The organism is Anoxybacteroides tepidamans, from assembly GCF_014201465.1.
GTDB lineage: Bacteria > Bacillota > Bacilli > Bacillales > Anoxybacillaceae > Anoxybacteroides > Anoxybacteroides tepidamans.
On record NZ_JACHEP010000015.1, the window covers coordinates 1 to 57,671 of the forward strand.

The following is a 57,671-nucleotide window of genomic DNA, read 5'->3' on the forward strand; positions in this document are numbered from 1 at the left end:
GCGTTCATTGTTCGAGGAGGGCATGCGTACAGCATGCCCAGTCGGCAAACGGTTCGTTTGCCGACAACGGCAGAAAAGCTAGGAATAGAGCGATGACAAATTGTTTTTATTGGTTAATCAACACGCCTAGCTGCAAGTCTTATTGTGTAACGGTAAAACATTGGAACCCATATGGCGGCCGTGGTTCAGTATATACTTTGCCTTGTGAACTAGGGATTTCCTCGACAATTTTATCCCATGTTCTGTAATTTTACATTTATTCTAAAAATAATATTGCTTCGACCAAAAAACGAGGATTCGGGAATGAACTTTATCCCTGTCAATGGCTTTAAATATGTGCGGTAGGCAAATACATCTCCTTTTCCATAATACATGACTCTTTCTTTGCTACTAGTCATAAAAATCATCTCTCTCATTGATTATTTCTTGCAAACGAAACAGCGCAATTTTTTTTATTTCCTCTAATGCTTGTTGGAATTCCGTTTGATAATCGTTTTTTAATCTTTCTTGTATCGATGCATAAATATCATTTTTCGTTTTTCCGCGAACAGCCATGACAAAAGGAAAAGCAAACTTATCGATGTATTGCTGGTTGAGCGACATAAGGTGATGACGTTCTTCCTCTGTGAGTCCGTTTAATCCGGCGTTTTTCTGCTCCTTTTGTGAGAAATCCGTCACTTTAGCGCTAGTGCCTAGATGTGGATGCATTCTAATTAATGTTAATTTTTCGTTTTCTGAAGCGGTTTCGACAATTTCTACCATTTTATCGTATAGAGATTGAAAAGTGGAAAATGGACGATATCGCTCCGCTTGTTCTGCCACCCATGGCGAATGCTCAAACACTCCTTTTAACAGGTTAATGAATTCAGAAGCACTCATTTCGTTTAATTGTTGCAATCTCATTGGTTTCTCCTTCCCTTACGATTTTGTAGCTGCTGTTAAAGTGTTATTGACGGCTCGCTTTTGCTTCGGCAAAAGATTAAGCAACGTCATGAAAGCGGCAGCGATGGTTTCTGATATAATACTTTTTTTGCTTAATGACATCTCCTCCTACATTCTAATTATTACATTACTATGTTATTTTATATAACATAATAAAACAAAGCGTTATAAGTGTCATTAGTTAAATTATATAATTTTTTTTAAGATAATTGACACATTGCATAAAGGTTGTCATAGTATTCAGTGATATAGAAATATGAATGTTATAAAATCTAACAATTTTTATTTTCATTCATGAGTGTTGATTATCCATTATTTTTCTGTGAAAATAACGGGTCCATGAACGGCTATTTTCATGCCTGGGTTACTCATGGATGTTTACTTAAAAAATACAGATCGTATGGCTGAACACAAGCTTTTCTGCCACATCCCTCGAACAAGAACGCCAGCGGGCAAATTTATTTGCCCGCAAAGCGTTCATTGTTCGAGGAGGGCATGCGCATAGCATGCCCAGTCGGCAAGCGATTCGCTTGCCGACTATGGCAGAAAAGCTAGGAATAGAGCCATCTCAATTGGTTTTTATTGGTTAATCAACACGCCTGATTTTCATTATAAATGAAGTAAGTTTTTAATGCGAAACGCTAACCGAAGACGAAAGGTTGTGTCGGGATCTTTTAGACTTTTTCCGATTAGTTCTTCGCATTTTTCTAAACGATAAATGACCGTATTTCGGTGAACATATAGTTTCTTTGCCGTTTCTGAAATTTGGCAATGATTTTCTAGAAATAAAAATAACGTATGCAACAACATTTCGGATTCGTTTTGGTTTATTGATGCATCCGCTAATTTTTGTAACGTTTCATCGTAAAAATCTTTCAAGTCTTGGATTGGAATCATTTGTAATAGCTCGGAAACATTTTTTCTTCGATAAATTTGAATAAACGAACGATTCCCAGAAAGGTAGCCGGTTTCAAGTGCCTCTAACGCTTCTTTGAATCCTTTTTGAACGTCTAAAAATTGTTGACAAAGATTGCTGATTCCGAAAGATACAGTTCGATCATATCTATTTTTTATTTTAAGCTGCAGTTCTTGAAGGAAAGGGAGAATGACGGTGCTAAGATCTGTCCAAGATTCTATTGCTGGAAACAATAAAATACAAATGTTCCCTTTCGTAAAGTGATGGATAGATTTAAAAAAAAGATGACTTTCTTCTTCTATAAACTCAAAAATAGTATCGATTTCTTTATGGGATTGAGTGAAGCTTAACGTTGCTTTATTCTCATCCAGTTTTCCAATGGTACAAATATAAGATTGGTCGTTGATAATCTGAAATTCTTTTGCTTTAATTGCCACTTCTTCTTTAGATTGGAACGATCCTTCTGTAAAATTAATAAAAAATTCGTTACGAACTTTTTTTGTGTATTGTTTTAATGCGTTTTCTTTCATTAATTCAAAGGAAATAACGTTGGCTGCTTGTTCGATTGTTAAAGTAATGGACGGGTTAGAAACAGGGATATTGCCGATTATAGCTAAGCAGCCGCTGTTTTTTTCGTGGGTGTAGATAGGAAATATAGAAATGGTTTCCCGATTAGATAAAAGTGAAAAACAAGAGTAAGAAGTGTTCGGTAAAAAAAAGCGAAACCCATTTGAATGCAATTTCCGAAGCTCGGCAGAAACTTCAGAGAACGGATGAGAAGAAGCGATAATGCGAAAATATTTGTCTAGTAATATAATAGGATATTTAACCATTGAATACAAATTTTGGAGTAAAGATACTAATCCTTTGCCGCTCATAATGTGATGAGTAAACTTTTGATGCGTTTCAAGAGCCAAAAGTAATTCGTTCGTCCGTTTATCGAGAATGTAACTTAATGATTGATTGACGATCTCTCCTAATGAAATGTCTATTGGTAGTTCGATGATAGGGAATCCTATTTTATCAGCATATGCAAGAGCGGTTTGTGGAATTTCTTCTAAAAATCGTTTTGTTTTAATAGCTAATCCTGCACATTGTTGTTCCCCCATATTTTTGATTAACTCAAGCAGATCGTGCGGTTTGTCTTTAAGATGATAGGCTGTAGTAACGAGTAATTCGTTTGGTTTTAAATAATAGATAATATCAGGAGCGTCCATCATGTTAACACTATATACTTCCCTTTCTTTCCCTTCATGTCCCGCGATTAATTTTGCATTACGAAAAGAAGGGATATGTAATAATATTTCTGAAATTTTCATACGCTCACCCCTATGACGTGTTAGTTAAATTGCACAAAAATATATAAAATTTATAACAATTTTACCAATGAATACAGAAAAGAATCAATATAAAATTAACATATCATGTTATATTTTATTACTCATAATGAAAGAAGGGAAGATATGGCGATCCATGTACACTCCTCATCTCAGTTAGGGGAAAAAGTAGAAACAATGATTGAGTGGCTTGCTTCGTTCGGTAAAACGAAAAACGGTGGGGTCACTAGATTGTTATATAGTGAGTCGTGGTTTTTCGCTCAGGAAGCATTAAAAGAGAAAATGAATCAATGTGGGTTAAACGCATATTATGATGACGTTGGCAATTTATTTGGAAGGGCGGAAGGAACGGAAGATTCGTCGTCAGTCATTTTAATCGGCTCACATATTGATACGGTTATAGATGGGGGGAAATATGACGGTTCTTATGGAATTATTTCTGGGTTGCTTGCTGTGGAATATCTTTTAAAACATTGTGGTCCTCCAAAAAAAACGATTGAGGTTGTTTCTTTATGCGAAGAAGAAGGAAGTCGATTTCCGATTACGTATTGGGGATCGGGAACTATTACGGGGAAATATACTTTTGAACAAATTCAAGAACTTACAGATTCACAAGGTATACCTTTTATAAAAGCGATGAAAGACTGTGGCTTTGGAGTAGGGAAGTTTCCATCCCCTCTAAGAAACGATATTCAATGTTTTATTGAAATGCATATTGAGCAGGGGAGAATGTTGGAGCAGAAAGGGAAAGCGCTCGGTATTGTCAGTCATATAGTGGGACAGCGCCGGTACAATATAACGGTTATTGGTGAAAGCAACCATGCTGGTACTACACCGATGACGGACCGAAGAGATGCGATTGTTATTGCCTCACAGCTGATAACATCGATTGCCGATAAAGCCAAAAGTTCTGGTGTAATGGCTACTGTTGGAAAAATGATAGTAAAGCCGAATGTCCCTAACGTGATTGCTGGAGAAGTCATGTTTACATTAGATGTTCGTCATCATAATGAGGATTTATTGCAGCATTTTTGTTTAGAAATTGCACAGGATTTACAACGTGTTTCGGATCAAAATGGGGTAAATATCATCGCGGAAGAGTGGATGAAGGTAAAACCTGTTGCGATGGATTCTTATTTAATAAAAATATCAACAGAAGTGGCTAAACATCAGAATCTGCCTTATGAGTTTTTAGTTAGCGGAGCGGGACATGACTCTCAAGTATTTGGTGCCTATTGTCCGACTGCTCTCTTTTTTGTCCCAAGTTATAAAGGGATTAGCCATTCACCGAAAGAGTTTACGGATAAGCTTGATTTAGAAAGAGGTCTTAAGTTTTTGATTGAATATTTATATCAATTAGCCTACTAACGGATAGAAAGGGTGGGAATCGTTATGTCGTTTTCTCGGTTTGAAATACCGTTGCGAACTATTATGACACCCGGTCCAGTAGAAGTGGATCCGAGAGTTTTGCAAGCGATGAGTAGTCCCATATTAGGTCAATTTGATCCCGCTTTTACAGCGATTATGAATGAAGTAATGGAAATGCTGCGTCAGCTGTTTCGAACATCTAATCGGTGGGCTTACCCTATTGATGGAACGTCCAGAGCGGGGATTGAAGCGTTGTTATGCAGTATTATTGAACAAGGAGATAAAGTCCTTATTCCGATTTATGGCCGCTTTGGTTATTTGTTGGCGGAAATTTGTGAAAGATACGGTGCTCATGTCTATACAATAGAATGTGAGTGGGGGAATGTGTTTGATCCGAAAGAGGTTATTAATGAAATTAAGAAGGTGAGACCGAAGATTGTTGCGATAGTACATGGAGAAACATCGACTGGTTGTATGCAGCCTCTTAAAGAAATTGGCGAGTTTTGTAGAGAAATGGATGTCCTTCTTGTTGTAGATGCGGTAGCTACGATTGGCGGAACAGAAGTGAATGTGGACGAATGGTATCTTGATGGGGTAATTGGCGGGACGCAAAAATGTATATCTGTTCCATCTGGAATGGCTCCGATAACGTATAATGATCGAGTGGAAAAAGTGGTGTTGTCTCGCAAAAAAGTAGAAAGAGGAATCCAAACAGACTTAGATAGGAGTATTCCTTCTACTGGGAAAACAATCATTAGCAATTATTTTGATTTAAGTCAACTTCAGGATTATTGGGGACCGAGAAGACTAAATCATCATACAGAAGCTACTTCGATGCTTTATGCGTTGAGAGAAGGATTACGGATTATTTTAGGGGAAGGATTAACAAAGAGATTTGAACGACACCGCCTTCATGAACGAGCCCTTGTAGCAGGGATTGAAGCGATGGGATTATCTTTATTTGGAGATAAAAAACGGAAACTCCCGACAGTTACGTGTGTGAATATACCGGATGGAGTGGATGGGGAGTCAGTGCGGCGTATGCTTTTACACGAGTTTGGAATTGAAATTGCAAGTTCTTTTGGTCCGTTGCATGGGAAAATATGGCGTATCGGAACGATGGGATATAGCTGTCGGAAAGAAAATATTCTCAGGCTGTTAACAGCTCTTGAAGCTGTTCTTGTATATCACAGCGTTCGTGTTAACAGAGGAGAGGGAGTGCAAGAAGCGTTAAAAGTATATGTTGAACAAAGCAAAGTAATGAACGCGGGGTGGTAAAGGATTTCTTACAAGAAGGTCAAACCGAGGGTACGAATATATCGTGCTTTTGGAGTTGACCTTCTTTTGCTATAAGTAATGAAATTTTTAGTTGATTTAACCAAAAAAATTTCGGAATTTTATATATTGTAACGATAGAATATAAAAATGTTAAGTTTTATAATTAAATAATAACATTAAATGTTATAAAATATAACAATAAAGGGGTGATAATATGACATTGATGGCCGAAGGTGTGAAAAAGTGTTATAATAATCGTCTTGTTTTAAAGGGGATAAACCTTTTGGTTGAACCTCATGAGTTTGTTTGTATATTGGGAAATAGTGGTGGTGGAAAATCTACCTTACTAAATTTACTTGCTGGATTTATTAAGCCGGATGAAGGGGTTATTAAAGTAAATGGAGTAAAGGTAACACAACCATCTAAGGAGAGGGGAGTTGTTTTTCAAGATCATGCATTATTTCCTTGGTATACCGTTATTGAAAACATTGCCTTTGGGCCGATCGTTCAGGGAGTTCCTAAACAAGAAGCGTTAAAAAAAGCTATGAACTATCTGAAATTAATCGGCTTACAAGAATATGCTTACCATTATCCGATGCAACTCTCTGGTGGCATGAAACAAAGGGTTGGCATTGCAAGAGCTTTAGCAGGTGAACCAGAAATATTGTTAATGGATGAACCATTTGGAGCTTTAGATTTGTTTACTCGCGAAAATATGCGTTCAGAACTTATTCGAATTTGGAATGAACTAAAACCTACAATCATTTTTATTACACACGATATAGCAGAGGCTGTTTATTTAGCAGATAGAATTATTGTTATAAGAAATGGAGTAGTTGCTGTGGAAAATAAAATTGATTTACCACGTCCAAGAAACTATCATGATCCTGAGTTTCGAATATTGATAGAGGAAATAGAGAAAAATTTTATGAATTAGGAGGAGTTTATGGAAAATACGATTATCAAACAAGAGAAGTCATATGCTGTTTCTTCGAATACAAAAAAAGAAAAAGGATGGGATCTTCAAAAGCAACTCCAAGCTTTACCGATCATTATGTTTTTTATCATTTGGGAGGGATTTACAAGATTAAATATGCACTTTTCCTTTGTGAATCCGGTGTTTTTTCCACCTCCATCGCTTATTTTAATAAATGGTTGGGAGTTGTATAAATCTGGTATTTTATTTCAGAGTGTTTTGTCTAGTACAATCAGAATTTTCATTGGCTTTGTACTCGGGGCATCGTTTGCTGTAATAATAGCTTTGTTAATGGGAAGGATGAAAAAAATAGAATTTTGGTTCACTCCAATTTTTAATATGATAGGGCCAATCCCTGCTCTTGCGTTATTACCTTTATTCATTATTTGGTTTGGAATTGGAGAAATACCAAAAATAGTTTTAATTGCATGGACGACTTTTTTTCCTGTAATGACTAATACGTTAGATGGCATTAAAAGTGTAAATTCTTCTTTTATTCGTTCTGCACTAAGCCTAGGCGCAAAAGAACATCAAATATATACGAAAATTATTATACCGTCGACGCTCCCGTCTATTATGGCAGGATGTCAAATTAGCTTAGGTTTAGCGTTTTCAGCATTAATAGTATCAGAAATGATGGGAGCTAAAAATGGATTGGGGTACATTATTGTTGATGCCCGAAATTACATGAAAATGCTCAATATGTACGTTGCTATTGTATTAATAGGACTAGAGTATAGCTTTTTTGCATTGGTTTTCAAATTAATAGAGAAAAAACTTCTTAGTTGGAGAATTGGTGGCTTTCATCATGCTGTAGAGAAATAGAAAATAAAATGTAAAAGGAGAATGACGATGAAGAAGATTTTTGCTTTATGTTTGATGATTTTTTTAGTTTTGTCCATGGTTGCGTGTAACTCAAACAAGTCTACAAATGGAGCAAGCGCAGAGAAAAGTAGTCAGAAAGCAAGTGATGAGCCGGAAGTAAAAGAAGTTACGTTAGTGGGTGTTAGAGATGCACAAATTTCATCACAACAAATAATTGCGGAAAAACTTGGTTATTTTAAAGAAGAGGGATTAACTGTTACTAATCAGCTTATCGAAAGTGGTCCGGATATTGGTCCGATGGTTGCTGGAGGAAGTGCGCCCGTTAGCTTTCAAACAAATTTTATGGATATTATTTTAGCTTCGTCAGGAGTAAAGGTGAAAATTGTAGCCCCTCTTGCACAAATAGCAGGAACACAGGCGGTAGTAGCTGGAAAGAATTCAAAAATCAAGTCCCCAAAAGATTTAGAAGGGAAAACGATTGGAATTCCTAGTGGAGCTGATGTAATGATTGCAATTCAAAATATGGCGAAAGATTACAATGTTGATATTAAAAAGATAAAATTTGTTAATTTGGCTCCGAGTGATGCTTTGACTGCTCTTGAAAAAGGAGATATTGATGTAATGGCTGCGTGGGAACCATTCATAACAAAAGCTATAAATAGCGGAGGGAAACTTTTATTCAGTGGTACCAAAGATAATTTCGAAGGCAAAAATAAAGAAGTCGATTGGATGAGTGTTCACACCACTCTGCAAGTCACAGATGATTTCCTAAAGGACAATCCCAATACCGTAAAAGCTATTATTAGAGCCTTAGTGAAGGCCACAAATTACATTAACGAACACAGAGAAGAAGCTATAAAGATATTAGCTCCGGAGTTGCATTTAAAAGAAAGCGAGTTAAAGGAAATTATGAATCGTAATGTATATAGTATGGCTGTTGATAATTCATTTTTAAATAAAAGTAATGGAAAAGAGGTAGGGGAGTATTTATTGAAGGTAGGTAATATCCAAACTATTCCTGATCAAAAAGACTATATCGATTTTTCGTTATTAAAAGAAGTGGAACCTGATCTTGTAAAATAATCATTCCATTTGTTTAATCCTGAACTTGCGCCGTCTTGTCTAATGGGAAAAGATGGAACGTCAACGTGTTGCTCGATCCCGTCTTTTTACCTACAGGGTGAAAAGACGAGGTGATAAAATTTGTTTGCTTTGAAGGAATTTTTAAGAATTAGACAGGTATATACCATGAATTCACGTTAATAAAAATGGAGATGAATTATAGATGGAATACGATGTAATTATAAAAAATGGCAATGCTGTGTTTGATGACGACGTAAAACGGGTTAGTATCGCAATAAAAGATGGAGTTATAATGGAAATTAGCGATCAAATCGATACAGAAGCGAATGTTGTATGGAATGCGGAAGGTCAGTATGTGTTCCCGGGAATGATTGATGTGCACGTTCACTTCAACGAGCCGGGACGGGAAGATTGGGAAGGTTTTACCACTGGATCTTATATGCTTGCAGCAGGAGGATGCACGACCTATTTTGATATGCCTCTTAACGGCATCCCCTCAACCATTGATGTTCCATCGCTTATCGAAAAAGCAAAAATTGGAGAGACGAAGTCTTTCATAGATTTTGGTTTATGGGGAGGTCTTGTTCCGGGAAATGAACAGGATTTAGCACCTCTCGCGGAAAACGGAGTTGTAGGATTTAAAGCGTTTTTATCCCCGAGCGGCAATAAAGAATTTGAAGCAGTGAATGATTACACGTTGCTGCAAGGGATGAAGATTATTGCCGGATTAAAAAAAATATTAGCTCTTCACGCTGAAGATGGTCCAATGGTGCAATTTTTGCAGCGGGAGAAAGAACAATCCGGGCTATATAGCCCAGATGACTATTTACAGTCAAGACCTGTTGCTGCTGAATGGTTGGCGGTGCGAAAGGCGATCGCATACGCTGAAATAACCGGTTGTTCTTTGCATTTTGTTCATATAAGCAGTCAAGAAGCAGTTGAAGAAATACAAGATGCGAAGAAACGAGGATTGGACGTAACGCTTGAAACGTGCCCGCATTATCTGCTTTTTCATCATGAACATGTCCGTGGGATGGGCGCAGTTGCCAAGTGTGCTCCGCCTTTGCGTGAGCCATTTCAGCAAAAGAAGCTTATAGATTTGCTTTTAGCGGATCAGTTTGATTTTGTATCGTCTGACCATTCTCCTTCACCGTTGGAATTGAAAAAAAACTTATCCAATAATTTTTTTCAAGTTTGGGGAGGGATTAGCGGCGGGCAATTCACCTTAATGGCTGTGATTGAACTGGCGTTAAAGTATAATATTCCTTTTCCAAAGATGATAAAATGGACATCGGAAAGACCAGCGAAACGATTTGGGCTTTATCCGAAAAAAGGGAATATTGCAAAAGGAGCCGATGCCGATTTAGTCATTATAAGTCTAAAAGAATCCTATACGGTTAAGGAAGAGAGTTTATATTCGAAGCATAAGCATAGCATTTATTTGAATCATACGTTTCCGTGTAAAATAATGGCCACATTTAATAGAGGGAAACTCATTTATAACGAAGGAAAAAAAATAGCATTATTTCCTGCGGGCCGTTGGGTGACCGGAAGCGTTCCGTCCAAGGTTTGAACATAAGCACGACTTACTAACAATGATGTTAATAGTCTCAGTCACGCAAGTTGATAAGTGATAAAACAGAGGGTGTCCCAAGCGTGGGACATCCTTTTTTGGTACATATACGTATACGCACGCAACAATGGTAAGTATATATTATATTCCGTTGTTTAAGATCAAGCGGTCTTTTGAGTCAGTTTCTTTACTATCGCAGCTGTTTCATTATAGATGGGGGAGGATAAGTCCTCCATAGGCAAAAGAAGCGATAATTAAGAATGCTGGGTGAATATTCCATTTTTCTAAAGCAAGAAACGAAATAAACGCAATAGCAAAGGATTGGACGATACCGATCGAAAAAATAGACTCTTTCATCATTTGCCAAGTTAATATCAACATCATAATAGCGATTACAGGTTGAACGAATAGCGTCATTCCTTTTACAACTAATGATTGTCGATGTCGGCGAACGATTTTCAAAAGAAAAATAAGAGCAAAAGCAGATGGAAATATAGTAGCAAACAAAGCAATAACAAAGCCCCACCACCCATATACATCATACCCTACATATGCAGCAATTTTAGTTGCAATAGGGCCAGGCAGCGCATTTCCTAGTGCGAGCATATTCGAAAATTCTTTGTTCGTAAGCCAACGGTAGTGATTTACAATTTCTTCATACATAAGAGGAATAGAGGATGGTCCTCCGCCATAACCGAGAACATTAGCCCAAAAAAACCCTATGAATAAACTGATCCAAGCCTTCATGACGACATCTCCTTATTTTGAGAATACAATTTGCTTTTTCGCTTAAAATAAATAGCGCCATAAGTTAGAAATAAAACAATAACGATAGCTGGATGAATAGAAATAATCTGTAGCATGAAAAACGAAATAACAAAAAGTAAAGAACCTAGAGATTTTCCCAATCCTTTCACTGTTTTCGAAGCGAATTCATAGGTCATTTGTCCAAGCATAACTGCAATAACAGGCATCACAGCGGAAATCATTCCTTTGATAACCGTGGAATAGCTTAAAACGTTGATCATGGTAAATAGCAACACCATTGCTAAGCAAGTAGGTAAAACATGTGCTATGACACTAATAAAAGCTCCTATAGTCCCTTTTTGTTTGTAACCTAAATAAGCCGCCATTTTTGTAGCGATGGGGCCGGGCAATGTATTAGCAATTGCTAATATTTCGCCAAATTCTTCGTCTTTTAGCCAATGATAGCGGGAAACTGCTTCATAACGGATTAACGGTATGACGGATGGCCCCCCACCAAAGCCAAAAATTCCTGTTCGTAACATGGCGAGTATCAGATCTCTATAGGAAGTTTCCACTCTTTTTCCTCCTCGTTAGGTTGTTTATAATTTCATGCCCATTCGGCTTTTATACCGCTTGATTAAGATTTGACAGTCTACACTTACAACTCCGCGCATCGAATACAACTTTTTTGTCAAGAAATTTTCCATTTCGTGATTGTCTTTGAAAATTCCATGCATATGTAGCTTGCTTGGTCCTGTCATATGATACAAGCTTGTGACACAATGTTCCTTTGCAAGCTGTTCTGCAACTTCTTCTAAATATTGGGGTTCTACTTCCACATTAAAAAAAGCAGATACGTGAATGCCGATTTTGGTTGGATTAATGACGGTGGTGAATTTTTCGATCACACCCTTTTCGATTAAGTTGTTAATGCGAGCTTGAACAGCGACGCGCGATAAACCGATTTCCTTTCCTAAATCTGTGTATGAAATTCGGCTGTTTTCATGCAAACGAGAAAGAATTTTTTTGTCAATTTCATCAATGTCTAAATTAGGAATGTGGTAATCCGGAAACAAGCGTCATACCCCTCTTTCGTTTTGTAATTATAGATCAAAAAAACTTTCTTTTAGTAAATATATTAACATTATAAATTTCTAAATCAATAAAAAAACTAAAATTTAATTTCTAAATGAATAAAAAACATTGTAAAAAAATATTACAAAATTAAACAATTTTTTGAAGGAGGTTTGTATAATGAATTCGTAATTTTTAAAAATATTTAAGAGGTGATAATGATGAAAAAAACACATCCTGCTTTTGTTATTTTTTTATTCTTTTTAGGATGGGTATTTATGTATGCTGATCGAAATATTCTTTCGCCAGTAATGGGAGAAATAGGAGAGCAATGGGGATTAAATAAGGCACAGTTAGGATTAATGTCTACCGTATTTTTTGTAGCGTATGCGATGATGCAAATTCCAACAGGTTTTTTAGCCGATAAATTTGGGCGAGTGAAAGTATTAGTGATAGGATATGTATTATTTGGAATTACAACATTTTTAAGTGGAATGGCTTCTTCGTTTGGTATGTTTTTACTTATGAGAGCATTGACTGGATTAGGAGAAGGTACGTATTATGGGTCGCAATATGGTATTTCTTCTAATATTACACCGAAAAAATACAGAGGAGTTGTATCAGCAGTAATCAATAGTGGAATGGCTTTTGGGATTTCCCTTGGCTTTATAGCAGCTAGCTATTTTACCTACACGTTAAACAAGGGATGGCAATTTTCTTTTTACTTGTTTGCTATACCAACAATTATCATTGCTATACTAATAGGAATGTTTGTGCGTGATCATACGGAACCTAAGAAACAGCAAGAATTTCAAGTTCAAGAAAAACAGGGATTGAAAATGTTATTTACAAAAAATCATATTTTTGTTTATATTCTTATATTCTGTTCATTATATGGTTTTTTTGGGATGCTAACTTGGTTACCGTACTATTTGCAAACAGCGAGGGGGATAGATGGTTCGCAAACAGGAATCATTTCCTCGCTAGTGCCATGGGCTTCAATTCCAGGAGCGATTTTCTTTGGATATATTTCAGACAAAATAAAAAATAAAAAGCCACTTATCATTTTCCTAGCTTTAGCTGGATCTATTTGTCAATTTGTGATTCCTTACACAGAAAACTATTCATTAATGATTGCGGGGTTAGTGTTTTATGGCTTACTAGGAAAACTTGCACTTGATCCAGTATTAATTTCTTATATTGCTGATATGACGCCGTCTTCTATGTATTCAAAAGTATATGGGTTTTTTAATTTTAGTGGTATGCTTTCCTCTATTTTTGCACCTTATATTACGGGTTATTTCGCTGATATAACAGGAAAAATTGAATTTGGTTTTTATTTATCAGGTAGTTTATTAATATTAGGAGCATTTCTATTCATGTTTACAGGAAATTTAAACTCTATATTGAATACAAAGGACAACTATGAATCAAAGGGAGAGAATGCGATATGAGTCAAGCGATTGTTGGAACGAAAACAATGGTTGTAAGTCCTCATTATTTGGCCTCGATAGCTGGAAATAGGATTTTGTGGAAAGGTGGAAATGCCTTTGATGCTGCGGTAGCTGTGAGTGCCTGTTTAGCTGTAGTGTACCCCCATATGACGGGAATTGGGGGAGATTCCTTCTGGCTTTTATACAGTGCAAGTGATAAAAAAGTGCGCGCCTATAATGGAAGCGGCCGTTCGGGTTACAATGTTACACGCGAGAAATACGAAGGTTTAACATCGATTCCTTATCGCGGCATTCAAAGTGTGATCACAGTTCCTGGAATGGTCGATAGTTGGGATGCAATCATAAAAGAATATGGGAGACTCTCGTTGGCAGATGTGCTAGAACCTGCGATTGAATATGCCTCTTCTGGTTTTCCATTTTCAAAAGATCAATATGTAAATACGATGAAAAATGTGAATGTATTACGTGAATATCCAGAAACATCATCCATTTTCTTACCGAATAATCGAGTCCCGAAAATAAATGAAAAATTTATTCAGAAAAATTTAGCTAATACGTTAAAAGAACTGGCGATAAGAGGAAGAGATTATTTCTACAAAGGCGAATTAGCAAAACATATCGTATATAACCTTCAAGAAAAAGGGGGATTATTAACAGAAGAAGATTTTGCTGATCATAAGGGGGATTGGGTGGAACCGTTAACGTCCTCTTATCGCGGTTATACAATGTTTCAAGTACCACCTAATTCACAAGGATTTGTAGGATTAATGGTGTTAAATATTTTAGAAAATTTTGATTTTAAAACTATTCCTCACGGTTCTTTTGAGTACTATCATTTATTAGTGGAATCGTTGAAAAAAAGTTTTCAAGATCGAAATCAAGTATTAACAGATCCTGAATTTTATTCCATTCCTTTGGAAAAGTTATTAAGTAAGACATATGCGAGAGAACTCGCACATTCCATTAGTTTAAAGAAAGCAGATCGAGTAATGACTCGACCGGTTGGAAGCGATACTGCTCATGCAGCGGTAGTAGATGAAGAAGGAAATGCAGTGTCATTCATTCAAAGCTTATATTTCGAATTTGGTTCATGTGTCGTCGCGGGGGATACAGGCATTCTTATGCAAAACCGGGGTTCTTTCTTTTCTCTTAATTCATCGCATGTTAATTGCCTAGAACCGAGAAAGAGAACGTTCCATACTCTTATGCCTGCTATGGCGTTTAAAGATGAAAAACCGTATATTTTATATGGCACTCAAGGAGGAGAAGGGCAGCCACAAACGCAAACTTTGATGATTACGAGAATGATTGATTATGACATGAATCCCCAACACGCAATTAACGAGCCAAGATTCGTGTGGGGAAGAACGTGGGGAGAGGAAACAGAGGAACTAAAAATAGAAAGTCGGGTAAACAAAGAAGTTATCCAAACTATGAGTAAAGTAGGTCATCTCGTTAAAGTGGTTGATAAAGTTGATAAAATCATGGGGCATGCCAATGCTATTTTGATCGATGATCAAGGATTTTTACACGGAGGGGTCGATCCACGAGGGGACGGCGCAGCAATTGGGTGGTAATTATGGTTGCACAGTATATAAATACAACTGGAAGGTTTAACTTATGGTTGACGAAAAGCAGACTCCTTATTTTTTCGATTGACGGAGGCAAGTCACAGACTTGCCTCCGTTACGCCTTCGCGTGACAGAGGAACGAACAACCAACCGCTTCACAGACAAAGGCATTTGTCTGGAAGCGGTGTTGTTCGGTCACCCGACAGTCGAAAAATATCGATTACTTCATAAAAGACGAAATGTTAAAGTTCCAAATTGCATCTATGTATAATAGTAACATGCGGAGAACATCCACATTGTATCGAAATCTTTTTCATTTGTTTTGTAGTTGCTGTGTTCATGATAAACCAAACCGTACATCAAATTTCTGTACAATATTTTACCAAAAAAACATAGAATCATATGGCAGAAAAGCTAGGAATAGAGCGATGTCAACTAGTTTTTAAGGGTTAATCAACACGCCTGTTGGCGGATATACTTTTTATAGAGAGCACTTCTTTCCTAGAATGTTTTTTAGAGCAACCTACAGGAAAGATGCTCTTTTTTTATGTATGCCCAGATTGTAATGAGTAAAAATTATCTTACTGATTGAAAAAAAAGCGAAAGAAGTGTAAACTAAAACACAAGATGAAGGCAAGCGCTTTCTTTATTGGAGCAAAAAATGAACGAAAACAATAGAAATATTTGTATAGGAAAGACTGGTGAGGTATGAAAGTAACAATCTACGATGTCGCTAAAGAGGCCGGTGTATCTATTTCAACTGTATCGAGAGTGATTAATAATACAGGCCGGATTAGTGAAAAAACGAGAAAAAAAGTGTTAAAAGTGATGGAAACATTGCATTATCAACCAAGTATGGTAGCTTCCGCTTTAACCGGAAAGCGAACGCGTACGATCGGACTTATTATTCCTGATGTAGCGAACCCTTTCTTTGCGGAAATCGCCAGAAAAGTGGAAGACCGCGGAAGAGAGTTGGGGTTTAATGTTTTAATGTGCAACACGGATAATAATCCAGAAACGGAAGAAATGTACCTTTCGTTGCTCAAGCAGAAAAGTGTTGATGGGATTATTATCGGGACAACGACGAAAAATTATACGGTGCTGAATGAGTTATTGCACGAGCATTTTCCGATTGCTTTTATTGCGCAAGATATCCCTGAGCTTGCTATTGATGTAGTAAGAGTGGATGATTTTTTAGGTGGGTATCAAGCTGTTTCTCATTTAGTGTCGTTAGGGCATAAAAAAATAGCAATTATGTTAGGGAATTTGAACAGAACGAGTGACAAAGACCGCCTTCAAGCGTATCGGCAAGTGTTACAGGAAAACGGTTTAGAGTATGATGAAAGATTGGTAATTTACACAGATTATTCGATGGAAGCAGGTAAGCGAGCGGCGTTTGAATTGCTTCGGTCACCACAAAAACCGACGGCTATTTTTGCTTGTTTTGATTCGCTTGCGGTGGGGGTATATCAAGCTGCCAAAGAAATGGGGCTCTGTATTCCTGAAGATTTATCAGTTGTCGGTTTTGATAATACGATATTAGCTACCATCGTGGATCCGCCATTGACTACAGTGGCACAGCCGATCGATGAAATGGGGAGGCAAGTGGTTGATCTCATAATACGGGAGATAGAAGGAGAAAAAAATATGAAGCAGCGAGTCATTTTGCCCCCGGAGTTAATTGTTCGTCACTCTACAAAACAACTGTAGATTTGTCAATCAAAGAGAAGAAAGAAGAACCGCTATTTATAGGCTCTCTTTTTTCTCTTTCTTTTTTTGTGTTTAACTAAAAATTTTATAAATTCAGAAAAAATAGTTGCAAAAGAGGATGAAAGGATTTAAAATAAAAAACAAATGAGAAAGCGCTTGCTCAAAAAAAAAAAAAAACTTATTTACGGATGCTACGATTTGTTTTATTAAAAGGATATAAAAAAGCGAATTAATATTTAATGTATTGCTGTTGTAAGAGAAAGCGCTTACTCAAACCAAATGCTTAAATAGTGAAGGGAGAAGAGATGGATGTCGCTAGTGAAAGTGGGGATTTTAGGAGCAGGTGGAATTGCAAAAGTTCATACGTCCATTTTAAAGAGAGATCAACGAGTAGAAATTATTGGTGTTGCAGATATTGTGGAAGACAGAGCAGCTGCCCTAGCAAATGAAGCGGGAAGTGCCAAAGCGGTGCAAACTCTTGAAGACTTATTTGAATTGGGGGTCGATGCCGTATATGTAACAACCCCTAATACGTTGCATGTCGAGCCTGTATTAAAATGCCTTGAAAACAATGTTCATGTATTTTCGGAGAAACCGATGGCTACTTCATTAGAAGGGGCTGGGCGAATCCGAAAAGCGGCTGAAATGTCAAAAGCCGTATACAATTTAGGGATGAACCGCCGCTATGCGTCCGTATACAAAAAAGTCAAAGAACTCATTTCTTCTGGTGAAGTCACCCCATATTTAGCAAATATTAAAATGAACCGCGGCGAGCTGCTGAATCCTGCTTGGACAGCTGATCCAAAGGTGACAGGAGGGTTCCTTTATGAAACCCCTTTCCATCTGATGGATATGTGCCGCTACTTATTTGGAGAAGTGCAGACTGTTTATTGTGAAGGACGACAAAACATTTCTGAAGCGGAAATCGATACATTTGCGATTATGATGACATTTGAATCAGGAACGATCGCAAACTTTGTCACTTATGCGCATGCTGGATGGAGTTTCCCGTTTGAGAGTTTAGAAGTTTACGGAAAATATTGTACCATTGCGACGCAAGAACTGGAAAAAGTGATGTATGCACCGGGATTAAAGCAACCAGCTCAAATTAGCGATTTTTATCAATTATCGATCGAAGAAAAATGGGGATATGTGGAGGAAGATCGTCTATTTATCGATGCCATTATTCATGGAACGAAACCTCCTGTTACAGCAGAAGACGGATATCGATCCATTCAATTATTAGAGGCTATTTATGAAAGCGCTAAAACTGGAAAAATGATAAATTTTCGCCAAACAGCACCATCACAATAAAACAGAGTGGGTGACAATATGAGCAAAAAGCAAGTTCGAATTGGGATGGTTGGATATAAATTTATGGGAAAAGCCCATAGCCATGCATTTCGTGACATTCCATTTTTCTTCGATACGGATGTCGTTCCTGTTTTACAAGCCATCGCTGGACGAGATGAGCAAGGGGTGAAACAAGCCGCTGAAAAAATGGGATGGGCGTCGTACGAAACGGACTGGCGCCGTCTTATTGAGCGTGACGATATTGATGTCATTGATATTGTTACACCGAATAATACGCACGCTGAGATCGCCATTGCCGCAGCGAAAGCAGGAAAACATATTATTTGCGAGAAGCCGCTTGCACTAACATTAGAACAGTCGTTACAAATGCTTGAAGCTGTAAAAGAAGCCGGGGTTGTCCATATGATTTGCCATAATTATCGGTTTGCGCCGGCTGTCCAATTTGCTAAGAAACTAATCGAACAAGGTCGGTTAGGGAAAATTTATCATATTCGCGCAACATTCCTGCAAGATTGGCTGATGGATCCTAATTTTCCGTTAATATGGCGTCTGAAAAAAGAAGTATCCGGATCAGGTACGCATGGCGATCTTGGCGCACACATTATTGATTTAGCACGCTTCTTAGTCGGAGAATTTAGCGAAGTAGTCGGAATGATGGAGACATTCATTAAAGAGCGGCCATTGGGTGATATGGATATCCATTTAAAAGGCCGAATTGAAAGCGGTCAATGGGGAGAAGTCGATGTAGATGATGCTTCAGCATTTTTAGCTCGTTTCGAAAACGGAGCGCTAGGTGTTTTTGAAGTCACCCGTTTCAGCCGGGGAAACCGTGCTGGAAACCGATTTGAAATTAACGGGGAAAAAGGTTCGATTCGTTGGGATATGGAAAATATGAACAACTTGCAAGTGTATTTGGAAGACGACGAACGGGGCCTCCAAGGATTCCGGACGATCAACTGCACGGAAGTGGAGCATCCTTATGCAGCTGCTTATTGGCCAGCAGGGCACATTATTGGCTACGAACATACATTTATCAATTTATTAGTTGAAATGATGAACGGAATTGCAAACGGATACAGTCCAGCGCCGAATTTCGAGGATGGTGTGCGCAATCAGGTGGTTTTAGAAGCGGTCGAGCGTTCTGTGCAAACGGGAACGTGGATAAAAATATCAGAATTATTAAAACAGCCGCAACTGCAAGTATAAAAGAGAGAAAGCTTTATAACTTCCTCTCTTTCTGTAATAAACAAAAGAAAGCGATTACATTTTTGGAAAGGTTGTGTTGTTTTATGATAATTCGTTGTGCGGTGCTCGGTTTAGGTCGTTTAGGTCATCATCACGCTAAAAATTTAGCAACCTACCAAATTGCTGGAGCGCAATTAGTCAGTGTTGTTGATCCACAAGAAGGACGAGCTGAACAATTTGCTAAAGAATTTGGCATTGACCATTGGACAAAAAACCCAGACGAAGTGTTTGAAAATCCTCATATCGACGCAGTTGTCATTGTGACTCCTACAAGCACCCATGCCGATATGATTAAAAGGGCTGCAAAAAATGGGAAAGCCATTTTTGTTGAAAAGCCGTTAACACAGCGTTTAGAAGAAGCAGATGAAATCATTCAAACAATCAAAGAAACGGGCGTTATTTGTCAAGTTGGGTTTATGAGAAGATTTGATCCTGCCTATGCAGAAGCGAAGCGAAGAATCGACGCAGGGGACATTGGCAAGCCGATCTATTTTAAAGGGATTACTCGTGATGCCGGTTCACCGCCCGCCGAGTTTATTAAACATAGCGGTCGCATGTTTTTAGACGTTTCGATTCATGATTATGATATTGCGAGATATTTGATGGGAGCAGAAATTACGTCTGTGGCCGCACATGGAAGAGTATTGCTGCATCCGTTTATGGAAGAGTTTAAAGATGTCGACCAAGCGATTACGTACGTCCATTTTGATTCCGGTGCTGCAGGAGATATTGAGGCAAGCCGCAACTCGCCTTATGGCCATGACATTCGTACGGAAATTATCGGTACGGAAGGATCGATTTTCATCGGAACGTTACGGAACCAAAACGTTACGTTATTGAATGCAAAAGGCAGCACGTATGAGATCATCCCAGATTTCCAAACTCGTTTTAATGACGCTTACCGTTTAGAGCTTGTCCATTTTGTAGAATGTGTTCGTAATAACCAAACGCCAAACGTAACAGAAATCGATGGCAAAGTAAATTTAGAAATAGCTATTGCGGCAACAGAATCGTTTGATACTGGAAAAACGGTACATATAAAGGGGGGATGCTTGGAAAAAAGCTGCTAAATTTTTGCGTGTTTGTTGTGTTTTGTTGGATGGGGGACTTAATGATTTTTCACGATGAAACAAGGGGGTATGAAATTTATGAGATTTTCTAAAAATTTCATCTCAATGGTAATTTTGCTGTTGTTTACGATGTTTGTTGCTGTCGGTTGCAGTGGGAAGCAAGGAGCGTCAGAACCAACGACAAAGCAATCGGGAGGAAGTAAGAAAATTGTCATCGGAGCAGCACTGCCAGATTTTGATGACAAGTGGCTCAGCTATTTGCAAGACGGGATGAAAGAATACGCCAAAACGCAAAAAGATGTCGAAGTGATTTATGTGGATGCAATGAATGACGCTAGCAAGCAGTTATCTCAAGTCGAAAACTTCATTCAACAAAAAGTCGATGCGATTGTGTTAATACCGGTTGATACAGTTTCTGCACCCGAAATGATCGATAAAGCAAATCAAGCAAACATCCCGATAGTGGTAGTGAATAGAATCTTTGATGGCGTAGATAAGGCTACCGCTTACGTTGGTTCAGAATCGATTAAGTCCGGAATTATGCAAATGGAAGAAGTGGCAAAGATTCTCGGTGGAAAAGGTAACATCGCCATTATGAACGGTCAGATGGGGCATGAGGCGCAAATCAAAAGGACGGAAGGAAATAAAGAAGTGATTAAAAAATATCCAAATATGAAAGTTGTGTTAGAAGGAACAGCTGAATGGGATCGGGCGAAAGGAATGTCTTTAATGGAAAACTGGCTCAATTCTGGAAAAAATATTGATGCGGTTGTCGCCAATAACGACGAAATGGCGATTGGAGCGATTATGGCGTTAGAAGATGCAGGAAAATTGGATGACGTCGTTGTTGCGGGAATTGATGCAACACCTGATGCATTGGAGTACGTAAAATCAGGAAAGTTAAAAGTGACTGTTTTCCAAAATGCAAGAGGACAAGGTCAAGGCGGATTAGAAACAGCAATTAAAGCGGCCAAAGGAGAGAAAGTCGAGAAATTCAACTGGATTCCATATGAACTTGTGACGAAAGATAATGTGGAAGAGTACATCAAAAAATGGCAGTAGTATTTTGTGCTCGTTATCATCTATCTAAGGTGAAAGGACGCTACGACGGTTAGTGTCCTTTCATTAAAAATGGTAATCTTAGTGAAAACGAGGGAATGCGTATGAATAAAGATTATGTGTTAGAGATGATCAACATTACGAAGGAATTCCCAGGAGTAAAAGCGCTAGATAACGTGCAGTTGAAAGTAAAAAAAGGAACGGTTCATGCGCTTATGGGAGAGAACGGGGCTGGGAAATCGACGTTAATGAAAATATTAATTGGGATTTACACACCTGATAGCGGCAAAATTATTTTTGATGGCGAGGAGTTGAAAGTTTCCGCGATTAAAAACGCCCTTGATAAAGGGATTTCGATGATTCATCAAGAGCTCAGCCCGATTCCGAATATGACGGTGGCGGAAAACATCTTCTTAGGAAGGGAGCCAAGCTATAAATTTGGCTGGGTGAAAGCGAAAGAACTCGAGGAAAAGACAAGGAAATTATTTGAAAAGCTCGAAATTGACATTGATCCGAAGGCGAAAATGTCTGAACTGAGCATCGCCAACACACAAATGGTTGAAATCGCAAAAGCTATTTCCTATAACTCCAAGCTCATCATTATGGATGAGCCGACATCTGCCATTACAGAGAAGGAAGTACATCACCTATTTAAAATCATTCGTTCATTGAAACAAGAAGGCGTATCTATCATTTATATTACCCACAAAATGGATGAGTTAGCACAAATTACGGATGAGGTCACAGTATTGCGGGATGGAAAATATATCGGAACGAAGTCTAGTGACCAAATTACAAAAGATGAATTGATCGAAATGATGGTCGGAAGGGAATTAAATCAAATTTTTCATAAACAACGAGTTGAAATCAAAGAAGCGGTGCTATCTGTGAAAGATTTATGTAAAAATGGAAAGTTCGAAAATATTAGTTTTGAAGTAAGAAAGGGAGAAATTGTTGGGATTGCTGGACTAATGGGATCAGGACGAACAGAAGTGTTAGAGAGCGTATTTGGAATTAATCCTTCTGATTCTGGGGAGATCTACGTTCATGGTGAAAAAGCAACTATCCGCTCGCCGCGTGATGCCATTCGATATGGCATGGGGCTGTTGACAGAGGATCGAAAGTTAACAGGTTTATTCTTGCCGCTTTCTGTACAAGACAACATCATTACCGTAACGATTGAACAGTATGCAAAAGGTGGATTTTTAAACGAAAAGAAAATTCAAGAAGATTGTCAACGTCTTTCCGAACAATTAGCAATAAAAACACCAAGCCTTCAACAACTGATTAAATATTTAAGTGGAGGAAATCAACAAAAAGCGTTGATTGCGAGATGGCTGCTACAAGACCCAGATATTTTGTTTTTAGACGAACCGACACGAGGAATTGATGTTGGGGCAAAATCTGAAATTTATAATTTAATTTTTGATCTAGCGAAAAAAGGGAAAGCGATTGTTGTTGTATCTTCGGAATTACCAGAAATATTAGGATTAAGCGATCGTATTATCGTCATGCACGACGGAAAGAAAACAGGGGAATTAAGCAGAGAGGAAGCAACGCAAGAACGAATTATGGAATTGGCAACAGGAGAATTAGTTACAAGCGGATCATAACGATTGGAGGGAGTATATATGAATAGCCAAGTGTCTATTGTAAATAAACAAGAAAAGTCGAAGTCAGCCGTTAGTTCTAAAGAAAGAGTTTCTCGTATTTTACACAAATATGGAATGTTAATGATCCTTATCGCATTAATTATCCTTATGTCCTTTCTTTCTCCTACGTTTTTTACAACCGGGAACTTATTGAATATTGTCAGACAAATGTCTGTTGTTGGAATTGTAGCAATTGGGGTTACGATCGTGATTATTACAACAGGAATTGACTTGTCATCGGGTTCGGTCATTGCGCTTGTGTCTGTTGTAGCGGCCAGCTTTGCGCACCCGGATACGTATCCATTCTTTGTGCCAATACTTATTGGACTTGGACTTGGTCTTCTTACCGGTGTCATCAACGGAACGATCATTTCAAAAGCAAAAATCGCTCCTTTTATTGTTACGTTAGGTATGATGACAGCAGCAAGAGGAGCCGCATTGCTTTTTAGTGATGGAAGACCGATTGGGAATTTATCGGATTCATTTAAGTTTATCGGCCAAGGTGCAGTATTCGGCATCCCTGTTCCGATTATCATTTTCGCATTTGTAGGAGTGGTTTCTTACATTCTCTTAAATAAAACGAAATTCGGAAAATATGTGTATGCGATCGGTGGTAATGAACAAGCAGCGATTATTGCCGGTGTCAACGTCGATAAATACAAAATTTTCGTGTATGGATATGCCGGATTATTATCTGGTCTTGCCGGAATTATTTTAACATCCCGTATTTCTTCCGGTCAGCCAACAGCAGGTGTCATGTACGAATTGGATGCGATCGCGGCAGCGGTCATTGGTGGCACAAGTCTTGCGGGGGGAATTGGAACAATCGGTGGTACGATCGTTGGGGCGCTTATTATCGGCGTTATGAATAACGGCCTTGATTTGCTGAACGTTTCGCCGTACTGGCAACAAATCTTAAAAGGGGTCATTATTACAGTTGCCGTGTTTATTGACTCACGCAAAAATCGGAAATCATAAGGTGGGAAATGTTAATGAAAATCGCGTTTAACGAAGCAACGACCTTGAAAAATTCCACATTAAAATTAGACTTAGAGCTTTGTGAAAAACATGGATATGACTTAATCGAAATTCGCCTCGATAAATTAAGAGAATATCTCATTGATCATACGGTAGAGGAGTTAAAGGAGTTTTTGGAAGGGCATCGAATCAAACCGTACGCGTTTAATGCGCTAGAGTTTATTACGTTCCGGGATCAAGAAGGATATGAACAACTAAAAAGTGATCTGCGATTTTTATGCGAGGTTGGCGAAGTGATCGATTGCAAAACGATCATCGCCGTTCCAACGTTTGATATTGGAGATTACACGAAAACGAAAATCAAAGAAGAAACGGTTCGAGTGCTGCACGAGTTGGCACAACTCGCAGAGCCATATGGCGTACGGATTGCTTTAGAATTTTGCGGATATCCGAATTGTTCGGTTAACACCTTTGCCCAGGCATACGACATTGTTCGAGAAGTAAATCGACACAACGTTGGCATTGTGTTAGACTGCTTTCATTTTCATGCCATGAATTCTCACATCGATGATTTACGGGCGGCAGACCCAACGAAAATTTTCGTATTTCATATGGATGATTGCGAAGATTTACCAGCTGGTGCGCTGCGCGACCATCATCGTGTATGGCCTGGGGACGGTGCGATTGATCTAGAGCAAATTTTGCGCACATTAAAAGACATCGGTTATGACGAAATGGTGTCGATTGAGTTGTTTAGACCTGAATACTGGGAATGGGATGCGGAAAAAACGATTCAAGTCGCGAAAGAAAAAACAGAAAAACTAGTAAATCGCTATTTTAAGATCGAGCGAGTTTGACAGGAAGGCGGGGAGCGAAGGATCATGAAAACAATCCGATTAACGACGGCCCAAGCGTTAGTGAAGTTTTTAAACCAACAGTATGTCGAGTTTGATGGAAAAGTGCAAAAGTTTGTGAAAGGGATTTTTACGATTTTTGGACATGGTAATGTGCTTGGCATCGGTCAAGCGCTCGAAGAGGATCCGGGGGATCTAGAAGTGTATCAAGGAAGAAACGAACAAGGAATGGCGCACGCGGCGATCGCTTTCGCCAAACAAAAGCACCGAAAACAAATTATAGCATGCACATCTTCCGTTGGTCCTGGTTCGGCAAATATGGTAACAGCAGCGGCCACTGCTTCGGCCAACAACATTCCTGTTTTATTACTTCCAGGAGATACGTTTGCGACAAGACAACCGGATCCCGTTCTTCAGCAAATCGAACATGTTCACGATTTGACTATTTCGACAAACGATTCTTTTCGTGCCGTCAGTAAATATTGGGATCGTGTCAATCGCCCAGAACAGTTAATGACCGCGATGATTCAGGCGATGCGTGTGTTGACTGACCCTGCGAATACTGGTGCAGTCACGATCGCCCTGCCACAAGATGTGCAAGGGGAAGTATACGACTTTCCAGAATACTTTTTCCAAAAGCGGATCCATCGCATCGAGCGCCGTATCCCGACGGAAGAGGCGATCCGAGATGCTGTAGAGTTAATTAGAAGAAAGAAAAAGCCGATCATCATTTGCGGCGGCGGTGTCCGTTATTCGGAGGCGGCGGAGGCGTTAAAGCGGTTTTCGGAAAAGTTTCATATTCCGTATGGAGAAACGCAAGCAGGTAAAAGTGCCATCGAAAGCACCCATGCTTATAATCTCGGCGGAATTGGCGTAACAGGGAATCTTGCGGCTAACTTAGTGGCGAAAGAAGCGGATCTTGTGATCGGGATTGGTACGCGATATACAGATTTCACAACAAGTTCTAAACAGTTATTTCAATGTCCAGATGTGGAGTTTTTAAACATTAATATTTCTGAATTTCACGCATATAAGATGGATGCAGTGAAAATCGTAGCTGATGCAAAATTGGCGATCCTTGCTCTCGAGCGAGAACTAGAAAAAATCGGTTACCGTTCCGGGTACACAAATGAAATCGAAGCCGCTAAAAAAGCATGGCAGAAAGAATTGAACCGCTTATATCACGTGCGATATCAAGAACCGAACTTTACACCAGAAGTTGCCGGCCATCTTGATGAAGTGCTTCCAGAGTTTGTGGAATCTTTTCAGTCACGTTTAACACAAACAGAAGTGATTGGTGTCATTAATGAATTTATTGATGAAGATGCGATTGTAATTGGTGCGGCAGGCAGCTTACCGGGGGATTTACAGCGGATGTGGGTGTCACGTAAACCGAATACGTATCATATGGAATACGGGTATTCGTGCATGGGGTATGAAATTTCCGGAGCGTTTGGGGTGAAGATGGCTGAACCGGATAAGGAAGTATACGCGATGGTTGGCGATGGCAGCTATCTCATGCTTCATTCTGAGCTTGTGACGAGCATCCAGGAACGGAAGAAAATTAATGTGCTTCTTTTTGATAACGCCGGCTTTGGATGCATTAATAATTTGCAAATGGATAACGGAATGGATAGCTTCGCTACAGAATTCCGTTATCGAAACGAGGAAACAGGGCGCTTAGATGGCAGCCTGATCCGTATTGATTTTGCGCAAAGCGCTGCTGGCTACGGGGTGAAAACATACAAAGTTCATACGCTCGAACAGCTAAAAGAAGCATTGGAAGATGCGAAACAACAAACGGTATCGACATTAATTGACATCAAAGTGCTCCCGAAAACGATGACACACGATTATGAATCGTGGTGGCACGTTGGAGTGGCCGGGGCTTCTTGCAATCCGAACATCATAGAAGCATATAGGAAAAAAGAAGAACGATTGAAAAAGGCTCGCAAATATTGATATAAAAATCGAGGTGGATCATATGACAGTTAGTCAGACCAATCCTTTTCAAATCGGTATTGCGCCGATTAGTTGGGTGAATGATGATATTCCCGGCCTTGGCGACCATTATACACAAGATCAAGTGCTAGCCGAGATGGCTTCGCTCGGCTATATTGCGACGGAAATGGGGCGACTCTTTTCCCAAGATCCGTCGTCTTTAAAAGCAAAGCTGGAGCAATACGGCATCCGGCTTGCCAGCAAATTTGTCAGCGTACTATTTTCGGATGAAAGCCGGCTTGAACAGGAACTTCAATCGTTTGAGCAATGGGTGAAATATTTATATGAAATGGGGTGCGAGTATGTCATCGTCTGCGAAATGGGCGGATCGATGCATTGGGATCCTCGCCGTTCTCCTGATGATAAAACCATTCAAAGATTAACAGAGAAGGAATGGAAGTCACTCGTAAACGGATTGCATCAAGCGGCAAAATTATGCGAACGATACGGCATGAAACTTGTGTACCATTTCCATGCAGGTACAGTAGTGGAAACAGCAGAAGAAATTGATCGTTTAATGGATTTAACAGATCCGAATCTTGTCCATTTATTATATGATACAGGCCATGCATTATATGGGGGATATGATCCGCTAGAACTTTTAATGAAATACGAAAATCGCATTCAATACGTTCATTTAAAAGATGTTCGGCGCGATGTGCTTGAACAAGTACGGAAAGAAAATCTCGATTTTCGTAGTGCAGTGTTGCGAGGAATGTTTACCGTACCGGGAGATGGATGCATTGATTTTGTGCCGATTTTTAAAAAGTTGATCGAAAAGCAGTATGACGGCTGGATGATTGTTGAAGCGGAACAAGATCCAGCGGTTGCTCATCCGTACACGTATGCCAAAATGGCAAAAGAGTATATTGATGCGACCATCCAAGCGGTGATGGCAGCGAAACAACGATAAAGGAGTGGGATTGGTGAGTCGTTTGATCGTTCCAAGTCAACAGCCGGATCATGAAGGGAACGTGCTGCGTGTAACTCCGAAGTCGGCTGGATGGGAGTATGTCGGGTTTGAAGTATATGTCCTCCGTAAAGGACAGATGTTGCGAAAAGAAACCGGAAACGAAGAAGCATGCCTCGTTCTGTTAAGCGGAAAAGCAACCGTTTCTACGAAGCAAGCACGATGGAAACATATTGGTGAACGTATGAATGTATTTGAAAAAACACCGCCATATTCGGTATATGTTCCATCCGATGATTTTTACGAGGTCGCAGCCATAACGGATCTCGAGTTAGCTGTTTGTTTGGCGCCGGGCAAAGGCACGTATCCGGCCCGGTTAATTGCTCCAAAAGATGTTGGGGTAGAAATGAGAGGCGCAGGTAATATCGAACGAAAGATCCATAACATCTTGCCGGAGCAGCAGCCGGCAGATAGTTTGCTAATAGTAGAAGTATTTACACCGGAAGGAAACTGGTCGAGTTATCCTCCGCATAAGCACGATCAAGACAATTTACCTTATGAGTCATATTTGGAAGAAACGTATTACCATAAAATCAACCCTGACTACGGGTTTGCGGTGCAAAGAGTATATACCGATGATCGTTCTTTAGATGAAACAATGATCGTAAAAAATAGCGATGTTGTATTAGTGCCGAAAGGATATCACCCTGTTTCGGCACCGCCCGGATATGAAGTGTATTATTTAAATGTTATGGCGGGGCCGACTCGAACATGGAAATTTCATAATGACCCGGATCATGAATGGGTCATGGAAAGTAAACTAGCAACCAAACAATCATAGAGAGGAGGGGATGTCATGAATCGTTTACGATTTGATGCTCAAAAACCGCTCGACTTTATTGCAATTGGTCGATTATGTATCGATTTAAACGCGAATGAAATCAATCGTCCAATGGAAGAAACCGTGACATTTACGAAATATGTCGGCGGCTCTCCTGCCAATATTACGATTGGGATGTCCCGTTTAGGGATGAAAACAGGGTTTATCGGCCGGGTGGCAGATGACCAAATGGGGCGGTTCATTGTCCAATACTTGGAAAAAAATCATATCGATACGTCGAATGTGATTACCGACAAATCCGGAAGTGTCACGGGGCTTGCATTTACCGAAATCAAAAGTCCAACCGATTGCAGCATTCTCATGTATCGCGACAATGTCGCGGATTTAAAGCTAGAACCGAAAGATGTCAGCGAAGATTATATGAAACAAGCAAAAGTTCTTTTAATTTCAGGAACAGCCTTAGCGAAAAGCCCATCGCGGGAAGCAGTGTTTTTGGCACTGGACTACGCACGAAAACATGATGTCGTCGTTTTCTTTGATCTCGACTACCGCCCTTATACGTGGAATTCGCCAGAAGAAACCGCGATTTATTACAATCTTGCGGCAGAAAAATGCGATGTCATCATCGGAACACGCGAGGAATTCGATATGATGGAACAATTTGAGAGCCATCGAGGCGATGATAAGAAAACGGCGAAAAAATGGTTTGACTATCAGGCAAAAATTGTCGTCATCAAACATGGGAAAGATGGATCGATTGCTTATACAAAAGAAGGGGAAGCATTCAAAGGGCCGATTTTTCCAGCGAACGTCATCAAAACCTTTGGTGCGGGAGACTCGTATGCAGCTGGTTTTATTTACGGACTCATGCAAGGCTGGGATATTCCAAAAGCGATGGAATATGGCGCAGCGGCTGCCTCGATCGTGATTTCTAGCCATAGCTCTTCAGAGGCGATGCCAACACTCGAGCAAATCGAAAGCTATATTCAAAAATGCAAAAACGGTGAAATGATCACAAAATAGGAGGAATGATGAAAAATGACAACAACAGCTGGCGTGCAAACATTAAAAAACTATATTGGAGGGCGATGGGTGGAAGCGACATCTGAAAAAACAGAAATCGTGCCAAACCCGGCGACAGGAGAAATTTTAGCGTACGTTCCGATTTCCAGTCGGGAAGACGTCAATGAAGCGGTGAAAGCGGCGAAAGAAGCATTTAAAACGTGGAGCAAAACACCGGTACCGCGCCGTGCCCGTATTTTGTTTAAATACCAACAATTGCTTGTCGAGCATTGGGAAGAACTGGCCCGCCTTGTAACGCTGGAGAATGGGAAAAGCTACAACGAAGCATACGGGGAGGTTCAGCGCGGGATCGAATGTGTCGAATTTGCCGCTGGGGCGCCAACATTAATGATGGGCAAGCAACTCCCGGATATCGCGACTGGTATTGAATCCGGCATGTATCGTTATCCGATCGGGGTTGTTGGGGGGATCACGCCGTTCAACTTTCCGATGATGGTACCTTGTTGGATGTTCCCGTTAGCGATTGCTTGCGGCAATACGTTTGTTTTAAAACCATCGGAACGTACACCGATGTTAGCCAACCGGTTAGCAGAACTCTTTAAAGAAGCAGGTCTTCCCGACGGTGTATTAAATATCGTACATGGAGCGCACGATGTCGTAAATGGACTATTAGAGCATCCGGATATTAAAGCGATTTCGTTTGTTGGTTCGCAACCGGTTGGTGAGTACGTGTATAAAACAGCAGCTGCTCACGGAAAACGGGTGCAGGCGTTAACAGGGGCGAAAAATCATTCTATTGTGATGCCGGACGCAAATTTAGACCTTGCCGTTCGCGAAATCATCAACGCAGCGTTCGGCTCTGCCGGAGAACGATGCATGGCGACTTCTGTTGTTGTCGCGGTCGGGGATATTGCCGAAACATTGGTGAAAAAGTTAGTAGACGCAGCTAATGACATTAAGATTGGCAACGGCTTAGAGGAAGGGATATTTCTCGGACCAGTCATTCGCGACTCTCATAAAGAGAGAACGGTCAAATACATTGAAATCGGTGAAAAAGAAGGTGCTCTATTAGTACGTGATGGGCGGAAAGATGTTGAGACCATGGAAAACGGCTATTTTGTCGGTCCGACAATTTTTGACGGTGTCAAACCAGATATGACGATTTGGAAAGATGAAATTTTTGCACCGGTATTGTCCATCGTCCGCGTCGATACGTTAGATGAAGCGATTGAAGTAGCGAATCAGTCTCCATTCGCTAACGGTGCTTGCATTTATACGAGAGATGGGGGAAATGTTCGCAAATTCCGTGAAGAAATCGATGCGGGCATGTTAGGTGTGAACTTAGGTGTACCAGCACCGATGGCATTTTTCCCATTTTCAGGTTGGAAAAATTCGTTCTATGGCGATCTTCATGCGAATGGTACGGATGGAGTCGAGTTTTATACACGTAAAAAAATGGTTACTGCTCGTTGGTAAACGTATCGAGTATCAAGCGACGAACGCTTGATACTCTTTCCTTATTATTTTTAAGGGAGGAATGCGCATGTCATTAGTATGTACAACAGATATGCTACAACACGCTTTGAATGAAGGCTATGCAGTCGGTCACTTCAATATTAATAATTTAGAATTTGCACAAGCTATTCTTCAAGCAGCTGAAGAGGAGCAATCTCCTGTCATTCTTGCGGTAAGTCCGGGCTATCTTCCACATTTAGGAGGGTTTCATCTCGCTGCAACGATGGTGAAAGCACTCATCAAAGAATATAGCATTACGGTTCCGGTCGCACTTCATTTGGATCACGGCACATCATATGAACAATGCCTTCAAGCGATGTATGCCGGATTTACGTCAGTGATGATCGATGCCTCCCATTACCCTCTTGATGTAAACATTGCTCAAACGAAGAAGGTGGTTGAAGCAGCCCATGCACTAGGTGTTTCCGTCGAAGCAGAAGTAGGGAGAATCGGTGGACAAGAAGATGATCTGGTCGTTGATGATGCAGAGGCGATGTATGCGATTCCAGAAGAATGTGTGCGCCTTGTCTGCGAAACCGGTGTCGATTTTCTTGCGCCGGCATTAGGATCTGTTCACGGACCGTATAAAGGAGAACCGAAACTAGGATTTTCACAAATGGAACAAATTCAATCATTAACCGGTGTCCCCCTCGTTTTGCATGGCGGCACTGGCATTCCGCTATCCGACATTCGCCGCGCCATTTCTTGTGGTACAGCGAAAATTAACGTCAATACGGAAAATCAACTGGCGTTTACTGAGGTGATTCGCCGTGTGCTAGAAGAAAACACAACATTATATGATCCAAGGAAATATTTGGGAGCAGCACGAGAAGTGGTGAAAGATACAGTAAAACAGAAGATGAGGGAATTTGGTTCATTTGGAAAAGCCCAAAAAGTCCGCGATTACACCCGAATCAAGACAATGGTTTACGAGTAATCGGAAAGTTTAAAGTATAAGCCAAATGAAAGGGCAAGGGGGGATAAATTGCGACCACTTTCTTCTGTTAAAGACCGATATCTTTTTTTAATGACGTCATTTCTGTTTTGGGTTTCGAATTTTATTTACATGCCAATTTTATCTCCGTATATTGAAGCATTAGGAGGAACATACACATTTATTGGTATTGTTTTAAGCAGCTATGGATTGATGCAATTTTTATTTCGGCTTCCGATCGGGATCATGTCTGATTTTATTAAAAAACGAAAACCGTTTATTATACTCGGTATGTTGATGACGATGATAAGCGGTTTAACATTTGCATTAACCGATAGTTTAGGATGGGCGCTCGTTTCGCGCTCGTACGCTGGGATAGCTGCGGCAACATGGGTGGCTTTTACCGTTTTATATTCGAGCTATTTTAGAGATGCAGAAATCCATAAAGCGATGAGCAGTATTTCTTTTATCGTTGTTTTAGCTCAACTCATAGGAATGTCTCTGAGCGGTTACATTGTCGATAAGTGGGGCTGGCATGCTCCGTTTTGGATAGGTGGAGTTTTAGGGGTTATTGGTACAATCTTTTCTTTGTTCATTTACGAACCGAAAACGGTAACTGTACAAACATCGATACAATTAAAGGATCTTTTGTCAGTAGTGCGGGAGCCGCTTCTGTTAAAAGTTTCTTTACTATCAATTTTAGCCCATAGCATCATTTTTACAACGATGTTTGGGTTTATCCCGATGTATGCGTTGCAAATTGGGCTACAAGAACGCGACTTGAGCATCATTGTTTTTTCGTTTATGATTCCTCATGCAGTAGCGACGCTTTTCATGGGAAAAGTGCTTGTTCCATTCGTAGGTAAATGGAGATCTTTAACGATTGCTTTTTTCTTTAGTGCATTCTTTACAATGATCACTCCGTTCATTGATACAAAAGGTTTATTGTGTATTGTTCAAGCGGCTAATGGATTTTCACAAGGATTGTTGTTTCCACTATTATTAGGGATGTCGATTGAATCTATTTCTCACGAAAAGAGAGCAACAGCGATGGGGACGTATCAAGCGTTATATGCGATTGGAATGTTTACAGGGCCGTTTCTTGCTGGGGTGTTGAACTCAGCTATCGGAATTGTGGCAGGGTTTTATTTTTCGGGTATGTTAGGAATAGTGGCGACTGTACTTATTTTGTTTTGGAATTACAAAAGACGATCAGCTACTCGATCGATTAGCTACAAAATAGAAAAAAGCTAAAAAAATGGCTCATTGAGCCGAAAACATGTATGTCGAGTTTTTAAAGCTGTTATGAAGGTCTTGAGATCAAGAACGAACGGCTCTTGTCAAACGATTGACAAGAGCCGTTTTAGCTCCATTCAAATAAAGGTTTTAACGGAATGGTTAAATCTTTAAATTGCGCCGAGTGCAATATGTCTTGTTGTCCGTATGTTGCGATCCGCTGATACGTTCCTTCTTGCAAATGGTACACATGGAGCATTTGATTGGCGACATCAACGATCCAGTACTCGCGAATTCCGTGGCGCTGATAGGCATAAAATTTTTCGTTATAATCTTTTAAGGCAGTGGAGGGGGACAATACTTCGACAACGAGCGCAGGAGCCCCGTAGCACCCTTTTTTGACAATTTGTTTTTTGTCGCAAATGACCGCAATATCGGGCTGGACAATGTCATCAGGAGTTTCGTACGTTTCATTTTTGCTAAGGAATACATCAAACGGCGCCATAAACACCAAACAATGTTTGTTTTGAAAAAAATGACGCAAGGCAAAATATAATTCTCCTACCACAAATTGATGCTCAGAAGACGGAGCGGGGGTCATATCGTATGCTTTTCCATTTATGAGCTCCCAACGTCCTTCCCATGTTTTCCAGTCAGCATAAGAGTAGCTTTTGTCCGGGTCAGGAATATTGGCCATCGTTTCACCTTCTTTTGAAGATATGTTTGCTTATAGCTTAACAAAAGAAGCTTAGAAAGTGTAGGGATGCAAAAAAATAAACAAGGATGAGAAGCCCTCATCCTTGTTTCGCGTATTATGCTTTTTCAACGAAGTCTTCTTCTTTAAATGTGATGCCAAGCCCTTCAGCGACGCGTCGGCCGTAATCCGGATCCGCTTTGTAAAAGTGGCGGATTTGCCGGATTTTAATCTCTTCTTTTGTTACTGGTTTCATCGATTCGACAATATTTTTAACGAGCCGTTCTTTTTCCCCTTCACTCATGAGGCGATAGAGGTCGCCAGCTTGGGTATAATGATCATCCCGGTCATGTGGAACACTTTCTGCAACGCCGGATACCGGAAATGGAGTTATTTTATATTCCGGTGTTTCGGTCGGTCCGCCGAAGCTGTTTGGTTCATAATACACCGAGCGGCCGCCGTTATCATCAAAACGCATAAAACCATCGCGCTGATAATTATTCACTTCTACGCGCGGACGGTTAATCGGCAATAGATGGTGATTGACGCCAACGCGATAACGGTGCGCATCTGAATAAGCAAAAAGACGCGCTTGCAACATTTTATCCGGAGAAGGTTCGATTCCAGGCACTAAGTTTCCTGGAGAAAACGTTGCTTGTTCCACTTCCGCAAAATAGTTTTCAGGATTGCGATTTAATACCATCCGTCCGACTTCGATGAGCGGATAATCTTTATGTGACCATACTTTTGTCACGTCAAACGGATCAAAACGATACGTTTTTGCGTCTTCTAAAGGCATAATTTGTACATACAATGTCCAAGAAGGATAATCTCCATTTTCAATTGCATTAAATAAATCCTCTGTATGATAGTCCGGATTTTCGCCCGCGATTTTGGCGGCTACTTCCGATGTCATATTTTTCACGCCTTGATTCGTCTTAAAATGATATTTCACCCAAACCGCTTCTCCGTCTTGATTTACCCATTTGAACGTATGGCTGCCGTAGCCGTTCATATGGCGATATGTAGCCGGGATTCCCCGATCGCCCATAAGATACGTTACTTGGTGTAATGACTCTGGAGACAAAGACCAAAAATCCCAAACGGCAGTTGGATTTTTTAAATGCGTGCGCGGATCACGTTTTTGCGTATGAATAAAATCCGGAAATTTGATCGCATCGCGAATAAAGAAAATCGGCGTATTATTCCCGACTAAATCATAATTTCCTTCTTCTGTATAAAATTTAACCGCAAAACCGCGCGGATCACGAACGGTATCCGCTGATCCAAGTTCGCCGGCTACGGTAGAAAAGCGAACAAATAAAGGTGTCCGTTTACCAACGCCGTTAAAAACTTTTGCTTTCGTATATTTTGACATATCTTGGGTGACTTCAAAATATCCGTGCGCGCCTGCTCCTTTTGCATGTACGACGCGCTCGGGAACACGTTCGCGATTAAAATGAGCGAGCTTTTCAAGAAGATGGACATCTTGAATGAGCGTCGGGCCTTGCGAACCGGCTGTTATGGAATTTTGGTTATCTCCTACAGGCGCTCCCCAGCTTGTTGTTAATTTTTTTGTCATTACACATCACCTCATGAAAAATTTTTAAATGCTTTATTTAAATGATAACACTTTTCAAATCGAAATCAATACTTTTTTATAATTATTTTAAAAAGATAAAAATTACTATTTGGTTATTTTTTTAAATGAAATCTTGCATAGAGTGCAAGGAGTTTTGAACAACTATGGATTGGTTTAGCGAAGCATTGTTTGAAAATCCACCTTTAAACATGATAAATTAATGATAAAATAAATTGTACGAACAACAATTTTTTTTGCTGAGTTTATAACAACAAGGTGATGGATTTGTGAAAAATGAAGGTTATAATATATTAATACGTACAATTATTAACATCTATTAAAAACGGAGGGTGCGTATGAAAATAAATGTGAAGAAAAAGTTATTTGCGGGACTTTCAACAGTGTTTGTTTTACTAGTCGTGATCGTGGGTGTTGCTTATGTTGAGATTATGGATATGGACAAGAGTTATGAAAACCTAATTAACGGAAAAATGAAAAAAATGATTGAAATAAAACAGCTAGAAGTGATGATCCAAAACGAAAAAGGAAGTATGGGTAGTTATTTAATTATCGGTGACCCTACCTCTCTGACAAACTTTAATAAAGCACATGATGAATATAAAAGACTATCCGAAGAACTGGCTAAAGAGCTAACGAAGGAAAAAGCGAGAGAACTGTTGGCGAAGTTAAACGAATTAGAACAGCAGTTTTATCAGCTCGGACAAAAAGCGTTTCAATTAAAGCGGGAAAATGATGTTGAGGCATACACAAAACTTATTTCTACAGCAGGCAGGGAGATTACTTCACGATTCGATAAAACGTCTCAACAATTGGCAGCTGTTCAGCAAGTAGACTTAGATACAGAGCAGGCTGATGTTTCTTCGCAAGCAGAGTTTACCAAAACATTGTTGATAGCTGTCGGGGGAATTGCAATTGTTCTTGGATTCGTTGTTGCCCTTTATATTAGCTTTATTATTTCTAAACCTGTGATAGCGCTTTCTGAAATAGCGAAGCGGGTTGCGAGCGGGGATCTGACTAGAAATGAAATCGTGATTAAAAATCGTGATGAAATCGGAGAATTGGCAACAGCTTTTAACCAAATGATGGAGTATTTACGAACAATCATTCAACAAGTGTCGGCGAATGCCGAACAAGTTGCTGCTTCGTCCGAACAATTAACGGCAAGCGCAGAGCAAACTAGTAAAGCGACGGAGCAAATTGCTGCCACGATGCAAAATATGTCTTTAGGAATGGACAAGCAAGTACAGAGTGTCGAAGAACAAGGAAAAACCGTCCACGAAATGTCGAACGACGTTCAACGTGTTACCGAGCGCACGCAAAATGTAGCAGCGATTGCAGACAGTACTTTACAAAAAGCGGTGGAAGGCAGCGAAATTGTTCAAACAGCTGTTATCCAAATGAATTCCATTAACGATACAATCACGAATTTAAGCAATGTTGTGCAAACATTAGGAGAACGTTCTGAACAAATTGGAAACATTATCGAAATCATCACAGGGATTGCTGAACAAACGAATTTGTTGTCGTTAAATGCTGCGATTGAAGCGGCAAGAGCAGGAGAGCACGGACGTGGTTTTGCGGTTGTTGCTGATGAAGTAAGAAAACTGGCGGAACAGTCAGCGCAATCGGCACAGCAAGTTTCAGCGTTAATTGCCTCTATACAACAAGAAACAAAAGAAGCGGTACAATCGATGGAAATGGCAACAAAAGAAGTAACGGATGGGATTGTAGTTATTCATACCGCTGGACAATCCTTTACCCAAATTAAAGATGCGATTCATGAAGTAGTAGCGCAAGTGCAAGAAGTTTCTTCTGCTGTACAGAAAATGTCGTCAGGTACAAAGCAAATCGTTCAATCGATGCAACTTATTCATGAGATAGCAAAATCAGCGGCGGCAGGAACACAAGAAGTTTCAGTCACAACTGAAGAACAGTTAGCTTCGATGCAAGAAATTGCTGCTTCTGCTATGGCTTTATCCAGTATGGCTGAGTCTTTACAACAGCTTATTCAAAAATTCAAAATATCGTAATGAACAGAAGGATAACTTAAAGTTGTCATGTTCAGACGTAATGTAAGGTTTGATTATAAATAATAAAGTATTGCCATAAGCAGGAGGAGTCATCATGAAAAAGTTATTGTTTATTTACTTTTTTTTAATCGGTGTATTTATTATTTATGTATATAATTATCACCTACAAATTTCCCGCTCTAGTTCCTTTGATCAGGAGAATCAAACCCTTCAAGGGAAAATAGATGAAAAATATGTAATGGTTACATTTCAGTCAGGGATGGATTATTGGAAAAATGGCTTAAAAGGATTTGAAGATGCAGCTCAAGCGTTAAATGTTTCTGTTGAATATCGGGGAGCGACGCAATACGACGTGAATGAACAAGTTACCGTGCTTGAGCAGGTGATTGCGAAAAAGCCAGCTGGTATCGCTATTTCGGCGATTGATCCTAATAAACTGACTGAAACGATTAATAAAGCTGTAGAACAAGGGATTCCTGTAGTATTATTCGACTCTGGTGCTCTTTCAAGTAAAGCGTTTTCTTTTTTAGGTACAAATAACTATAATGCCGGAGTAACTGCCGCGCATAAAATGGCGGAATTATTAGGAAAAAGAGGAAAAGTTGCTGTCATTACACTGCCTAGCCAATTAAATCACCAGCAAAGAACAAAAGGTTTTGTGGAAACGATTTATAAAGAATACCCGGAAATGGAAGTAGTAGCAGTAAAAGATGGAAAAGGAGACTCACTTGCTTCGAAGCAGGCGGCTTTAGAAATATTTAAGCAATATCCGGATTTAGAGGGAATTTTTGCTACGGAAGCCAATGGGGGAGTAGGCATTGGTGAAGCCGTTTCATTACTTGCAAAAGAAACAAAGATAAAAGTTATTAGTTTTGATACGGATAAACGGACGTTGGATATGGTCAAACAAGGAATTATATCCGCGACGCTTGCTCAAGGGACGTGGAATATGGGGTATTGGTCGCTGCAATTTTTATTTCATCTTCATCATAAATTAACGTCTTCGTTACCGTCGGGTTCTTCTTTATTGCCATCGTATGTCGATACGGGAATTACGGTTGTGACAAAAGAAAATGTGGATAGCTTTTACGCTAAGTAATGAACGGAATGTTAGAAATGAGTGATAAACATTGAAACAGATGAAATATTTTCAAATTAACAATTTGCCGATTCGATATAAATTAATTTTTCTTTTGTTATTAATTACAATTTTACCTTCGATAGGATTAGGAAGCGTTACTAGCTGGGCAGTAGATCGTATTATTGATAGACAAATTAACCAAAATACTCTTCAACTGATTAACCAAGTCAATCGAACATTAGAATTTTATTTGAGTAATATGCAAAATATTACGTATTTAACCGCGTTTAACCCGGAAATAAAAAGATTTTTAGCTGGAAAAGAAAAATGGCAAGGGATTGGAGAAACGAGCGACGAGTATCAGATACGCCAATTTTTGCAAGGGCTTACAACGCTATACCCTGAAGTTGCCGGGATTCTTGTAGTCAATCATAAAGGCAAGTATATTAGCAACGAAATGTACGCCCGCTCGGCAAAACCTCTTACGGAAGAAACGTGGTATAAAGAGGCTGTCCGAAACAAAGGGATTTTTAAAATTATCGGACACCCTAGCCAACGAAATGTCACGACACATACGAACTATAAAAACGAGGAAGTTGTTTCTGTCGTGCGCGCCATTTTAAATCCAGAAACGCAAAAAGTAGAAGGAGTCGTTTTAATCGATTTAAAGTTAAGAGTGATTGCCGAAGCGACAAAAAATGTCCGGTTAGGGAAATGGGGGTATTTGATGGTCATCGATCATCGTGGAGAAAATATTTATTCTCCTAGGCGGCCGTTAGTCGATCAAATTCCGGTAAGCTGGTTCAACAACGGGGATTCTGGTACATTTTCAAAAGAGATTAATGGACAGCATCTTCAGTTTATTTATCAGCGTTCCCCTTTTACCAATTGGACGACGATCGGTGTGTTTTCTAATCAAGAATCGGCTTTCGAAATTAAAGAAATTCGTTTTTACGTCACTAGTTTTGTTTTCTTTGTATGTTTAATTGGAATAGGCGCCTCTTATTATTTAGCTTATTCATTATCAAGACCGATCGGACAGTTAATATCGTTTATGAAAAAGGCGGAGGCAGGAGATTTAACAAGCCGTTATCGTGACGATCGATCAGATGAGATCGGAATGTTGGGCCGAAGTTTTAATAAAATGCTTGATCAAATCCAGAGATTTATTTCGCTTGTCGAATGGCAGGAGCGTCAAAGATGGGAAGCCGAGCTCCGAAGCTTGCAAGCTCATATTAAACCGCATTTTCTTTATAATACGCTTGATACGATTCATTGGATGGCGTGGAAAAAGGGAGCGGAAGATGTAGCGAAAGTAATAGAAGCATTGTCAAAATTATTCCGCATCGGGTTAAGCAAAGGCAAGGATATCATTTCTTTTGCGGAAGAAATCGAGCATATTCAAAGTTATTTAAGCATTCAAAAAACAAGATATAAAGATAAGCTGAATTATAGATTTGACATCGCTCCGAGTGTTCAAGACTTATATATTTTGAAGCTAGTATTACAGCCGGTTGTAGAGAATGCGATTTACCACGGGATCAAACAGAGAAGAGGGCCGGGCCATATTTTGATACAAGCTGAGGAACAGGAAGGACAGCTTATCGTTCGAATTAAGGATGATGGTGTAGGAATGCCGAAAGAAACATTAGCTTCTTTACGGGAGAGTTTATTGATTGATTTTACCGCTGGCGATAAAGAGAAAAAAATTGAAAAGGTTAAAGGGTATGGAATGATTAACGTACAAGCGCGCATTCAGTTAACATTTGGCAGCGCTTACGGATTGAGAATAGACAGCGAAGAGGGAAAAGGGACAACGGTGACAATCGTTCATCCTATTATTAGACATTGCGAACGTTGATTGATCATTTTGCTGTTGGCGATGCGCAGTCGGTACGTAATTTTGTCGGTTTTGGCAAAGAAACGATGAATATATTCGTAAGCCAAACATATTTAGGGGGGAGAAATGTGCAAACGTGGAAGGTGTTGATTGCAGACGATGAACCGATTATTCGTGAAGGGATAAGGGAGGCGATAAATTGGGAGGAGTTTCAAATGGAAGTCATTGCGGAAGCGGAAGACGGAGAAGAAGCGTTAGAGCTGGCAGTGCGTCATTCCGTTCATGTTCTTTTCGTTGATTTGAACATGCCGATTATGGATGGAATTACATTGATGAAACAGATACGAAAAAAGCTCCCGAAATGCAGAATTGTTGTCGTAACCGGACACGATGAATTTACTTACGCGCAAGAGGCGATTCGCTTACAAGTTGAGGATTACATTTTAAAGCCGACCAACCCTCATCATTTGCGCGAAGTTGTAAAGAAAATTAAGCAACAGTTAGAAGGGGAGTTACAACAAAATGAATATGTACAATTGTTGTCAAAGCAAGTTCAAAAAAATTTTTCGCTCATACGGCAACAGTTTTGTTTAGAGTGGATCAATGGCGGAATGAAAGAAAAAGAAATCATTACTCAGTTGCAATTTTTCAAACTTCCTCCATCTTGTCCGGATCAATTAGCGATCATTCATTGGAGAGAGTTTTTCAATATCAATGAGAAGGATAAGCAATTGCTCTTTTTTGCTATTGAAAACATTGCGTCTGAGCTATTGGCTGCGTATGAAAAGGTTATATTCCGCGATACGGTTGGTTTTATTGTTGTATGTTTGTGGGATCGTGTTGCTGAAGATGTGTTTATTGTTATCGAAAAAACGATCAAACAATATTTAAATGCACAAGTTAGTATATATGCACAAGACGTAGAGGGCGGGCTTGTGCAAGTAGCCAGCGTCTATCAAAACTGCAAAGCAATCATTTATAAAGAAGCGCATATTTCGCCCATCGTACGTCGGGCTAAACAATATATACAAGAGCATTTTTCTGATCCGAAGCTTACGTTAGAATCAGTTGCGCAATCTTTAAATGTTTCCCCGGTTTATTTAAGCCGCATTATTAAACAAGAATTGGGGGTGTCGTTTGTCAATTTGTTAACGGAAATACGGATCAAAAAAGCGATCCAATTGTTGACTTCAACAGATCTTACGATTAATGAAATTTCAGAACGGATAGGGTATGACACCCAACACTACTTTAGCACCGCATTCAAAAAAGCAGTAGGGATGCCTCCGAATCAATATCGCAAAGGCGCTTTCCTTTTTAAGGAAGTTCGCGCAAATTTATTATAAATTATACGCACAAATTTGTTGTAAAAGAGCTTGTAATAGCTCTTATTTTTTTGAAAACGCTTTAATGAAGTTAAATTTTTATAAAAAAAGTTATTTGATTGAAAAGACTGAAAATTTTATCGGTGTTATATTTTAGATGAATTACAAGAAATGTTGAAGGGGGAGAAATAAAAAATGAAAAGGTTTTTATCCATGCTTGTTTTATTTGTACTTGTATTTGCGCTGGCGGCATGCAGCGGAAAAGAAACAGGCGGAAAAGGGGACGCAGGTTTTGTTGGTATCTCAATGCCAACTAAATCGTCTGAACGATGGATTAACGATGGGAAAAACATGGTAAAAGAATTTGAAAAGCTCGGCTATAAAACAGATTTGCAATATGCCGAAGATGTTGTAGAGAACCAAGTATCACAAATTGAAAACATGATTACAAAAGGAGTCAACGTATTAGTCATTGCGCCAATTGATGGCGAGGCGTTAACGGATGTGTTAGAAAAAGCTCATAAACAAGGGATTAAAGTCATTTCTTATGACCGCCTCATTAAAAACAGTAAGTATGTCGATTATTATGCAACTTTTGATAACTTTAAAGTAGGCGTTTTACAGGGATCGTACATTGAGCAAAAATTAGGTTTAAAAGAAGGCAAAGGACCATTTAACATCGAGTTATTCGCTGGTTCACCAGACGATAATAATGCATATTTCTTTTTCGATGGTGCCATGTCTGTGCTAAAACCTTATATTGATTCAGGAAAATTAGTAGTACGAAGCGGACAAACAAAATTTGATCAAGTGGCTACATTGCGCTGGGACGGGGCGACTGCACAAGCGAGAATGGATAACTTGTTAAGTGCCCATTATACGAACGCGAAAGTGGATGCAGTTTTGTCTCCTTATGATGGAATCAGTATAGGTATCATTTCATCGCTTAAAGGGGTCGGATACGGAACAGCAAGCAAACGAATGCCGGTTATTACTGGTCAAGATGCGGAATTGGCTTCAGTGAAGTCGATTATAGCGGGAGAACAAACGCAAACAGTATTTAAAGATACGCGGGAATTAGCGAAAAAAGCGGTGGAAATGGCTGATGCCGTTTTAAAAGGCAAAAAACCAGAAGTAAACGATACGAAAACATATAACAACGGAGTAAAAGTTGTGCCATCGTATTTATTGGAACCGATTTCAGTTGATATTTCGAATTATGAAAAAGTGCTAATCGATAGTGGCTACTATACAAAAGATCAACTTACTAAATAAAACTAACCAGATGATATAGTGATAGTCGAAAAGCTATCACTATATCATTTATTCAACTATAGGGAAGTGGTGAGCGATGTCACAATTTATATTGGAAATGAGAGGAATTACAAAAGAGTTTCCGGGTGTAAAAGCGCTTGAAAACGTAAACTTGAAAGTAAGAGAAGGAGAAATTCATGCGCTTTGCGGCGAAAATGGCGCAGGAAAATCGACGTTAATGAAGGTGCTAAGCGGTGTTTACCCTTATGGAACATACAGCGGGGATATTTTATTTAAAGGCGAAGTATGTAAATTTAAAGATATTAAACAAAGTGAAGAATTGGGGATTGTCATTATCCACCAAGAATTGGCCCTTATTCCGTATCTATCGATTGCGGAAAACATCTTTCTTGGCAACGAACAAGCGAAAAGAGGAATTATTAACTGGAATGAAACGATTGTCAAAACGAAAGAATTATTAAAAAAAGTAGGATTAGATGAATCACCTCATACATTGGTTGGAAATCTTGGAGTCGGAAAACAGCAATTAGTCGAGATTGCTAAAGCGTTATCAAAAGAAGTAAAATTATTGATTTTAGATGAACCAACTGCCGCTTTAAATGAGGACGATAGCGAAAATCTGCTTCGATTATTATTAGAATTTAAAAAACAAGGCATGACTGCGATTATTATTTCACACAAACTGAACGAGATATCGAAAGTTGCTGACTCAATCACGATTTTACGAGATGGAAAAACGATTGAAACGCTAGATATGAAAAAAGACAACGTGACAGAAGACCGAATCATTAAAGGAATGGTAGGACGCGATTTAACGAATCGTTATCCAAAACGAGAACTGAACATTGGCGAAGTAATATTTGAAGTAAGAAATTGGAACGTTTATCATCCGCTTCATAATGAACGAAAAGTCATTGATGACGTCAATTTTTATATTCGGAAAGGAGAAATTGTCGGAATTGCCGGCTTGATGGGAGCGGGACGGACTGAACTTGCTATGAGCATTTTTGGGAAATCTTATGGAAAAAAAATTAGCGGACAAGTTTTCAAAAATGGATACGAAATCGATGTCAGCGATGTAAGCAAAGCAATTGAAAACGGGATTGCTTATGTGACAGAAGATCGCAAAGGGAACGGGCTTATTTTAATGGACGATATTCGGAAAAACATTACGCTATCCCGGTTAAAAAAGGTAGCTAAGAAATTTGTCGTAAATGAAAACCAAGAAATTATAGAATCAGAGAAATTCCGCGATAAATTAAAAATTAAAACGCCTAGTGTTTTTCAAAAGGCGGAAAAATTAAGTGGCGGAAATCAACAAAAAGTCGTTTTAAGCAAATGGATTTTCGCGGAACCGGATATTCTCATTTTAGACGAGCCGACGCGCGGGATCGACGTGGGAGCAAAATATGAAATTTATACCATTATTAATCAGTTAGCCCAAGATGGAAAAGGCATTTTAATCATTTCATCCGAACTGCCGGAGATTCTTGGAATGTGCGATCGAATTTATGTCATGAGCGAAGGAAGAATAACAGGTGAATTAAATAAAGACGAAGCAACGCAAGAAAACATGATGAAGTTAATGACGAAAACAAAAGTTAGGGGGTAACGAAAATGCAGATGCCGACGCAAAAAATCACCACACGTCATTCAACGTCAAACGAAACGAAAGTACAACCATTTGCGCAGATGCTCAAAAATAATATCCGAAGCTACAGTATGGTTATTGCGTTAGTGTTAATTATGTTGTTATTTCAAATTTTGACGGAAGGCATTTTATTAAGACCGTTAAATGTGACGAATTTGATTTTACAAAACAGCTATATTTTAGTTTTAGCAATCGGCATGATGTTAGTGATTATTACCGGACATATCGATTTATCGGTAGGATCGGTTGCCGCGTTTGTTGGTGCGCTTGCAGGAATTTTAATGGTTCAACATCAAGTTTCAATGGTTGTCACCGTTATTGTTTCTCTGTTATTGGGAGCTTTGATCGGAGCATGGCAAGGATTTTGGATTGCTTATGTAAAAATTCCGGCTTTTATCGTTACGCTTGCAGGTATGTTGCTGTTTAGAGGTTTAACGATGGTTATTTTGGAAGGACAGTCAATCGCCCCGTTTCCTAAATCATTTCAGAACATCAGTTCAGGATTTATCCCAGATTTATTTCATGGAACCGATTTTCATATGTTTACCCTTGTGATTGGATTGCTTTTATCGGTTCTATTAGTATGGCTGGAAATAAGAAAAAGAAACAATCAAAAAAAATATGGATTTGACGTAAGTCCTACTGTTGTTTTTGCGGCTAAGTTAGTTGGCATTGTTGCGGTAATTAATATCTTTTCGTATGTCCTTGCGACATATGAAGGAATCCCGAACATTTTGATCATTTTAGCTACTCTTATTGTCGTTTATTCGTTTGTCGCCAACAAGACGATTGTCGGCCGCCATATATATGCAATCGGCGGAAACGAAAAAGCGGCACAACTATCAGGGGTGAAAACGAAAAGAGTTACATTTTGGGTATTTGTGAATATGGGTGTTTTAGCCGCACTTTCAGGGTTGATTTTTGCGGCGCGTTTAAATGCCGCTACACCGAAAGCAGGGAACTTGTTTGAGCTTGACGCGATCGCTGCTTGTTTTATCGGCGGTGCTTCCGCTTACGGAGGAATCGGCACAGTAAGCGGTGCGATTATCGGCGGTCTTGTTATGGGTGTGATGAACAACGGAATGTCCTTGCTCGGTTTAGGCATTGACTGGCAACAAGCAATTAAAGGATTAGTATTGTTGGCGGCTGTTGCCTTCGATATTTATAACAAAAATAAAGCGTCATAATTTGTCTAAAGGCCAAGATAAAATAATCTTGGCCAGTTTTATTTCCAGAAAATATATACGTACAAATGAAAATTGATATAATGGACTTATACTACTTCAACACGAGGTGAGCATATGAAAGAGAAAAATATACCAAAATATTTGCAGTTAAAACAAGAAATTTTATCGTGGATTCAATCAGGGAAGTTAAGTCCGGATGAGAAAATACCGACAGAGCATGAAATCGCCAATCAATTCCAAATAAGCCGCCATACGGTTAGGCAAGCGTTGGGCGAATTAGAAAATGAAGGATGGTTATACAAAATTCAAGGAAGCGGAACATTTGTCTCCAAACCGAAACCAGCTGGAAAACATGAAGTCAAAACAGTTGCGATATTGACAACGTATATTTCGGACTATATTTTTCCACATATTGTTCGGGGAGCGGAGGAAACGTTGCGCGAGAAAGGTTATCGGCTATTGTTAGCTAGCACTGACAACCATAAAGACAGGGAACGAGAGCATTTAGAGGCGATGATTCGTCAGCCGTTAAGCGGCCTTATTATTGAACCGACAAAAAGCGCCCAAGGAAACCCTAACTTAGCCTATTATTTAGCGCTCAATAATCTACATATTCCGTATGTCATGATTAATGAACGATATTTAGAGATGAGTTGTCCGTCCATCAAAATGGATGATGAAAGAGGCGGCTATTTGCTTACGGATCATTTAATACAGCTAGGTCATCGGCGGATTGCCGGCTTTTTTAAAACTGATGATTTGCAAGGGGTTAACAGGTTAAAAGGATTTATTCGCGCTCACCAAGAACATGGCGTTTCGTTATCATCCAACCATCTCGTATCCTATACAACGGAAGAAAAAAATACAAAACCTTTAGAAATCGCGCATTCTTTTTTGCAACAGCCAGAAGAGGAACGAGTGACAGCAATTGTTTGCTATAACGATGAACTAGCCATTAAATTGTTGGATGTCATTCGACAGCAAGGATTGAGCGTACCGGATGATATTTCGATCGTCGGTTTCGATGATTCTACATTTGCTACAGCTACAGAGGTGAAATTGACAACGATCCGCCATCCAAAAGCGGAAATGGGGATAAAAGCGGCGGAAATGTTAGTTCGAATGATTGAGCAAAACGATGAAATACAAGATATTATTTATCAACCTGAACTAATTGTTAGAGAATCAACAAAAAAAATATAAAAAATGTTCGAACAAAATTAAAAAAACTATAGAAAAATTGTACGTACAAAATTATAATGGAGGTGAAGAGATTTTTATATAGGGAGTGGAGGAGATGCTCGAAGAATTAAAACAAGTTGTGTTGGAGGCAAACTTACAGCTTCCTAAATATCGGTTAGTTACCTTTACATGGGGGAACGTGAGTGGAATCGACCGTGAACGAGGACTTGTTGTCATCAAACCAAGCGGAGTAGAGTATGACAAGATGACAAAGGATGATATGGTCGTTGTCGATTTAGAAGGAAATGTTGTGGAGGGGAATTTAAAACCTTCGTCTGATACACCCACACATTTAGTTCTATATCAGTCTTTTCCTTATATTGGTGGGATTGTCCATACTCACTCGCCTTGGGCAACGATTTGGGCGCAAGCAGGGAAAGGGATTCCAGCTTTAGGGACGACGCATGCAGACTATTTTTACGGGGAAATTCCTTGTACAAGAAAAATGACGGAAGCAGAAATTAAAGGGGCATACGAATTAGAGACGGGCAAAGTAATTGTGGAAACGTTCAGTTTTCTCGATCCGATGCAAATGCCGGGAGTGCTTGTTCATGGCCACGGTCCATTTGCTTGGGGGAACGATCCGTATAATGCTGTTCATAATGCGGTTGTCCTTGAAGAAGTAGCTAAAATGGCAGCAAGAACATGCCATCTCAACCCAAATGTTCAGCCGATTGCTCAGTCTTTATTAGACAGGCATTATCTTAGAAAACATGGTGCTAACGCTTACTATGGACAATGAGGGAGGGGAATGATGTGAAGTACGTCATTGGCATTGACTATGGAACAGAATCTGGACGTGCCGTTCTTGTAGATCTAGAAGGAAATGAAATTGCCGATCATGTCACTCCGTATCCTCATGGGGTGATCGATGAGGTGCTTCCGGAATCAAATGTAAAATTAGAACCAGATTGGGCGCTGCAGCATCCTAGAGATTACATCGAAGTATTGGCTACTGCCGTTCCAGCGGTGTTGCAAAAATCAGGGGTAAATCCTACTGATGTGATTGGGATTGGAATAGATTTTACAGCATGCACCATGCTTCCGGTTGATGCTTTTGGTGAACCGCTTTGTTTCAAACCTGATTTAAAACATCGACCGCATAGTTGGGTGAAATTATGGAAGCATCATGCAGCTCAAGATGAAGCGAATTTAATTAATGAAATTGCTGCCGAAAGAGGGGAAACGTTTTTACCGCGGTATGGCGGCAAAATTTCGTCGGAATGGATGATTGCGAAAGTTTGGCAAATTTTAAACGAGGCGCCAGATATTTATGAGCAAACGGATTTATTTTTAGAGGCTACTGATTGGGTAGTCTTTAAAATGACAGGAAATATTGTCCGAAACAGTTGTACAGCCGGTTATAAGTCCATATGGCATAAACAGGAAGGCTATCCGAGCAAAGAGTTTTTTCGAGCGTTAGATCCTCGTCTTGAAAATTTGACGGAAACAAAATTGCGCGGTGATATTGTTCCGCTTGGTACAAAAGCGGGAGAACTAACGAACGAAATGGCAGCGATGATGCGGCTTCTTCCGGGTACGGCGGTTGCTGTTGGGAATGTGGATGCTCACGCAGCCGTTCCAGGAGTTGGGGTAGTAGAGCCGGGCAAATTAGTGATGGCGATGGGCACATCGATTTGTCATATGTTGTTAGGAATGGAAGAGAAACGCGTTGAAGGAATGTGCGGGGTTGTCGAAGATGGAATTATTCCGGGGTATCTTGGCTATGAAGCGGGCCAGTCGGCGGTAGGAGATATTTTTGCGTGGTATGTAGAACAGGGAGTTCCAGCTTATGTGAAAGAAGCAGCCAAAAAAGAAGGAATCGGTATCCACGAATGGCTGGAAAAAAGGGCGGCTGCGTATAAACCGGGGGAAACTGGCTTATTGGCGCTAGATTGGTGGAACGGTAACCGCTCTGTATTAGTCGATACGGATTTGACAGGATTAATGATTGGTTACACATTGTTAACGAAGCCAGAAGAAATTTATCGCGCTTTGCTCGAAGCGACGGCATTCGGCACTCGAAAAATTATTGACGCTTTTGTTGAAAGCGGTGTCAAAGTAGAGGAGCTCTATGCTTGCGGCGGGCTTCCGCAAAAAAATAAATTATTGATGCAAATTTATGCGGATGTGACAAATCGCCCAATTAAAGTAGCGGCTTCGAAGCAAACTCCTGCTGTTGGGGCAGCGATGTTTGCAGCGGTGGCAGCCGGAAAAGAAAATGGAGGATATGAATCGATTGTTGAGGCTGCCAAAAAAATGGGGAAAGTCCGCGATGAAGTGTTTAAGCCGATACGAGAAAATGTAGCGATTTACGAACAACTATATCAAGAGTATGTGAAACTGCATGATTATTTCGGACGCGGCGGAAACAATGTGATGAAACGATTAAAATCGATTAAAGAAAATGTAGGATTAAAAGAATCAGTGAATATCTAATAGATGTGAGGAGAGGTTTTTATGCTACAGTTGCGGCCATATGAATTTTGGTTTGTTACAGGAAGCCAGCATTTGTACGGGGAAGAAACGCTGAAACAAGTAGAAGAGCATTCGAGAATGATCGCCGAAGGTTTCGAGCGGGATGAGACGCTTCCGTTTAAAGTCGTTTTTAAACCAGTTGTGACAACAGCTGACGGAATTCGGAAGCTTTGTATTGAAGCGAATGCTGATGACGGTTGTGCGGGAATCATTACGTGGATGCATACGTTTTCTCCTGCGAAAATGTGGATCGGAGGTCTTTCGCAGTTAAGGAAGCCGTTGTTGCACCTTCACACACAATTTAACCGCGACATCCCTTGGAACAGCATTGATATGGATTTTATGAATTTGAACCAATCGGCCCACGGTGACCGGGAATATGGTTTTATCGGCGCAAGAATGGGAATTGCGCGGAAAGTGGTCGTCGGTCATTGGGAAGATGCGGATGTTCGCGAACGAATTGCCGGCTGGATGCGCACGGCGGTTGCGGCCACAGAAAGCTGTCATTTAAAAGTAGCCCGTTTTGGCGACAACATGAGGGAAGTAGCGGTGACAGAAGGCGATAAAGTCGAAGCGCAAATTCAATTTGGTTGGTCTATTAACGGCTATGGCATCGGCGATCTTGTTCAGTATATAAAAGAAGTGCCAGAGCAGAAAGTAAACGAGCTTTTCGATGAATATACAGAACTATACGATATTGTTCCAGAGGGGCTTCGCGAAGGAGCAGTGCGCGATTCGATCCTTGAACAAGCTCGGATTGAACTCGGGCTAAAAGCGTTTTTAGAAGAAGGGAATTTTACTGCATTTACGACGACATTTGAAGATTTGCATGGAATGAAACAGCTCCCAGGACTTGCGGTCCAACGTTTGATGGCGGAAGGATATGGTTTTGGCGGTGAGGGAGATTGGAAAACGGCAGCGCTTGTTCGGATCATGAAAATTATGGCCGATGGAAAGGGAACGTCGTTTATGGAAGATTACACGTATCATTTTGAGCCAGGAAACGAATTAATTCTTGGCGCTCATATGTTAGAAGTGTGTCCGACCATTGCTGCTACCCGTCCGAAACTTGAGGTCCATCCTCTTTCGATTGGCGGAAAGGCTGATCCAGCTCGTCTTGTTTTTGACGGTGGTGCAGGAGCGGCGGTAAATGCATCGTTGATTGATATTGGGCATCGTTTCCGCCTCATTGTGAACGAAGTCGATGCGGTAAAGGTAGAGAAAGAGATGCCAAAGCTTCCGGTTGCAAGAATCTTATGGAAGCCGCGTCCATCGCTTCGTGATTCGGCAGAAGCGTGGATTTTAGCGGGAGGTGCCCACCATACGTGCTTCTCATTCGCCGTCACGACAGAACAGCTGCAAGACTTTGCGGAAATAGCAGGAATTGAATGTGTAGTCATCAACGAACACACATCGCCGCAATCAATCCGGAATGAGTTAAGATGGAATGAAATGTTTTGGCAGGGGCGATAAGGTAGTTTTAGAACATTGAGAATATGTTTTTGCATTAAGGACATGGGCTGAGAGAGGGGCTCATGTCCTTAGTTGTTAATGGGTATGTGTAACTTCTTGGAGGGGAATTATAACTTTTAGTAGTGGAGTTAAATGGCTTGGTTTATGTCAATTTTCAAATATAGAAGACGCTTATAGATAATCATTCTAGAAATCGTCTCTAAACACTGTTAGATCCGATTGTTTTTATGTACGTACAAATGTTAATTTAAAATTATGAAAATTTAAAAAAAATATTGACATGTACGAACAAAAACCGCTAATATAGAGTTAGAATACGCTTTCAAAAGTAAAGATGCTATTTAAAATTGATTCTTGGTTAAGGGGGTGTGATGTATTTTTGTTCGTACATATTGAGTATTACCTCAATAGTGTACTATCTCATCATATACACATTGAACCAATATCCAGATAAACATGTGGTGATGGTCTTGGATAACGCAAAAATTCATCATGCCAAAGTCCTTCAGCCTTTTTTACAGGAGCACGAAGAACAGTTAACTTTTGTATTTTTATCCCCTTATTTGCCGAATTTAAATTAGTTGAACGAATTTGAGGCTGGCTGAAAGAGAGTGTCATTGACAATCGGTTTCATCCTAGTTGAAAAGAGTTGCGAGAATCGATTGTTTCGTTCTTAGAGTACCTTTCTGAGTTTCCAGAAAAAGTGCTCAAACGCATCGGATAGGTTGTTATGTCGGAACATTAATCTGAACCTATTATAGAAGTATCTGTTAATAGATTTAGGAATGAATTGAGAGATTTTTAAAAGATTATGGGAAGTAGTGAGTTACTTACAGTATTTACCGAGAATTGATTTGTTACACTGTGCTTAAGAAGAATGATTACGCTTACATTTATTTGTATATTAATCTCTTACGAACTAACCTGAAACAATTAATAATCCTACCATAATTAAAAGGGGGGGTTATTATAAAATCAATTGTTTATTTAAAAAAAAGGGGTGAGCTGTTAATTATTTAAGCGCTTTCACATATTTTGATAGAGTTTATTAATATTTGAGTAAAGGGGATGGGAGTATGAAGAGGTTTGCTATATTGTTATTAGTAATTAATATGGCAGTATCTTTGTTTTTAACTGGTTGTTCTTCTGGGGCAGGTAATTCTAGTTCTGGTAGCTCCCCCAAAAATTCTAATGGAGTCACTAAATTAACACTTTGGACATTCGTTGAACAACATGCCAAATTTTATGAATTTATGGCTGATGAGTGGAATAAACAGCACCCAGATAAAAAAATTCAAATACAGGCTACTACGTATCCGTATGACGACATGCATAATAAGTTACTTTTGTCTTTACAATCCGGGGTTGGAGCCCCTGATATTGCTGATATTGAAATTTCCCGGTTTTCTAACTATTTAAAAGGAAAGCCGCAGTTAGTAGAACTAAACGATATTGTGGATCCGGTTAAAGACAAAATCGTTCAATCTAGACTAAATATTTATTCTAAAGACGGAAAATATTATGGGATTGATTTCCATGTAGGTGCAACTGTTATTTACTATAATAAAGAGCTATTAGATAAAGCCGGCGTAGATCCTGACAAAATTGTTACATGGGAAGATTTCAAAGAAGCTGGAAAAAAAGTAGTTAGAGCAACAGGAAAACCAATGATTACAATTGAAACGAGCGATTTGTGGAGCTACTGGCCATTGATTGTACAGCAAGGTTCCGATTTTTATGGTAAGGACGGTAGTGTTACTTTAGATAATGAAACGAATATAAAAACGTTAGAATTTTTAAAACAATTGCTGGATGAGAAAATCGCTAAAGCAGCTCCTGGAGGAGGACATCATACAGAAGAATATTACGGATTTATGAACAAAGGAGGAGCTGCCTCTGTTGTCATGCCGATGTGGTATATGGGAAGATTTACAGATTATATGCCTGACCTGAAAGGGAAAATGATTATTCGTCCGCTGCCTCGTTGGACGGTTGATGGTAAACGTTCAGCTGGAATGGGTGGCACTGGTACAGTTATTACTACGCAATCTAAAAATATAAAACTTGCAAAAGAATTTTTAGCGTTTGCTAAATTGTCTAAAGAGGGAAATATTCAAATTTGGAAACAACTTGGATTTGATCCAATCCGTTGGGATGTATGGGAGGATCCTGCGTTGAAAGAACCAAACAAATACACCGAGTATTTTGGTAACGATATTTTTAATATTCTTATGACTGTAAAAGACGAGATCGATTCTCCAACAATTACCGAAAATACACCGAAGATGAATCAGCTTGTTGTCCAATCGGCATTGTATAAGGTTCTAAAGGAAGGTAAACAGTCGCCTGAACAAGCATTAAAGAACGTGGCGAAAGAGATGCGAAAGTAGTAATATCTGAAAAAAAAGGGGGGTTCTAGTGGATAACCATTTGAACCTTCCGCCCTGATTATTCTGCAGCATAAGGGGGGAGTATAATGGAAAACCAATTAAATTATTCAACTAGTACTCAAATGGTACCTCAAAAGAAGCAAAAGAGAGAGAATATTTTATTTTCGCAAAAATTAGCTCCGTATATCTTTGTATCTCCATTTCTTATTTCGTTTTTTGTCTTTTTCCTTTATCCTTCGATACAGACTATTGTTATGAGTTTTCAGGAAGTTTTACCTGGTGAAACGAAATTCATTGGATTACAAAACTACAAAAATTTGCTGAATCCGCACTTTTTTGCGGCATTGCGTAATACAACGGTTTATACGATATGGACATTAATTATTCTCATTCCGTTCCCTTTAATATTAGCTGTGATATTAAACTCAAAAGTCATACCAGGACGTAATCTTTTTCGTTCCTCTTTTTTCATACCGGCATTGACGTCTACTATTGTAGCTGGCGTTATATTCCGATTGATTTTCGGAGAGTTAGAATCAGCGCCTGCCAATACATTAATGCGTGCGTTAGGGTTAGATGCTCAACAATGGACGATGCATTGGGGCACAGGGATGTTTTTGATGGTATTTTTGGCATCTTGGAAGTGGTTAGGTGTTAACATTTTATATTTTCTTTCAGGATTACAAAATATACCAAAAGAACTTTATGAATCAGCAGAAATGGACGGGGCAGGAGTGTTTACAAAATTTTTCAAGATTACTCTCCCTCTTTTAAAACCAGTAACGGTTTATGTATTAACGATCAGTATTTTTGGTGGATTTCGAATGTATGAAGAAAGTTTTGTATTTTGGCAAAATCAATCCCCTGGGGATATCGGTCTTACGTTGGTAGGGTATATTTATCAGGAAGGTTTCGTAAATAACGATATGGGATTTGGGTCTGCTATTGGGATTGTGTTGCTAGTAATTGTTTTAATCCTTAATTTAATTCAACTTAAATTTACAGGTGCATTTAGAAAGGAGTAAGCCATGGAATCAACTACAAAACGAAACCCAGTAATAATAGCTATCCTTTTATTGCTATTGATTTTTATTGCTGCTATCGCGTTATTTCCCTTCTTTGCTCTTTTGTTGGCATCGTTCAAGCCATCTACTGAATTGTTACGGAACGGTCTGAATCTTAAGTTACAGGCAGATTTATTATCGTTAAAAAACTATGTTTATCTTTTTCAGGATGGGGCGAAATATTTTATTTGGTATAAAAATAGTCTAATTATTACAATTGGAGGAACAATTTTATCACTACTTTTCTCCTCTATGGTTGGGTATGCGTTAGCCGTTTATGATTTTAAAGGAAGGAATGCTGTGTTTATTCTTGTGTTAGCGGTAATGATGATTCCGATGGAAATTTTAATGTTGCCGCTATACAAACTAATTGTTTTCTTAAAGATTATCAATACGTATTGGGGAGTTATCGTTCCTACGATGGTTGCTCCGGTAGCGATTTTCTTCTTCCGGCAATATGCTCTAGGGTTACCAAAAGAATTATTAGATGCCGCTAGAATTGATGGATGTTCTGAATTTAGAATTTTTTTTAAAATTATGGTTCCATTAATGAAACCAGCTTTCGGTGCCATGGCGATTTTACAGGCAATGGGTTATTGGAATAGCTTTTTATGGCCTACCGTTGTGCTTCGTACAGAGGATATGTTCACATTACCAATCGGTTTGTCGGGATTATTAACTCCTTACGGAAATAACTACGATATTCTAATTTCTGGTTCTTTGTTAACGATCCTTCCTATTATTATTTTGTTTATTTTCTTTCAACGTTATTTTATTTCAGGTTTAACGGTTGGAGGAGTTAAGGGGTAATATTTTTTATAAGCATAAGGGGGAGAAAAAATATGAGTGTTAAAAAAGCAAAAATGATTTTAGAAAAAGATTTCCGAATTGCCGAAATCGACAAACGCATTTATGGCTCTTTTATCGAGCATCTCGGCCGTGCGGTATATGGGGGGATTTATGAGCCAGGACATCCGCAGGCGGATGAAAATGGATTCCGGCAAGATGTTATTGAACTAGTGAAAGAATTGCAAGTACCGATTATCCGTTACCCGGGTGGGAATTTTGTGTCAGGTTATAACTGGGAAGATGGAGTTGGCCCAAAAGAGCAGCGCCCGCGGCGGCTCGACTTGGCGTGGAGATCGGTGGAAACGAATGAAATCGGGCTCAATGAATTTATGGAATGGGCTAATATGGTTGGGACCGAAGTGAATATGGCGGTCAACTTAGGGACGCGCGGCATTGATGCGGCACGCAACTTAGTCGAATACTGCAATCACCCGTCGGGCTCATACTATAGCGATTTGCGCATTTCCCACGGTTATAAAGAGCCGCATAAAATTAAAACGTGGTGCTTGGGCAATGAGATGGACGGTCCGTGGCAAATTGGCCACAAGACGGCGGTTGAGTATGGTCGTATTGCCTGCGAAGCCGCAAAAGTGATGAAGTGGGTCGATCCGACGATTGAGTTGGTCGTTTGCGGGAGTTCGAATCGAAATATGCCGACGTTTGCGGAATGGGAAGCGACCGTTCTTGACCATACGTATGACCATGTCGACTATATTTCTCTTCATCAATATTACGGAAACCGAGATAATGATACGGCTAATTATTTGGCGCTGTCACTGGAAATGGATGATTTTATCCGTTCGGTTGTCGCGATCGCCGATTATGTAAAGGCGAAAAAACGAAGCAAAAAAACGATCCATCTTTCATTTGATGAATGGAACGTATGGTACCACTCGAATGAGGCAGATAAGTTAATTGAACCATGGACAGTTGCTCCGCCTTTGTTGGAAGATATTTATAACTTTGAAGATGCGCTGCTTGTCGGCTGCATGCTCATTACGTTAATGAAACATGCTGATCGGGTGAAAATTGCTTGTTTGGCCCAATTAGTTAATGTCATTGCGCCAATCATGACGGAAAAGAACGGACCAGCATGGAAGCAAACGATTTATTATCCGTTTATGCATGCATCTATCTATGGTAGAGGAGTGGCGCTGCACCCGGTGACTTCAAGCCCGAAATACGACAGTAAAGACTTTACGGATGTTCCGTATTTAGAGTCGATCGCTGTTTACAATGAAGAAAAAGAAGAAGTGACGATTTTTGCGGTCAATCGTGATCTGGAAGATGTGTTGTTGCTTGAATGCGATGTTCGTAGTTTTGAAGGCTACAGTGTCATTGAACATATCGTTTTGGAACATAAAAACGTGAAACAAACGAATTCATCCCAATCTTCGCCAGTTGTTCCGCACCGCAATGGCGATGCCCAGCTGGCCGATGGAAAAGTGTCGGCCACATTGCCGAAATTATCGTGGAATGTCATTCGGTTAGAAAAAAGATGACACCATAGGGCTGGTCTTGTGACAAGGTCAGCCTATCTCTTTAGGAAATAACGGATTAGGATGCCAATGATGAGCGGCGGCATGATGTCCATTGAGAAGGATACAGAGATTTCTGACATTTACAACAAAAATATTAATCTCGATATTTTGAAGTTGTACCGTGACGTGGGAGGCGAAAAACGTTTGTGTTTGATGGAATAAAAGGCGTGTTGATTGACCTAGACGGAACGATTTTGAAAGGAAATCAAATGATTCCCTATGCAGATGAGGTGATTGCCTACATCCGCTCCCTTGGCAAAAAAATCGCGTTTGTCAGCAATCGTGGGAATTTGTCGCGACGCATGTGCTATGAGCGGCTCGAACAGTTTGGGATTGCGGCTACTGAAAAAGAAATCATTTTATCCTCCACTGTGACGGCTCAATTTTTGCGGGAACATTATCCGTTATGTCAAGTTTGGACGCTAGGAGATGAGGGGCTGCGCGAAGAATTGCGGCATCATC

General features: G+C 39.7%; 48 protein-coding genes (1 of these 48 running past the window's edge). 41 read left to right on the forward strand and 7 right to left on the reverse strand.

Annotated features, from left to right (window positions below):
* Positions 1-390: 390 nt before the first annotated feature.
* Both uraD and HNQ34_RS12020 read right to left on the reverse strand, forming a co-directional pair.
* Positions 391-903 carry a 2-oxo-4-hydroxy-4-carboxy-5-ureidoimidazoline decarboxylase gene (uraD, locus tag HNQ34_RS12015; RefSeq protein ID WP_246364135.1) on the reverse strand — a complete coding sequence of 171 codons (513 nt, stop codon included), beginning with the start codon at positions 901-903 and terminating at the stop codon, positions 391-393.
* 648 nt (positions 904-1,551) lie between these two features.
* Complete coding sequence (locus HNQ34_RS12020) at positions 1,552-3,177, reverse strand: PucR family transcriptional regulator (RefSeq protein WP_183254870.1); 1,626 nt, start codon at positions 3,175-3,177, stop codon at positions 1,552-1,554.
* A 144-nt stretch (positions 3,178-3,321) separates the two neighbouring features.
* Between HNQ34_RS12020 and allC the strand changes: the two genes are divergently transcribed.
* The 6 genes from allC to HNQ34_RS12050 all read left to right on the forward strand — a co-directional run bounded on the left by allC (position 3,322) and on the right by HNQ34_RS12050 (position 10,298).
* Entirely contained in the window at positions 3,322-4,563 is a 1,242-nt protein-coding gene (gene allC / locus HNQ34_RS12025; RefSeq protein ID WP_183254871.1) for an allantoate deiminase, read from the forward strand.
* Positions 4,564-4,587: 24 nt separating this feature from the next.
* Positions 4,588-5,841 carry a pyridoxal-phosphate-dependent aminotransferase family protein gene (locus tag HNQ34_RS12030; protein WP_183254873.1) on the forward strand — a complete coding sequence of 418 codons (1,254 nt, stop codon included), beginning with the start codon at positions 4,588-4,590 and terminating at the stop codon, positions 5,839-5,841.
* Positions 5,842-6,055: 214 nt separating this feature from the next.
* A complete protein-coding gene (locus HNQ34_RS12035; RefSeq protein WP_183254875.1) occupies positions 6,056-6,778 on the forward strand; it encodes an ABC transporter ATP-binding protein in 723 nt (240 codons plus the stop codon).
* A gap of 9 nt (positions 6,779-6,787) precedes the next feature.
* Positions 6,788-7,642, forward strand: coding sequence for an ABC transporter permease (locus tag HNQ34_RS12040; RefSeq protein WP_183254878.1), 855 nt, complete (start codon positions 6,788-6,790; stop codon positions 7,640-7,642).
* A 21-nt stretch (positions 7,643-7,663) separates the two neighbouring features.
* Positions 7,664-8,725 (forward strand): ABC transporter substrate-binding protein, encoded by a 1,062-nt coding sequence (locus HNQ34_RS12045; RefSeq protein WP_409978373.1) that lies wholly within the window; start codon positions 7,664-7,666, stop codon positions 8,723-8,725.
* A 202-nt stretch (positions 8,726-8,927) separates the two neighbouring features.
* A complete protein-coding gene (locus HNQ34_RS12050) occupies positions 8,928-10,298 on the forward strand; it encodes an allantoinase (RefSeq protein ID WP_183254882.1) in 1,371 nt (456 codons plus the stop codon).
* Between the two features lie 207 nt (positions 10,299-10,505).
* Here HNQ34_RS12050 and HNQ34_RS12055 read toward each other — a convergent pair whose 3' ends face one another.
* The 3 genes from HNQ34_RS12055 to HNQ34_RS12065 are packed head-to-tail and all read right to left on the reverse strand — an operon-like array spanning position 10,506 to position 12,121.
* Positions 10,506-11,045 (reverse strand): chromate transporter, encoded by a 540-nt coding sequence (locus HNQ34_RS12055; RefSeq protein WP_183254884.1) that lies wholly within the window; start codon positions 11,043-11,045, stop codon positions 10,506-10,508.
* Positions 11,042-11,620 carry a chromate transporter gene (locus HNQ34_RS12060; protein WP_337959703.1) on the reverse strand — a complete coding sequence of 193 codons (579 nt, stop codon included), beginning with the start codon at positions 11,618-11,620 and terminating at the stop codon, positions 11,042-11,044. The genes HNQ34_RS12055 and HNQ34_RS12060 overlap by 4 nt, the downstream gene beginning before the upstream one ends.
* Positions 11,621-11,644: 24 nt before the next feature.
* Complete coding sequence (locus tag HNQ34_RS12065; RefSeq protein WP_183254886.1) at positions 11,645-12,121, reverse strand: Lrp/AsnC family transcriptional regulator; 477 nt, start codon at positions 12,119-12,121, stop codon at positions 11,645-11,647.
* 219 nt (positions 12,122-12,340) lie between these two features.
* On the opposite strand from HNQ34_RS12065, the gene HNQ34_RS12070 reads away from it, so the two are divergent.
* From HNQ34_RS12070 to HNQ34_RS12150, 17 genes are all read left to right on the forward strand, one after another.
* On the forward strand, positions 12,341-13,573 hold the full coding sequence (locus tag HNQ34_RS12070; protein WP_183254888.1) for an MFS transporter: 1,233 nt from the start codon (positions 12,341-12,343) through the stop codon (positions 13,571-13,573).
* Complete coding sequence (gene ggt, locus HNQ34_RS12075) at positions 13,570-15,150, forward strand: gamma-glutamyltransferase (RefSeq protein ID WP_183254890.1); 1,581 nt, start codon at positions 13,570-13,572, stop codon at positions 15,148-15,150. The genes HNQ34_RS12070 and ggt overlap by 4 nt, the downstream gene beginning before the upstream one ends.
* Before the next feature lie 702 nt (positions 15,151-15,852).
* Complete coding sequence (locus tag HNQ34_RS12080; RefSeq protein ID WP_183254892.1) at positions 15,853-16,854, forward strand: LacI family DNA-binding transcriptional regulator; 1,002 nt, start codon at positions 15,853-15,855, stop codon at positions 16,852-16,854.
* A gap of 309 nt (positions 16,855-17,163) precedes the next feature.
* Positions 17,164-18,168, forward strand: a complete 1,005-nt coding sequence (locus HNQ34_RS12085; protein WP_183254894.1) for a Gfo/Idh/MocA family protein — start codon at positions 17,164-17,166, stop codon at positions 18,166-18,168.
* 18 nt (positions 18,169-18,186) lie between these two features.
* Complete coding sequence (locus tag HNQ34_RS12090; protein WP_183254896.1) at positions 18,187-19,374, forward strand: Gfo/Idh/MocA family protein; 1,188 nt, start codon at positions 18,187-18,189, stop codon at positions 19,372-19,374.
* Positions 19,375-19,457: 83 nt separating this feature from the next.
* Positions 19,458-20,483, forward strand: coding sequence for an inositol 2-dehydrogenase (gene iolG, locus HNQ34_RS12095; protein ID WP_183254899.1), 1,026 nt, complete (start codon positions 19,458-19,460; stop codon positions 20,481-20,483).
* Between the two features lie 78 nt (positions 20,484-20,561).
* Entirely contained in the window at positions 20,562-21,545 is a 984-nt protein-coding gene (locus tag HNQ34_RS12100) for a sugar ABC transporter substrate-binding protein (protein WP_183254901.1), read from the forward strand.
* 101 nt (positions 21,546-21,646) lie between these two features.
* Positions 21,647-23,155: a sugar ABC transporter ATP-binding protein gene (locus tag HNQ34_RS12105; RefSeq protein ID WP_183254903.1), complete on the forward strand. Its 1,509-nt coding sequence runs from the start codon at positions 21,647-21,649 to the stop codon at positions 23,153-23,155.
* Between the two features lie 18 nt (positions 23,156-23,173).
* Positions 23,174-24,172, forward strand: coding sequence for an ABC transporter permease (locus HNQ34_RS12110; RefSeq protein WP_183254905.1), 999 nt, complete (start codon positions 23,174-23,176; stop codon positions 24,170-24,172).
* Positions 24,173-24,186: 14 nt separating this feature from the next.
* Positions 24,187-25,029 carry a sugar phosphate isomerase/epimerase family protein gene (locus HNQ34_RS12115; RefSeq protein ID WP_183254907.1) on the forward strand — a complete coding sequence of 281 codons (843 nt, stop codon included), beginning with the start codon at positions 24,187-24,189 and terminating at the stop codon, positions 25,027-25,029.
* A 24-nt stretch (positions 25,030-25,053) separates the two neighbouring features.
* Complete coding sequence (iolD, locus tag HNQ34_RS12120; protein ID WP_183254909.1) at positions 25,054-26,988, forward strand: 3D-(3,5/4)-trihydroxycyclohexane-1,2-dione acylhydrolase (decyclizing); 1,935 nt, start codon at positions 25,054-25,056, stop codon at positions 26,986-26,988.
* A gap of 22 nt (positions 26,989-27,010) precedes the next feature.
* Positions 27,011-27,940, forward strand: coding sequence for a myo-inosose-2 dehydratase (gene iolE, locus HNQ34_RS12125; RefSeq protein WP_183254911.1), 930 nt, complete (start codon positions 27,011-27,013; stop codon positions 27,938-27,940).
* A 13-nt stretch (positions 27,941-27,953) separates the two neighbouring features.
* The gene (gene iolB / locus HNQ34_RS12130; RefSeq protein WP_183254913.1) at positions 27,954-28,778 is read left to right on the forward strand and encodes a 5-deoxy-glucuronate isomerase; all 825 of its coding nucleotides are present in this window, start codon (positions 27,954-27,956) and stop codon (positions 28,776-28,778) included.
* A 15-nt stretch (positions 28,779-28,793) separates the two neighbouring features.
* The gene (gene iolC / locus HNQ34_RS12135) at positions 28,794-29,801 is read left to right on the forward strand and encodes a 5-dehydro-2-deoxygluconokinase (protein ID WP_183254915.1); all 1,008 of its coding nucleotides are present in this window, start codon (positions 28,794-28,796) and stop codon (positions 29,799-29,801) included.
* A 15-nt stretch (positions 29,802-29,816) separates the two neighbouring features.
* Positions 29,817-31,277, forward strand: a complete 1,461-nt coding sequence (locus HNQ34_RS12140) for a CoA-acylating methylmalonate-semialdehyde dehydrogenase (protein WP_183254917.1) — start codon at positions 29,817-29,819, stop codon at positions 31,275-31,277.
* A gap of 67 nt (positions 31,278-31,344) precedes the next feature.
* Complete coding sequence (gene fba, locus HNQ34_RS12145; protein WP_183254919.1) at positions 31,345-32,253, forward strand: class II fructose-1,6-bisphosphate aldolase; 909 nt, start codon at positions 31,345-31,347, stop codon at positions 32,251-32,253.
* Between the two features lie 48 nt (positions 32,254-32,301).
* Positions 32,302-33,504, forward strand: coding sequence for an MFS transporter (locus HNQ34_RS12150; protein ID WP_183254921.1), 1,203 nt, complete (start codon positions 32,302-32,304; stop codon positions 33,502-33,504).
* Positions 33,505-33,613: 109 nt separating this feature from the next.
* On the opposite strand, the gene HNQ34_RS12155 is transcribed toward HNQ34_RS12150, so the two are convergent.
* On the reverse strand, positions 33,614-34,183 hold the full coding sequence (locus tag HNQ34_RS12155) for a Uma2 family endonuclease (RefSeq protein ID WP_183254923.1): 570 nt from the start codon (positions 34,181-34,183) through the stop codon (positions 33,614-33,616).
* A gap of 115 nt (positions 34,184-34,298) precedes the next feature.
* Positions 34,299-35,762: a catalase KatA gene (gene katA / locus HNQ34_RS12160; RefSeq protein WP_183254925.1), complete on the reverse strand. Its 1,464-nt coding sequence runs from the start codon at positions 35,760-35,762 to the stop codon at positions 34,299-34,301.
* A gap of 356 nt (positions 35,763-36,118) precedes the next feature.
* Here katA and HNQ34_RS12165 point away from each other — a divergent pair, with 356 nt between their 5' ends.
* From HNQ34_RS12165 to HNQ34_RS12245, 18 genes are all read left to right on the forward strand, one after another.
* Positions 36,119-37,813 (forward strand): methyl-accepting chemotaxis protein, encoded by a 1,695-nt coding sequence (locus HNQ34_RS12165; protein ID WP_183254927.1) that lies wholly within the window; start codon positions 36,119-36,121, stop codon positions 37,811-37,813.
* A gap of 94 nt (positions 37,814-37,907) precedes the next feature.
* The gene (locus tag HNQ34_RS12170) at positions 37,908-38,912 is read left to right on the forward strand and encodes a substrate-binding domain-containing protein (protein ID WP_183254929.1); all 1,005 of its coding nucleotides are present in this window, start codon (positions 37,908-37,910) and stop codon (positions 38,910-38,912) included.
* A 40-nt stretch (positions 38,913-38,952) separates the two neighbouring features.
* Positions 38,953-40,755, forward strand: coding sequence for a cache domain-containing sensor histidine kinase (locus HNQ34_RS12175; RefSeq protein WP_183254971.1), 1,803 nt, complete (start codon positions 38,953-38,955; stop codon positions 40,753-40,755).
* Positions 40,756-40,820: 65 nt separating this feature from the next.
* A complete protein-coding gene (locus HNQ34_RS12180; RefSeq protein WP_183254973.1) occupies positions 40,821-42,080 on the forward strand; it encodes a response regulator transcription factor in 1,260 nt (419 codons plus the stop codon).
* Between the two features lie 174 nt (positions 42,081-42,254).
* Positions 42,255-43,334 (forward strand): multiple monosaccharide ABC transporter substrate-binding protein, encoded by a 1,080-nt coding sequence (gene chvE / locus HNQ34_RS12185; RefSeq protein WP_183254931.1) that lies wholly within the window; start codon positions 42,255-42,257, stop codon positions 43,332-43,334.
* 76 nt (positions 43,335-43,410) lie between these two features.
* Positions 43,411-44,946, forward strand: coding sequence for a multiple monosaccharide ABC transporter ATP-binding protein (gene mmsA, locus HNQ34_RS12190; RefSeq protein ID WP_183254933.1), 1,536 nt, complete (start codon positions 43,411-43,413; stop codon positions 44,944-44,946).
* Positions 44,947-44,951: 5 nt separating this feature from the next.
* Positions 44,952-46,172, forward strand: a complete 1,221-nt coding sequence (gene mmsB, locus HNQ34_RS12195) for a multiple monosaccharide ABC transporter permease (RefSeq protein ID WP_409978374.1) — start codon at positions 44,952-44,954, stop codon at positions 46,170-46,172.
* Between the two features lie 114 nt (positions 46,173-46,286).
* Entirely contained in the window at positions 46,287-47,375 is a 1,089-nt protein-coding gene (locus tag HNQ34_RS12200) for a GntR family transcriptional regulator (protein WP_183254935.1), read from the forward strand.
* A gap of 94 nt (positions 47,376-47,469) precedes the next feature.
* Positions 47,470-48,156 carry an L-ribulose-5-phosphate 4-epimerase gene (gene araD, locus HNQ34_RS12205; protein ID WP_183254937.1) on the forward strand — a complete coding sequence of 229 codons (687 nt, stop codon included), beginning with the start codon at positions 47,470-47,472 and terminating at the stop codon, positions 48,154-48,156.
* 14 nt (positions 48,157-48,170) lie between these two features.
* Positions 48,171-49,853 carry a ribulokinase gene (locus HNQ34_RS12210; RefSeq protein ID WP_312856127.1) on the forward strand — a complete coding sequence of 561 codons (1,683 nt, stop codon included), beginning with the start codon at positions 48,171-48,173 and terminating at the stop codon, positions 49,851-49,853.
* Between the two features lie 21 nt (positions 49,854-49,874).
* Positions 49,875-51,365, forward strand: a complete 1,491-nt coding sequence (gene araA, locus HNQ34_RS12215; RefSeq protein WP_183254941.1) for an L-arabinose isomerase — start codon at positions 49,875-49,877, stop codon at positions 51,363-51,365.
* A gap of 464 nt (positions 51,366-51,829) precedes the next feature.
* On the forward strand, positions 51,830-51,946 hold the full coding sequence (locus tag HNQ34_RS17940; RefSeq protein ID WP_409978375.1) for a transposase: 117 nt from the start codon (positions 51,830-51,832) through the stop codon (positions 51,944-51,946).
* Between the two features lie 495 nt (positions 51,947-52,441).
* Positions 52,442-53,755, forward strand: a complete 1,314-nt coding sequence (locus HNQ34_RS12225) for an ABC transporter substrate-binding protein (RefSeq protein ID WP_183254942.1) — start codon at positions 52,442-52,444, stop codon at positions 53,753-53,755.
* Between the two features lie 86 nt (positions 53,756-53,841).
* Positions 53,842-54,780, forward strand: coding sequence for a carbohydrate ABC transporter permease (locus HNQ34_RS12230; protein ID WP_183254945.1), 939 nt, complete (start codon positions 53,842-53,844; stop codon positions 54,778-54,780).
* Between the two features lie 3 nt (positions 54,781-54,783).
* Complete coding sequence (locus HNQ34_RS12235; RefSeq protein ID WP_183254947.1) at positions 54,784-55,629, forward strand: carbohydrate ABC transporter permease; 846 nt, start codon at positions 54,784-54,786, stop codon at positions 55,627-55,629.
* A gap of 32 nt (positions 55,630-55,661) precedes the next feature.
* Complete coding sequence (gene arfA, locus HNQ34_RS12240; protein WP_183254949.1) at positions 55,662-57,170, forward strand: arabinosylfuranosidase ArfA; 1,509 nt, start codon at positions 55,662-55,664, stop codon at positions 57,168-57,170.
* A gap of 69 nt (positions 57,171-57,239) precedes the next feature.
* Positions 57,240-57,371 carry a hypothetical protein gene (locus HNQ34_RS17745; protein ID WP_281376016.1) on the forward strand — a complete coding sequence of 44 codons (132 nt, stop codon included), beginning with the start codon at positions 57,240-57,242 and terminating at the stop codon, positions 57,369-57,371.
* Positions 57,356-57,671 carry the 5' end (the start) of an HAD-IIA family hydrolase gene (locus HNQ34_RS12245; RefSeq protein ID WP_183254950.1) on the forward strand. 542 nt of this gene lie beyond the right edge of the window, so only the first 316 of its 858 coding nucleotides appear in the window; the start codon lies at positions 57,356-57,358; its stop codon lies beyond the right edge, outside the window. Before HNQ34_RS17745 ends, HNQ34_RS12245 begins: the two co-directional genes overlap by 16 nt.

Coding starts and splice junctions, on each gene's coding strand:
- uraD (WP_246364135.1), bottom strand. CDS start 903: ATGAGATTGCAACAATTAAACGAAATGAGTGCTTCTGAATTCATTAAC.
- HNQ34_RS12020 (WP_183254870.1), bottom strand. CDS start 3,177: ATGAAAATTTCAGAAATATTATTACATATCCCTTCTTTTCGTAATGCA.
- allC (WP_183254871.1), top strand. CDS start 3,322: ATGGCGATCCATGTACACTCCTCATCTCAGTTAGGGGAAAAAGTAGAA.
- HNQ34_RS12030 (WP_183254873.1), top strand. CDS start 4,588: ATGTCGTTTTCTCGGTTTGAAATACCGTTGCGAACTATTATGACACCC.
- HNQ34_RS12035 (WP_183254875.1), top strand. CDS start 6,056: ATGACATTGATGGCCGAAGGTGTGAAAAAGTGTTATAATAATCGTCTT.
- HNQ34_RS12040 (WP_183254878.1), top strand. CDS start 6,788: ATGGAAAATACGATTATCAAACAAGAGAAGTCATATGCTGTTTCTTCG.
- HNQ34_RS12045 (WP_409978373.1), top strand. CDS start 7,664: ATGACGATGAAGAAGATTTTTGCTTTATGTTTGATGATTTTTTTAGTT.
- HNQ34_RS12050 (WP_183254882.1), top strand. CDS start 8,928: ATGGAATACGATGTAATTATAAAAAATGGCAATGCTGTGTTTGATGAC.
- HNQ34_RS12055 (WP_183254884.1), bottom strand. CDS start 11,045: ATGAAGGCTTGGATCAGTTTATTCATAGGGTTTTTTTGGGCTAATGTT.
- HNQ34_RS12070 (WP_183254888.1), top strand. CDS start 12,341: ATGAAAAAAACACATCCTGCTTTTGTTATTTTTTTATTCTTTTTAGGA.
- ggt (WP_183254890.1), top strand. CDS start 13,570: ATGAGTCAAGCGATTGTTGGAACGAAAACAATGGTTGTAAGTCCTCAT.
- HNQ34_RS12080 (WP_183254892.1), top strand. CDS start 15,853: ATGAAAGTAACAATCTACGATGTCGCTAAAGAGGCCGGTGTATCTATT.
- HNQ34_RS12085 (WP_183254894.1), top strand. CDS start 17,164: ATGTCGCTAGTGAAAGTGGGGATTTTAGGAGCAGGTGGAATTGCAAAA.
- HNQ34_RS12090 (WP_183254896.1), top strand. CDS start 18,187: ATGAGCAAAAAGCAAGTTCGAATTGGGATGGTTGGATATAAATTTATG.
- iolG (WP_183254899.1), top strand. CDS start 19,458: ATGATAATTCGTTGTGCGGTGCTCGGTTTAGGTCGTTTAGGTCATCAT.
- HNQ34_RS12100 (WP_183254901.1), top strand. CDS start 20,562: ATGAGATTTTCTAAAAATTTCATCTCAATGGTAATTTTGCTGTTGTTT.
- HNQ34_RS12105 (WP_183254903.1), top strand. CDS start 21,647: ATGAATAAAGATTATGTGTTAGAGATGATCAACATTACGAAGGAATTC.
- HNQ34_RS12110 (WP_183254905.1), top strand. CDS start 23,174: ATGAATAGCCAAGTGTCTATTGTAAATAAACAAGAAAAGTCGAAGTCA.
- HNQ34_RS12115 (WP_183254907.1), top strand. CDS start 24,187: ATGAAAATCGCGTTTAACGAAGCAACGACCTTGAAAAATTCCACATTA.
- iolD (WP_183254909.1), top strand. CDS start 25,054: ATGAAAACAATCCGATTAACGACGGCCCAAGCGTTAGTGAAGTTTTTA.
- iolE (WP_183254911.1), top strand. CDS start 27,011: ATGACAGTTAGTCAGACCAATCCTTTTCAAATCGGTATTGCGCCGATT.
- iolC (WP_183254915.1), top strand. CDS start 28,794: ATGAATCGTTTACGATTTGATGCTCAAAAACCGCTCGACTTTATTGCA.
- HNQ34_RS12140 (WP_183254917.1), top strand. CDS start 29,817: ATGACAACAACAGCTGGCGTGCAAACATTAAAAAACTATATTGGAGGG.
- fba (WP_183254919.1), top strand. CDS start 31,345: ATGTCATTAGTATGTACAACAGATATGCTACAACACGCTTTGAATGAA.
- HNQ34_RS12155 (WP_183254923.1), bottom strand. CDS start 34,183: ATGGCCAATATTCCTGACCCGGACAAAAGCTACTCTTATGCTGACTGG.
- katA (WP_183254925.1), bottom strand. CDS start 35,762: ATGACAAAAAAATTAACAACAAGCTGGGGAGCGCCTGTAGGAGATAAC.
- HNQ34_RS12165 (WP_183254927.1), top strand. CDS start 36,119: ATGAAAATAAATGTGAAGAAAAAGTTATTTGCGGGACTTTCAACAGTG.
- HNQ34_RS12170 (WP_183254929.1), top strand. CDS start 37,908: ATGAAAAAGTTATTGTTTATTTACTTTTTTTTAATCGGTGTATTTATT.
- HNQ34_RS12175 (WP_183254971.1), top strand. CDS start 38,953: ATGAAATATTTTCAAATTAACAATTTGCCGATTCGATATAAATTAATT.
- HNQ34_RS12180 (WP_183254973.1), top strand. CDS start 40,821: ATGAATATATTCGTAAGCCAAACATATTTAGGGGGGAGAAATGTGCAA.
- chvE (WP_183254931.1), top strand. CDS start 42,255: ATGAAAAGGTTTTTATCCATGCTTGTTTTATTTGTACTTGTATTTGCG.
- mmsA (WP_183254933.1), top strand. CDS start 43,411: ATGTCACAATTTATATTGGAAATGAGAGGAATTACAAAAGAGTTTCCG.
- mmsB (WP_409978374.1), top strand. CDS start 44,952: ATGCAGATGCCGACGCAAAAAATCACCACACGTCATTCAACGTCAAAC.
- HNQ34_RS12200 (WP_183254935.1), top strand. CDS start 46,287: ATGAAAGAGAAAAATATACCAAAATATTTGCAGTTAAAACAAGAAATT.
- araD (WP_183254937.1), top strand. CDS start 47,470: ATGCTCGAAGAATTAAAACAAGTTGTGTTGGAGGCAAACTTACAGCTT.
- araA (WP_183254941.1), top strand. CDS start 49,875: ATGCTACAGTTGCGGCCATATGAATTTTGGTTTGTTACAGGAAGCCAG.
- HNQ34_RS17940 (WP_409978375.1), top strand. CDS start 51,830: ATGGTCTTGGATAACGCAAAAATTCATCATGCCAAAGTCCTTCAGCCT.
- HNQ34_RS12225 (WP_183254942.1), top strand. CDS start 52,442: ATGAAGAGGTTTGCTATATTGTTATTAGTAATTAATATGGCAGTATCT.
- HNQ34_RS12230 (WP_183254945.1), top strand. CDS start 53,842: ATGGAAAACCAATTAAATTATTCAACTAGTACTCAAATGGTACCTCAA.
- HNQ34_RS12235 (WP_183254947.1), top strand. CDS start 54,784: ATGGAATCAACTACAAAACGAAACCCAGTAATAATAGCTATCCTTTTA.
- arfA (WP_183254949.1), top strand. CDS start 55,662: ATGAGTGTTAAAAAAGCAAAAATGATTTTAGAAAAAGATTTCCGAATT.
- HNQ34_RS17745 (WP_281376016.1), top strand. CDS start 57,240: ATGAGCGGCGGCATGATGTCCATTGAGAAGGATACAGAGATTTCTGAC.